This window comes from Parafrankia colletiae (assembly GCF_001854655.1).
Taxonomy (GTDB): Bacteria; Actinomycetota; Actinomycetes; order Frankiales; family Frankiaceae; genus Parafrankia; species Parafrankia colletiae.
This window is the reverse complement of record NZ_MBLM01000141.1, coordinates 1-57,671: the sequence shown is the minus strand read 5'-3', so window position 1 is coordinate 57,671 and position 57,671 is coordinate 1. Positions and strand designations below refer to the sequence as shown.

The following is a 57,671-nucleotide window of genomic DNA, read 5'->3' as shown; positions in this document are numbered from 1 at the left end:
TGGACCCGGATCTGGTGCCGGCGGCCGCTGACCGGGCGCGCCACGAGCAGCGTGTGCTGGTCGCCCTGCCACACACGGGCGATGCGGGTGATGGAGGGATAGGTCCTGACGTGCGGAAACGTCTTGGCCGCGGGAACCGTCCACAGCATGCCGCCGCCGTCGGGGGCGGAGTGGCCGGCGTCGGCGGGCAGGGCGACGATGTCGGCACGGTTGGCCGCGATGCGCACCCGGTTCTTGCGGCCCACGCTGAGCGGGAGGTCGATGGTGGCTGTCTCGGGGACTCCTCGGGTACGGGTCAGCGCAAGGTARGCCTTCTCCACGGTGCGGCGGTTGAACTGCCGGGTGAGGTCGCCGTGGAAGCGCAGCTCCCTGGCGAACAGGACGACTCCGGAGGTCACCTTGTCGATCCGGTGTGCCGGGAAGAGCTCCTCGCCGGCGGCCCGAGCCATGGTGACGAGGTCGGTGTCGTGCCGTTCGCCCATGACGGACACACCGACTGGTTTGTCCAGGGCGAGGACCGCCTCGTCCTCGAAGATCCGCCGCTCCTCGCGGACTCTTGTCCACTCCGTCACGAGACCGCCCATCCCCACCGTGTCGATGCTCACAATTCAAGTATTCGCCACGCGGCAGGCGGGGGAACGGGAACCTCCGGGAAGGAGAGGGTCTGTTCTGACCTGCGTGGGCGGCCTCGAGGTTTCCGACCTGTTTCAGGTGCTCGGCCGCGCGCGGCCCGCACCCGGCTGGATCGGCGCCGGGCCCGGCAACTGGCTGACAGTGCGCAAGCCGATGTCGGAAACCGTCGAGGATTCGTGTAATAAGCCCAGTAGCAGCTAGTTTGCCCGTAGCGGCAGAAGGGACCATCATGACTGCCGGCTCCCGCCAGCCAGACCATTCGTCACATTCCGTGACCGCGTTGCGTGTGCCCGGGCTCACCGCCTCGATGCCCGGCCAGACCCTGGCGCCGGCCCCGGGGGGCGAGGGCGGCGCGCGTGCCGCCCGGTCCGGTGGTGTGGTGGGGGTCGCGGGTGCGGTGGCGGGCGAGGCACCGAGTGCGGCGAACGGCGGCGGTGCCCCGGGCCGCGCGGGCCCCGGCGGCGCCGCCCCCACCGACGTGGTGGCCCAGCCGGAGGCCGTCGACTGGTTGAAGGCCACCGAGAACGGCAACGGGGGCCCGCCGATGGCCCGGCCCCGGGCCGCCGCCGGGGCGCTCTTCTTCGACGAGGAGGGCCGGGTGCTGCTGGTCGAACCGTCCTACAAGCCCGGCTGGGACATTCCCGGTGGCTTCATCGAACCCGGTGAGTCGCCGTACGCGGCCTGTGTCCGCGAGGTGGAGGAGGAGATCGGCATCGTCCCGCCGATCGGGCCGCTGCTGGTCGTGGACTGGGCGTCCGACGGGCGGGTCGGCGACATGCTGCTTTTCGTCTTCGACGGGGGACTGCTGCCGACGGCCTGGCGGGACCGCATCCGCCTCGACATGAACGAGATCATCAACTGTGCGTTCACGCCGTTGTCCGAGGTCGGGGAGGTGCTTCCCGTTCTGCACGCGCGCCGCGTGCGCGCGGCGGCCGGGCTGCGCGGTCAGCACCACGGCGCCGGCTATCTGGAGCACGGCTACCTGGTGCCCGCCGAATCCCCGCCGACCGCCGGGCCGGTCGGACCGCCCGCATCGGCCCGCTCCGGCGCCGCGGATTCCCGCCCGAACGGCGGCTGATCCTGCCTACAGTCTGACGACGGACCTTCCCCACACTTTTTCGGAACAGGCACGATGAGACGACCTCGCGCCGCCGCGCTCACGGCGTGCCTGCTCGCAGCCCTGCTGACGGGTGCTGCCCTGCTCGCGGCCTGCGACCCGCGCGACGACACCCGCGCCGCGGCCAGCGCGGGCGGCCTCGGCGGTAGCGGCGCTGGCGAGGATGCCGGCGTCCCGGTCACCGCGGTGCGGCTGCAGCTGCAGTGGTTCACCCAGGCGCAGTTCGCCGGCTACATCGCCGCCCGCGACAAGGGCTTCTACGCGGACGTCGGCCTGGCCGTGGAGATTCTCGAGGGCGGCACCGAGATCGTGCCGCAGGAGGTCCTCGCGCAGGGGAGGGCGGACTTCGCGATCGCCTGGGTACCCAAGGCTCTCGCCGCGCGTGAGCAGGGCGCGCGGATCACCGACGTCGGCCAGATCTTCCAGCGCTCGGGGACGTGGCAGGTGAGCTTCGCCGACGCGGGCATCCGCCAACCGGCGGACCTGCGCGGCCGGCGGGTCGGGACCTGGGGTTTCGGCAACGAGTTCGAGCTGTTCGCCGGTATGGCCGGAGCAGGGCTCGACCCGGGCGCGGACGCGACCCTCGTCCAGCAGGAGTTCGACGTCACAGCGCTGTTGTCGGGCGAGATCGACGCCGCCGCCGCGATGAGCTACAACGAGTACGCCCAGATCCTCGAGGCGGAGAACCCCCGCACCGGCAGGCTCTACACCTCCGAGGACCTCGCCGTCATCGACTGGAACGACGTCGGCACCGCCATGCTGCAGGACGCCATCTGGGCTTCCACCCCGAGGCTCGAGAGCGACCCGGCCTACCGGCGGACGACCACCCGGTTCCTGGAGGCCTCCCTGCGGGGCTGGGCGTACTGCCGGGACAACGCGCGGGAGTGTCGTGATCTGGTGGTCGCGGCCGGTTCGCAGCTCGGCGCCAGCCACCAGCTCTGGCAGATGAACGAGGTCAACAAGCTCATCTGGCCGTCCCCGCAGGGCATCGGCGTGATCGACCAGGCGTCCTGGCAGCGGACGGTCGAGATCGCCCGGGGCACCCGCAACGCCGACGGCCGGGCCGTCCTGCGCGCCGACCCGGCCGGGCCCGCCTACACCAACGAGTTCGCCCGGGAGGCGCTGGCGAACCTGCGGGCCGCGGACGTCGACGTCACCGGCGAGAGCTTCGAACCGATCGAGGTGACGCCGAGCCCCGGCGGCGCATGAGCCTCAGGTCACCAGCCGGCGGGACGCGGCCAGGCGGGTCCCCGCGCGGGTGAGCCAGTGGCCCGGCCGGGCGATGGCCGCCGCCCGGTCCCCGGCCAGGTCGACGAGCGCCAGGGCCTCGCTGACCATGGGCGGGACGGGCCCGTCGAGCTGGCCCGCGACCAGCAGGACGGGCACCCGTGCCGCCGCCGCCAGGTCGAGCACGCCGCCGACCACCTTGCCACCCGTCGACGTCCGGTCGAAGCGCCCCTCGCCCGTGATCACCAGATCGGCCTGTGCCAGCGCGGCGGGCAGGGCCGCCTGCTCGGCGATGGTGCGGGCGCCGGGTACGAGCGTCGCGTCGAGCGCGGCGGCCAGCCCGTAGGCGGTCCCGCCGGCCGCACCTGTCCCGGGCCGCGTGGCGAGCCTGCCGCCCACCGCGGCGCTGCCGGGCATGAGGTCGGCGAGGCGCGCCAGTCCGGCGTCCAGCCGGGCGATCTGCTCCGGCCCGGCTCCCTTCTGCGGGCCGAAGACGGCCGCCGCGCCGGTGGGGCCGAGCAGCGGAGAGTCAACGTCGACCAGGGCCTGGAGACCGTCCGGTGGCCCGGGGCGCAGCCCGCGCAGGTCGACGGCGGCCAGGTCGGCCAGCGGGCCGCCACCGGGGGGCAGCGGCTGGCCGTCGGCGTCCAGGAAACGCGCACCGAGGGCCCGCAGGACGCCGGTGCCGCCGTCGGTGGACGCCGAGCCGCCGAGCGCCACCAGGATCCTGCGGGCGCCCTCGTCCAGCGCCGCGCCGATCAGCTCGCCGAGGCCGGTGGTGTGCGCGCCGAGCGGGTCCGGCTCCCGCATCAGCGGCAGCCCACTGGCCTCGGCGAGCTCGACCAGGGCCGACCCGTCCGGGAGAGCCAGCCAGGCGGCGCCGGGCACGGTGCGTCCGTCCGGCCCGGTCACGTCGCGCCGCTGCCGGCGTGCGCCGGGGACGGCGGCGGCGAACACGTCGAGGGTGCCCTCCCCGCCGTCGGCGATCGGGATCGTCACCACGGTGTCGTCCGGGCGGGTCGCGGACCAGCCGTTGGCCAGGGCAGCCGCCGCGTCGGTGGCCGGGATCGATCCCTTGAACGAGTCGGGCGCGATCACGACCCGCAGTGGACGCCCGGAGGTCGTGGGCGTCGGCGGCGAGGCTGCGGGGACGGACATGGAACTCCCTTCCGTGATGGCCGGCCGGCCGGCCGACCCCGACCCCGACCTGGTACCGGTGCCTGCCGGTGCCTGCCGGTGCCGCGACGAGGGCGGGTGGCGATCTCCCTCACTGTGCCGCATCACCCGCCGACGGCGCTGGCGGGGATCCGGTGTGCGTGGTCAGATGCATACTCCAGGCGACACCCCGGTGGCGGGTGCCCGAGACCCGGTGGTTCTGGAGGCGACGTGACCGATGCCAGCACGACGGCCGCCGTTGACCACCGGCATGTGTTCCACTCGTGGTCCGCCCAGGGGAGCCATCGCCCGCTGGTGGTGGCCGGCGCCGAGGGAAGCTGGTTCTGGGACGAGCACGGCCGGCGCTACCTCGACTTCGCCTCGCAGCTGGTCTACGCCAACATCGGCCACCAGCACCCCGCGGTGGTCGAGGCGGTCGTGGCCCAGGCCCGCGATCTGGTGACGATCGCGCCCTTCCACGCGCACGCCGTGCGCTCGGAGGCGGCGCGCCTCATCGCCGACCGGGCTCCCGGTGATCTCGACCGGGTCTTCTTCACCAATGGCGGCGCGGAGGCGACCGAGAACGCGTTGCGGATGGCCCGGCTCGCCACCGGCCGACACAAGATCCTCACCGCGTACCGGTCGTATCACGGGGCCACCGCCGGCGCGATCACGCTGACCGGGGAGCCGCGGCGCTGGCCCAGCGAACCCGGAATTCCGGGCGTCGTCCGCTTCTTCGGGCCCTACCTGTACCGCTCGTCGTTCCACGCCGCGAACGCCGGTGAGGAAGGCGAGCGCGCGCTGGCGCACCTCGCCGAGGTGGTCGAGCTGGAAGGCCCGGGAACCATCGCCGCCATCATGATCGAGCCGGTCGTCGGGACGAACGGCATCCTGGTGCCTCCGGACGGATATCTCGCCGGCGTCCGCGACCTGTGTACCGCCCACGGCATCGTTTTCATCGCCGACGAGGTGATGTCCGGGTTCGGGCGCTGCGGGGAATGGTTCGCCGTCGACCGCTGGAACGTCGTCCCCGACCTGGTCTGCTTCGCCAAGGGCGTCAATTCCGGCTATGCCCCGCTCGGTGGTGTCATCCTCGCCCCGCACATCGCGGAGAGGTTCGCACGGCAGCCCTATCCGGGCGGGCTCACCTATTCAGGTCACCTGCTCGGCTGCGCGGCGGCGGTGGCGTCCATCGGCGCTTTCGAGGCGGAGGGGATCCTCGCCCGGACCCGGCGGCTGGGCGAGGAGGTCATCGGGCCGGAACTGGCCGCGCTTGCGCGGCGGCACCCGTGCGTGGGCGAGGTGCGCGGCCTCGGCGCTTTCTGGGCGCTGGAACTCGTCCGCGACCGCGGCACGCGCGAGCCGCTCGTCCCGTTCAATGCGACCGGGCCGGACGCGCGGCCGATGGCGGCCCTCACCGAGGCCTGCCGGCAACGTGGGCTCTGGCCGTTCATCCAGTCCAACCGGGTCCACATCGCGCCGCCCTGTACGACGACCGCCCAGGAGGTCAGGCTCGGTCTGGCGATCCTGGACGAGGCGCTGACCGTGGCGGACAGCCACCAGGCCGGATAGGCCACCAGGCCGGGCAGACCACCAGGCCGGGCAGACCACCAGGCCGGACAGCCCCCGGGAGGGGAACCCGCTCCCGGAAACGCGACACCCGGCTCGCGGGCCCCTGATGGGCAGGGGAGCGAGCCGGGCGGCGGGCAGCTGAACACGGGTTGAAAGGGGCTGGCCGGCCGAGGCCGGCCAGCCGGTGGATCAGTGGGTGCGCTCGGTCTCGGCCGACCCGTGTGGCTGCTGGGGGACTTCGTCGGAGAGCCCGAGGGGGAGCGCCTCCGGGTCGACCTCGGGGAGGTCGTCCGGGGACTCGACCGACAGGTGCGGAATGACCCGGTCGAGGCTGCGGGGCAGCCACCAGTTCGCCCGGCCGAAAAGGTGCATGAGTGCCGGCACCAGAACCGTGCGAATGACGAAGGCGTCGATGGCGATGGCGAGGGCGAGCCCCAGTCCGAACAGTTTGATGACCCGCTCGTCGCCGAGAATGAACGACGCGAACACCAGGGTCATGATGGCGCCGGCGGCGGAGACGACGCGACCGGTCTCCGCCTGGCCGAGCGAAACCGCGATGCGGTTGTCGCGGCGGGCGACCCATTCCTCGTGCATGCGGCTGACGAGGAAGACCTCGTAGTCCATGGAAAGGCCGAAGAGGATCGCGAACAGCATCACCGGGAGGAATGCCTCGATCGGCCCCGGGCTGATACCGAAGACGTCCGAGAGCCAGCCCCACTGGAACACCGCGACAACGGCGCCGAACGCCGCGCCGACGRCCAGCAGGTTCATCAGCGAGGCAGTGAGGGGAATCAGCAGGCTGCGGAACACGGCGACCAGCAGGATGAACGCGAGCGCGACGACGATTCCGATGAACAGCGGCAGCTTGTCGGCCAGGACCGCCGCGAAGTCCTCGAAGGTCGCTGTGCCACCGCCCACATAGACCGGCGCCGCACCGGCGGTCGCCCGCGGGATGACGTCGTCACGCAGCCTCTCGAGGAGCTCCGCGGTCTCCGGCGCCTGCGGGCTGGAGGACGGGTAGAGCGTGGCGATCGCGGCCCGGCCGTTCGGGCTCTCCCTCAGCGGGGTCACCGACGCGACGCCCTCGGTGTCCCTCGCGGCCTCGATGGTCCGCTCGAACGTCTGCAGGTCCGCCGGGGCCGAGATCTCGGTGGCGAGGACGAACGGCCCGTTGAATCCGGGCCCGAAGCCGTCGGCGAGCAGCTCGTAGCCCCGCTTGGTGCTCTTGCTGTCCGATCCGTTGCCGAGGTCGGACGATCCCAGCCGCAGGGAGAAGAAGGGGATCGCGATGACAGCGATGGCCGCGGCGGTGACCACGGCCAGGATCGCCGGGCGCCGCTCGACACCCTTGGCCCACCGCCACCAGAAGCCGGACGGCTGCTCGGGCTCGGGCCCGTTGGCATCGATCCGGCGGCGTTCACGGCGGCTGAGTACCTTGCGCCCGTAGAAGCCGAGCAGGGCTGGTAGCAGGGTCACCGAGGCCAGCATGGTCATCGCCACCGCCAGAGCGGCGGAGATCGCCACGCCGTAGAGGAAGGTGACACCGAGGGCGAAGAGGCCGAGCAGCGCGATGCAGACCGTCATCCCGGCGAAGAGCACGGCGCGGCCGGAGGTGTTGACCGCGTTGATCGCGGCGTCCTCGGGTGAGCGGCCGGCGCGCAGACCGACGCGGTGGCGGTTCACGATGAACAGGGCGTAGTCGATGCCGACACCCAGCCCGATGAGGGTCGCGAGCATCGTGCTGAACTCGGCGACCGAGGTCAGGTGGGACACCTGGACGGTGAGGCTGAGCCCGACGCCGAGCGCCACCACCGCCGTGATCAGCGGGAGCGTGACCGCGAGCAGGGACCCGAATGCCAGGAACAGGATGACGGCCGCGGCCACGATGCCGATGAGCTCGCTCGCGCCCTGCTCAGCCTGCTCGACCACGGCGGCGACCTGCCCGGTCGCCTCGACCTGCAGCGCGTCGCGATCGTAGGAACGCGCGGTGTCGACCACGTGCTCGATATCGGACCGTGCGAGCTCGTTGCCGGGCAGGTCGAGCGCGACGGTCGCGAACGCAGTGGTGCCCGCCTGGTTGATCTGGCCTTCGCCCTGCGGGCTGAACGGCCCGATGACCTCGGTGACGTGCGGCAGCTCGGCGAGCTCGTCCACCAGGTCCGTGATCTGGGCCCGGAGTGCGGCGTCGTTCAGCGTGCCGGTGCGGGCGTGGAGGACGATCGACGCGCTGTCACCGGACTGGGCGGGGAAGTCGCGCTCGAGGAGGTCGATCGCCTTCTGGGAGTCGGTGCCGGGCAGCGAGAACGTGTCCTTGTAGTCGTCGCCGGTGACCCGGCCGAGAGCTGTCAGCCCGACAAGAGCCGCTACCCACACGAACAGGACGAGCCAGCGGTGCTGGAAGCACCAGCGCGCGAGCTTTGCCATGATCTCCCCTCGGAGGTTCTGGAAGGCCGATGCGTCACTGTCCGTGACCCGGTAACGGCCCTTGCTGATCGACGGTGGTCCCGGTGGGCGCCGTGCACGTAACTCTACTTACCGATCGGTCGGTAAGTAGAGTCAGGGTAACATTCGCGCCTGACCCGTCCTCTGGGGGTGAGAACTGGTGGTCGCCGGACGCTCGCGTTCGCAGGGAGTCGACACCCGCACGCGGATCCTTGCGGCCGCCGTGGAGCTCTTCGTGGAACGAGGGTATGCGGGTACGTCGGTGCGTGACATCTCCGAACGACTCGGAGTGACGAAGGCCGCGCTCTACTACCACTTCTCGTCCAAGGAGATGATTCTCGACGCGTTGATTTCGCCCTTCGAGTCAGGGTTCGCGCAGTTGGTCGAGTTGGCTCGGTGTGACCCTCCGCCGCCGCCGCACACGATCCTCACCGCGCTGGTGAGACTGCTGGCCGAGACCGGGGTCGTGCTCTGCGCGTTCGCGAATGATCCCTCGGTGCTGCATCACCGGATCGGTAAGGACGACATCCTTTCCCAGCAGGAGGCGATCATCGGAGCGCTCGCCGGCCCACGGCCCACTCCGGCCCGGCTCCTGCGGGCCCGCTGCGCGGTGGGATGTGTGCAGAGCGGCGTCATGGGCAGTGCGATGYAACGGCTGCGCAGCCGCGGCGGCGTGGCCGGCGACGGACCCGCCCCCGGTCCCGCCGTGGCAGCCGCGGCAGCCGTGAGCGGCCCGGCGGCCACGGACAGCACGCCGAGCGCGGTGGATGGCGCCCCGGGCACATCGGCGGGCGGCGCGGTGACACCGCCGAGCGGCCCGGCGGGGTGGGCCGCGGAAAAGGGGGGTGCGCGGCCGGTCGCGGGTGCTACCACCACTGGCGTGGGGAGTCCGACAGGCGTTCGGGTCCTGACCGGATTTACTGGAGACGGCGGTGCGGATGGCCTGGCAGCCGCGGTGACCCGTGTCGGCGCGCTGTCACCGTTCGCGCCGCTGCTGCCCGAGGAACTTCAGCGTCTGATCGTGGAGGCCGCTCTTGCCGCGCTGGGACCAGAGCAGCCCACGGACCCGTCCGCGGGCCGGCGCCCGTAGCGCGCGTATCGCCCGTATCGGGCGTGACGGGCGTGACGGGCGCAGCTCGGATGATCCGTCACGGTTGCGTGCGCGGGCGGCCCATGCCCTGGTGACGGCCGGTACTGCCGTGTTCGTCGTCGCCTGTGACGGGACCGCGAGTTCTGGTGACGCGGCGGGCCCGGCAGTGGAGCCGACGATCACCGTCCGGGTCCGCGGGCTCACGGTCGAGGCCGAGGTCGCCGACAGTGACGCGGAGCGGCGCCAAGGCCTGATGTTTCRCACCCACCTGCCCCCCGGGCAGGGAATGATCTTTGATTTCGGGGGCGAGACGACATCAGGCTTTTACATGTACCGCACCGTGCTGCCCCTTTCGATCATGTTTGTCCGGGACGGTAGGGTTGTCGGCGTGCGGGAGATGACGCCGTGTCCGGGCGACGATCCGTCTGCCTGCCCCGTCTACTACCCGGACGGGGTCTACACGCACGCGGTGGAGGCTCCGGCGCACACCTTCGCCGGTGTCGTCGTCGGTGATCCGGTGGCGATGGGTTCGGACTGACGGCAGGGTGTAGCCGATGGTCGGCAGGTTCGACAGGTGTGGTGGCTCCCGCAGGCGTGAGCTACGTCTCGATGTCCGGTAGATGTCAATGCTGTGTCATTCCGCCCGGAAAATCCGGGCGGAATTCGGCACATGCTTCGGCGAGGTGAATCCGCATCTGGTCTGCCGCTGACCTGAGGAATGTGTGGTAAGGGAGCAAGGCCCGATGTCGTCCATCTGACGATGGACGACCCGGCCTCGGGACGATGAAATGGTGGAGCCGCTCGAAGCGAGCCGGCGGTGGGCGGGAGTGCACGCTGATCCCGCCACACGTGGAACGCCGATGGTGGAGGGCGACATAAACGGAAGCAGTAGGTGACGTGATACCTGTGCCGGAACGGGACCACGGGGGGGACCGTGTGACCCGAGGTGGTGGGCTGTGAACGCTCGGCCCCGCGCGGCTGCCCGCGAGGGGGGCCAGGCCGCCGTGCCCAGCGGCGCGCGACCCGCCTCGTCGAGGGGATGGCCGCCACGCACTGCCGTGGTGACCGGAGCCAGCTCCGGCATCGGACGGGAGGCGGCCCTCCTGCTCGCTGATCAGAACTGTCGTTCACTCCTGGTAGGTCGCAACGGCGCGGCGCTGGACGAGGTCGCCGCCGCGACCCAGGGGCATCGGATAGCCGTGGACCTCGCCGGTCCTGGCAGTGAGGTCACCGTGGCCTCCCGCGCCTCGGAACTTCTCGGCGACGTGGATCTGCTGATCTGCTCGGCGGGTCTGGGCGCGGCGGGGCCGTTCGACGTGATGCCTCCGTCCGCGATCCAGGATCTTGTCGCGGTCAACGTCCTGGCCCCGATGATGCTCGTCCGGGCCATGCTGCCGGCGATGCTCGACCGTGGGCAGGGCCGGATCCTGCTCGTCGGCAGCATCGCGGGTGCGCTGGGTGTGCGCGGCGAGGTCGCGTACTCGGCGTCGAAGGCGGCGATGGTCGGCTTTGCCGACGCGCTGCGGTCCGAAGTCGGGGGACGTGGCATCAGCGTCACGTTGTGTTTACCGGGAGCTGTGGACACGCCCTTCTTCCACCGGCGCGGCGCACCGTACGTGCGCCGGTGGCCGCGTCCCATCCCGGCCGGTCTGGTGGCACAGCGGATGCTCACCGCCACCGGCCGAGGGGACGCGGAGGTGTGGGTTCCCCGCTGGCTGTCCGCCGCCGCGCGCGTTCACGGCGCGGCGCCGTCGCTGTACCGCCGCCTGGCCGGTGTCTTCGGATGATGTGCGCATCCGGCGGCCCCGGCCCGGGAGGTGAGTGAGCGGACCGAACTACTCCAGTCGCCGCCGGTGACCTCACCGGCGGCGATGGCGGATCCGGGGCGTCGCCCGCGCGGTGGCGTCCCGGCCATGCCGCTGTGAGCACAGCAACACCGCAACAGCACCACCGCAAGGCCGCTGTGAACACCGCAACGCCCCGCCTCTGACCACGGCATGCGTCGCCCGGGCGGACCCACCGCCGCCCCGGGCACGCACTGTGCCTGGCCCCGACCGCCCAGACCGGGGTGACCCGGTCACGTTACCGAGACCGGGCCAGCCTGCCGGACCGACCGGCATCCGGCCTGACCGGCGGCGGCCCTGCCAGCACACCCTCCGGCCAGCGGTGGCGGCTCCGGCGATCGGGCCCGCACGATGGCCGGAGCCACCGCGGGTCGGCAGACATCGCGGTCGGCACGCACGGCGGTGGGCCGGCACGAACGACGCACACGACGCACACCGCACCGCGCACCCGGAGCGCAGACCGCCACGTAAGGAGAGGCGTATGACCGCAATCGACGCCCGAACCGGCCCACCGCGTCCGTCTGCCCCCCTCGGCGTGACCGATCTCAGCACGCCTGCCGAGCAGGTTCTGCTGGCCGCGACCGCCGAGAACTTCCCGGTCGCCTCGCGGCTGCTCCCGGCGCGGCTCCGCGAGCACCTGAACGCGATCTACGTCTTCGGGCGGCTCGTCGACGACATCGGCGACGAGGCCCCCGGTGACCGCCTCGCCCTGCTTGACGAGCTCGGCGCCGATCTCGAGCTGATCTGGTCGGGAGGCGAGCCGAAGCTGCCCGTGCACCAGACGCTGGCCCGGACCGTGCGGGCCTGTGACCTGCCCGCCGAGCCGTTCCGCCGGCTGGTGGAGGCCAACCGCCAGGACCAGGTGGTCACCCGGTACGACACCTATGACGATCTCGTCCGCTACTGCACTCTGTCGGCCGACCCGATCGGGCGCATGGTGCTCGGCGTGTTCGGGCTGGCAACGCCGGCGCGGATCGCGCTGTCCGACCGGATCTGCACCGCCCTGCAGCTGGCCGAGCACTTCCAGGACGTCGCCGAGGACCTGGCCATGGGCCGGATCTACGTGCCCCTGGAGGACATGGAGGCCWTCGGGGTGACCGAGGCCGACCTGGCCGCGCCGGTCGCCTCGCCCGCGGTCCGCCACCTGATGGCCTTCGAGGTGGCCCGGGCCCGGGCCCTGCTCGACCAGGGAGCTCCGCTGGTGGGCCTGGTGGGTGGCCGGCTGCGGCTGGCGATGGCCGGTTTCGTCGGCGGCGGGCGGGCCGCGCTGGACGCGATCCGGCGTGCCGACTACGACATGCTCGGCGGGACGCCCAAGGCTCCCAAGTCGCGGGTCGCAGCCTTCGCCGCGGTCGCGCTGGCACAGACCTGGCTGCCCGGAGCCGGCGCCGCCGCCCGGGCCGCGGGTACCGCCGCCACGAACATCGCCCCGACGGGCGCCACCACCGGCGCCGCCGCGGCGCCTGCCGGAACCGACGTCCACAGCTCGGAGGGTGCCAGATGAGCGCGGGTGTGCCGGGCAGCTCGACGGTCGCCGAGGCGTACGCCTCCTGCGAGGCTCTGACCAGGGAGGCCGCGCGGAACTTCAGCTACGGCATCCGGCTGCTGCCGGCGGAGAAACGGGGCGCGCTGTCCGCGGTCTACGCCCTTGCCCGCCGGCTCGACGACATCGGGGACGGCGATCTGCCGGACGACGAGAAGCTCGCCGGCCTGGAGCAGGTCCGCGCCGATGTCCGTGCGCTGGACCCGAACAGCTCCGACCCGGTGATGGTGGCGCTGGCGGACACCGCCCGGCGCTTCCCGATCCCGATGGAGGCGTTCATCGAGCTCGCCGACGGGTGCGAGAGCGACGTCCGGGGTGCCACCTACGAGACCTTCGAGGACCTGGTCGGCTACTGCCGGCTGGTCGCCGGCACGATCGGGCGGCTCTCGCTGGGCATCTTCGGGGTGGATGGCTCGGCCGGCGACGCCCGCTCGGCCGAGATCGCCGACGCGCTCGGTGTCGCGCTGCAGCAGACGAACATCCTGCGGGACGTCCGTGAGGACCTGCTCAACGGGCGGACGTACCTGCCGTCGACGGAGCTGGAGAAGGCCGGCGTCATCCTTTCGGTGAACGCGGCCGGGCGCCTCGGCGGCCCGGAGGAGGCGCTCGTCGACTACCTGCGTGACTGCGCTGCCCGCGCCGACGAGTGGTACACCCGCGGCCTGGCCCTGCTCGGCCTGCTGGACCGGCGCAGCGCCGCCTGCTGCGGCGCGATGGCGGGTATCTACCTGCGTCTGAACCGGCGCATCCGGCAGGACCCGACCACGGTCCTCGAGCGCCGGCTTTCGCTGCCGGGCTGGGAGAAGGCCGTCGTGGCCGCCCGCAGCCTCGCCGGCAGATCGGAGTCCAGGGCGGCATGAGCGCACGGGGGGACACACGTACTCGGGGCGGCGCGACTGCCACCGGCGGCCGGGGGAGGGTCGTCGTCATCGGCGGGGGACTCGCGGGCATCGCCGCGGCGCTCGTCGCCGCGGACGAGGGCGCCGAGCCGGTGCTGCTGGAGGCACGCCCGCGGCTCGGGGGTCAGACAACGTCGTTCCAGCGGTCGTTCCAGGGTGGCTCGCTGTGGATCGACACCGGCCAGCATGTCTTCATGCGGTGCTGCACCGCCTACCGTGGCCTTCTCGCCCGCCTCGGCGTGACGCATCTGACCGCCCTGCAGCCGAGGCTCGACGTCGAGGTCCTGATCGCGGGCTCGCTGACCCGGACCCGACTGCGCCGGACCCGGCTGCCGCTGCCTGCGCCGCTGCACCTGGCACCGGCACTGCTGGGCTACCGCGCGCTGCCGCTCGTCGACCGGCTCCGGGCAGCGCTGGCCGCGTTCCGGATCGGTCGGCTGGACCAGCGCGACCCGAACGTCGACGGTGACTCCTTCGGCGGCTGGCTCGAGCGGCACGGCCAGAGCGCCGCCGCCACCGAGGCGCTGTGGGAGCTGCTCACCATCGCCACCATCAACGCCCCGGCGTCCGAGGCCTCGCTCGGCCTGGCCGCCAAGGTGGTCCGCACCGGCCTGCTGGACGGGGCCGATGCGGGTGACCTGGGCTGGCCCGAGGCGCCGTTGCAGGAGCTCCACGGTGACGCGGCCGTGCGGGCGCTGACCGCCGCGGGTGGCACGGTCCGGACCGGCACCAAGGCCAGGGCCATCGTCCGGACGTCCACCGGCTGGGAGGTCACCCTCGACGGGGGAGAGGTCCTCACCGCCGACGGCGTCGTGCTCGCGGTGCCGCCGCCGGCCGCCGCCGGCCTGCTGCCGGAGGGCTCCGGGGTCGACCCGGCGAAACTGCGCGCGCTGGGTGTCTCACCCATCATCAACGTGCACATGATCTACGACCGGCCGGTGCTGGACGGGCCGATGCTCGCCGTGGTGGGCTCACCCGTTCAGTGGATCTTCGACCGGACGGTCTCCTCCGGGCTGGCGAAGGTGGGGCCGCCCGGAGCGCAGTACCTCGCGCTGTCGCAGTCGGCGGCCGAGGAATGGGTCGACCAGCCTGCCAACAGTCTGCGGGCGCTGTTCGTCGACGAGATGCGCCGGCTGTTCCCGGCGGCCAGGGACGCCGAGCTGCTCGAGGTGTTCGTGACCAGGGAGCGCACCGCGACCTTCCGCCAGGCGCCCGGCTCGCTCGGGTTGCGGCCGGTTCAGGCGACCGGTCTGCCCGGGTTCGCGCTGGCCGGTACCTGGACGGACACCGGGTGGCCAGCAACCATGGAAGGTGCTGTGCGTAGCGGGATTGCTGCTGCCCGTGAGACGCTCGCCACCATGGGGGTATCCGGGATCACGCTGTCAACGACTGATGGCGGTCCGCCTGGGAAGCTCGGAGAGTCGCTCGGCGGCCTGCCGATCCAGTCGGCGGCGAGCCAGCCAGCACCGAGCCAGCCATCGGCGGGCCAGCCAGCACCGGCCCAGCCACCGGCAGGCCAGCCGGCGGCGGCGCGGCCAGTGTCGGCCCAGACAGTGACCACCCAGACAGAGACGTCCAAGTCCACGGGGGGATTCCCGGTATGACCACAACGGTTCCGGAAGCGATCGAGCGCGGGCGAGACCTGACGGTGCCCGCCTTGCGCGCCACGGTGGACCGGCTCCACCCCCGGCTGCGCCACGTCGTCGCCTACCACCGCGGCTGGGTTGACGCGGCGGGTGAGCCCCTCTCCGGCAGYGGCGGCAAGCTCGTCCGGCCCGCGCTCGCCCTGCTGTCGGCGCAGGCCGCCGGCGCCCCGGCCGAGGTCGGGCTGCCCGCCGCCGTCGCCGTCGAGCTGGTGCACGACTTCTCACTGCTGCACGACGACCTGATGGACGGCGACACCGAGCGCCGCCACCGGGCGACCGCCTGGACGGTGTTCGGGGCCGACGGTGCCATCCTCGCCGGCGACGCGCTGCTCGGCCTGGCCACCCAGGTCCTGCTCGAGATCGAGGGCGAGCCGGGCCGCCGCGCCGCGGTGATCCTCGGCGCCGGGGTTCAGGACCTCGTCCGCGGCCAGGCCGAGGACCTGCTGTTCGAGAGCCGCTCGGACGTCTCGGTCGCGGAGACCCTGCACATGGAGGACGGCAAGACCGGCGCGCTGYTGGCCTGCTCCGCCTCCCTCGGCGCGGTGCTCGCCGGTGCCCCCGACGCGGTGGTGGACGGGCTCGCCGAGTACGGCTCCCGGCTCGGCACCGCCTTCCAGCTCATCGACGACCTGCTGGGCATCTGGGGCGATCCGGCGGTGACCGGAAAGCCTGTGCTCAACGACCTGCGTTCCCGCAAGAAGTCGGTGCCGGTGGTCGTGGCCCTGGAGGCCGGCGGCGCCGACGCCGATGAGCTGCGGGCCTTCCTCACCGGCGAGGGCGAGGCGTCCGAGGCCGAGCTGGCGCAGATCGCCGCGCTCATCGAGCGGGCCGGCGGGCGCGACTGGACCACGGCCGAGGCGGACCGGCAGCTCAAGGCGTGCGAGAACGCGCTGCGGTCGATCTCGATCCCGGCGTCGGCCGAGGCCGAGCTGCTGGCGATGGCGCGGTTCGTGACCGAACGAGATCGCTGAGGGGGAGCGAGGTGGCAGTACCCGCCCGCCGGCCTCCCGGCGGTCATCAGCACGACCTGAACCTGCATCTGTATGACGAGGGGAGTCGTCGATGAGCCTGACTTCGGACCAGTCCTCGGCTGCCCCGACGGCCGCGCATCCGAGCCCGCAGGTTCCGGCCCCGTCGGGGGCGGCACCGGTCGAGGGCACCACAGCGTTCGAGGCCGGCGCCGCGGTGCTGACCGGTGTACCGCAGCCACAGCCACACCCGCACGCACAGCCACACCCGCACGCACAGCCACACCCGCACGCACAGCCACACCCGCACGCACAGCCACACCCGCACGCGCACCCGGCGTCCGCCACGGCGACCGCGATCCCTGCGCCGCCCGCACCGGTGGCACAGCCGGCTGTGACCCACGCCGACCCGGTGGTCGAAACCCTGTGGCGTGGGCGTGACCACCTGCTCGCCCTGCAGGCCGAGGACGGCTGGTGGAAGGGGGAGCTGGAGACCAACGTCACGATGGACGCCGAGGATCTCATGCTCCGGCAGTTCCTCGGCATCCTCTCGCCGGAGACGGCGGCGGAGACCGGCCGGTGGATCCGCTCCCAGCAGCAGTCCGACGGCGGCTGGGCGACGTTCTACGGCGGCCCGTCCGACATCTCGACGACCATCGAGGCCTACGTCGCGCTCCGGCTCGCCGGTGACGATCCGCAGGCCCCGCACATGCGGTCCGCCGCCCAGTGGGTGCGGTCCGCGGGCGGGATCGCCGCCGCCCGGGTCTTCACCCGGATCTGGCTGGCGCTGTTCGGCGAGTGGCCCTGGGAGGACGTCCCGGTCCTGCCCGCGGAGCTGTCGTTCCTGCCGCCGTGGTTCCCGCTGAACATCTACGACTTCGCCTGCTGGGCCCGCCAGACCGTGGTGGCGCTGACGATCGTCGGCTCGCTGCGGCCGGTCCGCTCGTTCGGCTTCACCCTGGACGAGCTGCGGGTTCCCGCGCCGAAGCCGCAGAAGTCCCCGCTGCGCAGCTGGGCCGGTGCGTTCGAGCGGCTCGACACGGTGCTGCACCGCTACGAGAAGCGCCCGTTCCAGCCGCTGCGCCGGCTCGCGCTGCGCCGCGCAGCCGAGTGGGTGATCGCCCGGCAGGAGGCGGACGGCTGCTGGGGCGGCATCCAGCCGCCGATGGTCTACTCGATCATGGCTCTGCACCTCATGGGCTACCCGCTCAACCATCCGGTGATCTCGCAGGCGTTCCGCGCCCTCGACCGGTTCACGATCCGGGAGCAGACACCGGACGGGATGGTGCGCCGGATCGAGGCCTGCCAGTCGCCGGTGTGGGACACCGCGCTCGCGGTCGTCGCGCTGTCGGACGCGGGCCTGGGCGGCGATCACCCGGCGATGGTCCGGGCCGGCCAGTGGCTCGCCGACGAGGAGGTGCGGGTCGCCGGTGACTGGGCGGTGCGTCGCCCCACCCTGGCGCCGGGCGGCTGGGCGTTCGAGTTTGACAACGACTTCTACCCGGACGTCGACGACACCGCCGAGGTGGTCATCGCCATCCACCGCCTGCTCGGGGACGGGCACGGCCCGGTGGACCACTCCGACGGCTCCGGCCCCGGCTCGGCGGTGGCAGCGGCGGCGGCAGCCGTGTCGTCGGCCGCCGGCGCGGGCACGATCGCCGCGGCGGACCCGGGGCTCGCGCGCCAGCTGCGCGCCGCCGCCGAGCGGGGCGTCGACTGGTCGGTCGGCATGCGCTCGTCCAGTGGTGCGTGGGGCGCCTTCGACGCCGACAACGTCCGCACCCTGGTGACGAAGATTCCGTTCTGCGATTTCGGTGAGGTCGTCGACCCGCCGTCGGCGGACGTCACCGCACACATGGTCGAGATGCTCGCGCTGCTCGGCCGGTCGGATCACCCGATCACCCAGCGGGCGGTCCGGTGGCTGCTGGACAACCAGGAGGCTGGCGGTTCGTGGTTCGGCCGCTGGGGTGTCAACCACGTGTACGGGACGGGCGCGGTGGTGCCCGCCCTGATCTCCGCGGGGGTCAGCGCCCGGCATCCGGCGATCCTCTCCGCGATGCACTGGCTGGTCGAGCACCAGACGGCGGACGGCGGCTGGGGCGAGGACCTGCGCTCCTACCGCGACGACGCCTGGATCGGCCGCGGTGAGCCGACCGCCTCGCAGACGGCCTGGGCGCTGCTGGCGCTGCTGGCCGCCGAACCGGAGCGGGGGAGCATCGAGTGGGAGTCGATCGAACGCGGCGTGCGGTGGCTGTGTGACACGCAGCGGCCGGACGGCACCTGGGACGAGCCCCAGTTCACCGGAACCGGCTTCCCCTGGGACTTCTCCATCAACTACCACCTGTACCGGCTGGTCTTCCCGGTGACGGCCCTCGGTCGGTATGCGAGCCTCACCGGCAGGTCGGTCCGATGAGCATCCCGGCAGCAGACAACGGAGGAGCCACCGAGCACGGTGGCCCGCCCTCCTCGGTACCGCGTGACGGTGCGACGGCCACCGGTCCGGCGGCGGGTACAGCCGCCGTCGGCACGGGCCCGCGCGCCTCGATCCCCGAGCAGGCCGGCGCAGTCCCGCCGGCCGGTGGGCCGTCGCGCGCCGGCACCGCCTCGCCGTTGGCGCTGGCCCGCTGGGCCGGCGGTGYCACCCGACCGGGTGCGGTCACGGTCCAGGCGGCGGACGCCGGCGCCCTGCCGGCCGCGATGACCGGTCTGGCCGGTCTGACCGGCACCAGGGGCTCGTCGGTCCAGCCGGCGCCTCGCACCCCGCGGCTCGTGGTCGCGGCGGCGCTGCGTCTCGAGGCCTTCGCGATCGGCCGCGCGGACCTGCCGCCCGGCACCGTGTTCGTGCGCACCGGGATGGGCCCCGACCGGGCCCACCGGGCGAACCGGGCGGTGCGGGAGGCGCGGCCGGACGCGCTGGCGATCGTCGGCCTCGCGGGCGGGCTGTCGCCCGAGACCCGACCCGGCGACATCGTCGTCGCCAGTGAGCTGCGGCTGGCCGACGGCACGGTGGTCACCACCTGCCCGACCGCCCCGTTGCTCGCCGGTGAGCTGCGGCGGGCCGGCCTGCGGGTGCACGTCGGCCCGATGGTCTCGGTCGCCAAGGTCGCGGTCGGCGCCGCCCGGGCCGAACTGGCCGCCACCGGCGCCATCGCGGTGGACATGGAGTCCGCCGCACTCGCGCCCGGGGCGGGCAACCGGCCACTGGCCGCCGTCCGGGTCATCGTGGACACCTCCGAGGAGCCGCTCGGGCGGCTGGATCTGCTGCGGCGCGGCGTCACCAGCCTGCGCACGATCAGCACGCTCGGTCCGGCTCTCCGTACCTGGGTGGAGACGGTGAGCAATCGCCGGCTGCTGCTCGCCGAGCCCCGCGCGTTCTGCGCCGGGGTCGAGCGGGCCATCGAGGTGGTGGAGCGCGCGCTGGAGATCCACGGCGCGCCGGTCTACGTGCGCAAGCAGATCGTGCACAACACCCACGTCGTCGCCGATCTGGCGAGCCGCGGCGCGGTCTTCGTCGAGGAACTGGACGAGGTCCCGCCCGGTGCGACCGTGGTCTTCTCCGCGCACGGCGTGGCCCCCTCGGTCTGGGACCAGGCCGGCGGCCGCGGGCTGGACGTCATCGACGCGACCTGCCCGCTGGTGGAGAAGGTGCACGCGGAGGCCCGGCGCTTCACCGCGCGGGGTGACACGGTGCTGCTCATCGGCCACTCCGGCCACGAGGAGGTCGAGGGCACCCTCGGCGAGGCCCCCGGCCAGATCCAGCTGGTCGAGTCGCCCGAGGCGGTCAAGGACCTCGCGGTCAGCGACCCCGACCGGATCACCTACCTCATGCAGACGACGCTGGCCGTGGACGAGGCGGAAGAGGTGGTGGACGCGCTGCGCGACCGCTTCCCGGCCGTCGTCGGCCCGGGCTCGGCCGACATCTGCTACGCCACCTCCAACCGGCAGAACGCGGTGCGCCGGGTCGCGGCCGAGGCTGATCTCGTCCTCGTCGTCGGCTCGGAGAACAGCTCGAACTCGCGCCGGCTGGTGGAGGTCAGCGAACGCGAGGGGGCCGCGGCCTACCTCGTGGAGAGCGTCAGCGACGTCCAGCTCGAGTGGCTCCGGGACGCGCGGACGATCGGTATCTCCGCGGGCGCGTCGGCCCCGCCCCTGCTCGTCGAGGAACTCACCGCGGCGCTGTCGGGGCTCGGCTCGGCGTCGGTGGCGGTCCGTTCGGTGGGGACGGAGTCCATCTCCTTCCACCTGCCGAAGGAAGTCCGCCGGCCGTTGTCAGAACGGAAGTGAGGCGGCGCGCGGGCGTTCTCGTCCCGCGCGTCCCCTGCACCTGCCACCTGTGGCACCGGTGAGTCGCGCCGTCGGCGGCCCGGGCTCGAAGCAGAGCCCGGGCCGCCGACGTGTTCCCCGCCCGTTCGTGGAAAAGGCGCCGGACCGGGCCACTGTCGCGAATATGTCAGCCGCCCGGTTGGCCGTTCAGCACCCGCCCGGCCCTGAATCGCGCAGGGTGACGAACGTGATTCAGAACGACCGATCATGGCTACCGGCGGTAACGTGCTCGCCGTCCCGGGTTCTCCGGAGACAGGCCCGTCGGGCCTCCACAGCATTGACACAGTGGTCCCGCCTGGCTGCGGCAGCTTTTGACCGCGATGTGTGCCAGGACTCATTCTCTGATCGACATGCAGCCTGTACGTACAGGCTGTATGGTCATCCCATAGACCTGGTCGCCCCGTGAAGCGGCCGATGAAAGGGGGGCGTGAGCCGTGGCTGTCGCCTGGCGGTACTCACTCCGCGTTGGAACGTATCTGGCGAAGCAGAAGCTGCTCCGCCGGAAGCACTTCCCACTCGTTCTGGAACTCGAACCGCTGTTCGCCTGCAACCTGTCCTGCACGGGCTGCGRCAAGATCCAGCACCCGGCCTCCGTCCTGAAGCAGCRCATGAGCGTCGAAGACGCACTTGCCGCTGTCGAGGAGTGYGGTGCCCCGGTGGTCGCCATCGCTGGTGGCGAACCGCTGATGCACCCGCAGATCCACGAGATCGTCAACGCACTCGTGAAGCGCAAGAAGTTCGTCATCCTCTGCACCAACGGGCTCCTGCTCCGTAAGAAGCTGAAGAACTTCACTCCTTCGCCCTACTTCACCTTCGTGCTGCACATCGACGGCCTGAAGGAGCGCCACGACGCCATCGTCGAGAAGCCCGGCACCTTCGACGAGTGCATCGAGGCCTTCCGGGCCGCGAAGGCGGCCGGCTTCCAGGTCGGCAGCAACTCGACCTTCTTCAACAACGACAGTCCGCAGGACGTCATCGACATCATCAACTTCCTGAACGACGACCTCAAGGTCGACCAGATCCAGCTCTCGCCGGGCTACGCCTACGAGAAGGCTCCGGACCAGGAGCACTTCCTGGCGGTCGAGGAGACCCGGCAGATGTTCGCCAAGGTCTTCGGCGACGGCCGGCGCAAGCGGTGGCGCCTGAACCACTCGCCGATCTTCCTGGACTTCCTCGAGGGCAAGAAGGAACTGTCCTGCACGGCGTGGGGCATCCCCAGCTACTCGCTGTTCGGCTGGCAGAAGCCCTGCTACCTGATGTCGGACGGCTATGTGACGTCCTACAAGGAGCTCGTCGAGACGACGGACTGGGACGCCTACGGCCGGGGCAAGGACCCGCGTTGCGCCAACTGCATGGCGCACTGCGGTTACGAGACCTCCGCCGTACTGGCCACCATGGGCTCGCTGAAGGAGTCGATCCGGGCCGGCCGGATGGGCGCCTGAGCTCCCTGAGCCAGCACCAGCACCAGAACTAACACCGACGCCGCCTTCGACCCCCTGGGGGGTCGAAGGCGGCGTTTGGTGTTGGGCGGGAAGACGTCCGGGGGCTCTGCCCGCCGCCGTTCAGGCGTCGCCGGAGCGTTCGCCTGACGGAGCGGACAGAGCCCGGCCTGTCATGCCATGCGTCGTGCGTCGTCGGTCGGTCAGCCGATCGGTCGGTCGGTCGGTGAAGGTGGTGGACGGGGTGGTTGGTGGGTGTGCTGACCGGCCTGGCGGGCCGGTCAGATGTCGGCGGAGGGGTGGGGTGCGCCGGCGCTGACCGCCGGCTGGTCGGCCAGGTCGCCGCCACGGCGGCCGAGGCCTCGCAGCAGACGGTCCAGCACGATGCCGACCTCGGTGCGGGCCCGGTCGGGATCCGCCGCGCGTGCGGTGTAGAGGCTGGCCTGGGACAGCAGCGCGGCGACGAGCCGGGTCAGCGGAGTGACCGGCAGCGGGTCGATGCGTCCTTCGGCGACGGCCCGCTCCAGCCATTCCGAGAGAAGCCGGTAGCCGTGCTGCTCGACCAGCTGCTCCCAGGCGTCGTTGCCGAGCACCGCCGGGCCGTCGATGAGCACGATGCGCTGGAAGTCGCTGTCGGTGGTGGAGATGTCGAGCAGCGACTGGAAGCCGGTGCGCAGCTGCGTCCAGGCGTCGCTCGGCAGCTCGGCACCGCGGGCCAGCTCACCCGCGACGAGCTTCTCGGCAACCTCCATCGCGACCTGTTCCATCACCGTCCGGAACAGGTCCGCCTTGTCCCGGAAGTGGTGGTACAGCGCTCCTCGGGTGACCCGCGCGTCCGCGACGATCTCTTCGGTGCCGGTGGCGGCATAGCCCTGTTCGGCGAACCTGCGCCGTGCCGCGGCCAGCAGTACCTGACGGGTATCGGCCGTCTGTTCGGGCCGACGGCTGCGTGTCACCCCTTGATTATGGTGCAGGTTCGGCTGACGCACCGGCGGTCGTCCGCCAGSCGGTCAGTTCCACGTTCTCGTCGAGATCGTCCCTGGTCCGGGCGGGGGCCGGCTGCTTCGTCATTACACGTTCGGAGGTCGTGACCCCCGCCGCCGTCTTCAGCGGGATCTCCGGAACGAACAGGATCGCGAGGAGCGCGAACAGGGCGAGCGGCACACTGGTGAGGAAGACATCGGCCACCCCCATCCCGTAGGCGTGGTGCACGACCTCGGCCACCGGGCCGGGCAGCGTTGACGGATCGGGTACGGAGCGTCCGTCCCCGAGAGTGTCGGCCGGCAGCCCACCGGCGCTCAGCCCGGAGACTGTCGCCCCGCTCACGCGGTGGGCGAGCAGCGCACCGAGGGCGGCGACACCGGCCGAGCCGCCGAGGCTGCGGAAGAACGCGACGGTGGAGCTGGCCGCACCCAGATCATCGGCGGAGGCCGAGTTCTGGGCGGCGAGGACCAGGTTCTGCTGGGTGGTCCCCAGCCCGGCGCCCAGCACGCAGGCGAACAGCGACACGGCGACCAGGCTGGTGCGGTCGGTGACCGTGCTGAGCAGACCCAGCCCGGTGCCGATCAGAATCGTGCCCAGAATCAGGATGTGCTTCCACCGGCCGGTCCGGGAGATGATCCGCCCCGAGGTCATCGAGGCGATCGCCAGACCGGTCACCATCGGGATCGTGAGCACTCCGGACAGTGTCGGGCTCTCGCCCCGTCCCAGCTGGTAGTACTGGCTGAACAGCAGGTTCGTGCTGAACATGACGGTGCCGACGCAGGCGCTGGCGATGATCGTCAGAACAATGGTGCGGTTGCGGAACAGTCGGAGCGGCACGATCGGCTCACGGGCCCGCGCCTCGACGGCGACCGCGATGCCGAGCACGGCCAGCCCGCTCCCGAGCAGGATCGCGGACTCCGCCGACATCCAGCCGAAGCTGTCGCCTGCCAGGGACGTCCAGATGAGCACGCAGCTCACACCGGCGGCGATCAGGGTCGCGCCGAGGTAGTCGATGGAGACCTCACGGCGCACGACCGGCAGCCGCAGGGTGCGCTGGAGCACCACGAAGGCGACCAGGGCGATCGGCAGGCCGAGGTAGAAGCAGGCACGCCAGCCCAGCCCGGGGATGTCGACGATCACGCCGCCGATCAGTGGGCCGCTGACCGTGGCGACGGCGAACGTCGCGCCGAGGTAGCCGTTGTAGCGTCCGCGCTCGCGGGGCGCGATCATCGCGGCCATCGCGATCTGGACCAGCGCGGACAGTCCGCCGACGCCGATGCCCTGCACCACGCGGAAGGCGATGAGCATGCCCGTGGACGTCGCGAGGCCGGCGAGTGCGGAGCCGACGACATAGATCCCGAGGGCGGTCTGGACCAGCACCTTGCGGTTGAACAGGTCCGCGAGCTTGCCCCAGATCGGGGTGGTCGCGGTCATCGCGAGCAGCGTCGCGGTGACCATCCAGGTGTAGCTGGTGGAGCTGCCGTGCAGATCAGAAATGATCCTCGGTAGTGCGTTCGTGACCACCGTGGAGGAGATCATCGAGACGAACAGGGCGAGCAGCAGGCCGGTGAGCGCCAGTCCGGTCTCCCGCCGGGTCAGGCCGGCGGGGCTGGCGAGGCGCTGACGCTGCTCCTCGGACGTCGGCGTGCGTGACGTCGGGGCGCGTGACGCCGACGGGGTCTGCGACGAGGACGGGGTGCGGGCGGTGCTGCCGGATGCGTGGCCGCCGGTCGGATCGGACGGCGTCGTCGGGGTCGACGTGGGAAGCCTCCCTCGGTCGAAGGCCTTTGGTTGGTTGTTACAACTAAATTTTAGTCATAGAGGGCCCTGCTTGGCGAGATTGCTGAGCGAAAATCACCGCCGAACGGGTGTGACGTTGGGCTCCCGCAGCCCGCCTCGGGCGGGGACGAGGCCTGCCGGGCGCCGGGAGGGCCGGGGGAGTGGCAGGGCGGCGAACAGGCGTCCAGGGGCTGGTCGGGGCAGGTGGGTACCAGCCTGGACGGGCAGGTCACGATCGTCTTTCGCGGCCCGCGGGGGGTGGGCCTGTGGCATCCTCCCTGGCGTGCTCCCACTGCTGGTGATCGGGCTGATCTCGCTCGCGTCGTGGATCTTTCTGGCGCTGTTCCGAGGTTTCTTCTGGCGGACGGACCAGCGGCTGCCCCGCGTCGACGGGTCGCGGCCGCCGGCACAGTGGCCTTCCGTCGTCGCGGTGGTCCCCGCGCGGGACGAGGCCGAGGTGCTGCCGGTGACGCTGCCCTCGCTGCTCACCCAGGACTACCCCGGCGCACTGAGCGTCGTCCTGGTGGACGACTCCAGTGCCGACGGGACAGGCGACCTGGCCCGGAAGCTGGCCGCCCAGGCCGCGACGGCCCGGCCGGGGCAGGCCGTGCCGTTGACGGTCATCGGCTCCAGCGCGCCGCCCGCCGGCTGGACCGGCAAGCTCTGGGCGCTGCGCCACGGCATCGCCGCGGCGGGTCCGGTGGACTTCCTGCTGCTGACCGATGCCGACATCGCGCACGAGCCGGGCTCGGTGCGCGCGCTGGTCTCCTCCGCCACCGAGCACCGGCTGGATCTGGTCTCCCAGATGGCCCGGCTGCGGGTCAGCACCAGCTGGGAGCGTCTCATCGTGCCGGCCTTCGTCTACTTCTTCGCGATGCTCTATCCGTTCCGGTGGTCGAACAATCCGCGGTCCCGGGTGGCGGCTGCTGCCGGTGGGTGCTCGCTCGTGCGCCGGCAGGTGCTGGCCTCGGCCGGGGGGATCGACGCGATCCGCGCCGCGGTGATCGACGACGTGGCGCTGGCCCGGATCGTCAAGAAGTCCGGCGGCCGGACCTGGCTTGGTCTCGCCGATCACGTCGCCAGCTGCCGGCCGTACCCACGCCTGGCGGACCTGTGGGACATGGTCGCGCGGACCGCCTACGCGCAGTTGTTCTGGTCGCCGCTGCTCCTGGCCGGCACCGTGCTCGGCCTCGGTGTGGTCTTTGTGGCGCCCGTGGTGGTGACCGTCGCCGGTGTCGGCACCGGCAACGTCGCGGTGGCCGCCGCGGGTCTTCTCGCCTGGTCAATCATGATCAGTACCTTCATACCGATGCTGCGGTACTACGGCCAGCCGGTCGGGGTCGCGCTGACGCTGCCGTTCACCGCCGCGCTCTACCTGGCCATGACGATGGACTCCGCCCGCCGGCACCGGGCCGGCCGCGGCGCGGCCTGGAAGGGCCGGACCTACGCGGCTCCCGAGGGCCGGCGTTCAGTGGTCGAAGGACAACGCTCCGGCCAGGGCGTCGAGCCGTCGGCGCAGGGTGAGGCCATCGTCCGCCAGCGCGGACACGAGGACGCCCGGCCCGCGCAGCGGCATGAGGGCGACACCGTCCCCTACCGGGCTGGCGAGCGCATCGAGGCCGGTCAGCGGACCGGCGAGGAGGACTGACCCGACCGCGCGGGCACCGGCGAGCACCGCTGGGCCGTGCACGCCGGGGACTTCCGGGCCCAGCCGGAGTTCCTGGCGCAGCAACGCCCGCCGCCGCCCCGAGCCGGCACCGGTGTTCCCGCTGCCGGCTCCGGTCGCGTCGGCCGAGGCGTCCACGCCGGCCGAGGCCTCCACGTCGACGTGGAGGGAGGTCGTCAGGCTGCCGCCCGGCTCGCCGAAGCGGCCCAGCAGGATCTCCTCGCGGTAACGCAGCCGTGCACCCGCCGCGAGCGTGATCCGTGAGATCAGGCGGTGCCGGGCACCGCGGGCGACGATCGTGGGCTCCGGCAGGAAGGCCAGCTCGCCGCCCGCTCCGACCTCGGCCCGCACGGTGAAGGTGGACGGCCCGGTGCCCCGCCCGGGCAGCGCCACGGTCGCCGCGACCGAGCCGACCACGAGGACGGCGCCCGCGCCCACAGCGATGTCGAGGCCCAGGTCATCCCCGGCGAGCGGGCCGCCCGCGCCGCCGACGAGGTGGACCTCCACGACGTTCCCGGACCCGCCGGTGCGCCTGATCAGGACCGGGGTGGCCGAGCGGAGCTCGGTGACCCGCGCGGTGCCGCCACCGTCCAGCCCGACCCGCAGCCCCGCCCGTGCCCGCACCGAGGCACGCGCCGACGCCGGTCCCGCGGATGGCGCTGTGGGTGGCGCCGTGTCTGTCGGTCGTGCGGAGCTGCCGGATGGCCGGGCGCTGACGTCATGGGCGTGCGGGGGAGAGCCCGGAACCATCGCGGAGCGGCTGCCGGTCAGACCGGACTGACCGGTGCGGGCAGCTGGGCGAGGACCCAGTTGGCCACCGCGGCCGCGCCGCCCTCGGAGCGCAGGTCGGTGAACAGCACCGGCCGCCCCGCCTGGCCGCCCCGCATGGCGGCGGCGTCCCGCGCCATCACACCCAGGTCGGCGCCGACCATCGGCGCGAGGTCGGTCTTGTTGACGACCAGCAGATCGCTGCTGGCGACGCCGGGCCCGCCCTTGCGGGGGACCTTGTCACCGCCCGCCACGTCGATGACGAAGATCTGCCGGTCGATCAGGCCGTAGCTGAAGGTCGCCGTGAGGTTGTCGCCGCCGCTCTCGACCAGGATGAGGTCGAGCCGCCCCAGCTCGGCCTCAAGGTCCTCGACGGCGTCGAGGTTGGCGGTGATGTCGTCCCGGATCGCGGTGTGCGGGCAGCATCCCGTCTCGACGGCACGGATCCGGGCCGGGTCGAGGACCCCGGCGGCGCGCAGGAAGTCGRCATCCTCGGTCGTGTAGATGTCGTTCGTCACGACGGCGAGCCGGATCCGCCCGGCCAGGGCGCGGCACAGCGCGGCGACCAGGGCGGTCTTGCCGCTGCCGACCGGACCGCCGACGCCGACGCGCAGCGCGCGGCCGGTCGGAGCCTCCGCGGCCGGCCGGCCCGGAGGGCTCTGCCAGCGGGGAGCCCCCGCCGGGCCGCCTCCGCCCGATGCCATCGCACCGCCACCGCCACCGCCACCGCCGGCCAGGGCGCCGTTGCGCGCAGGGCCACCGCCCAGGTGGACCCGATCGTGATCAATGTGCACTGATCGCTCCCATCTCCGCCCGCCGCGGTGAGCGTAACTCCGAGCACCGACATGTCCGCCTCCTGCCGGCCTGCCGGGTGGGTCGACGGCCGCACCGTGATCCCGTCACCACGGTCCCGGAGGATGCCCAGGCCGTCAGGCCGCCAGCAGGCGGGGGAGGTGACCCCGCCCGTCAGGAGGTGAACATGCGGACCTGGGCCGTGCGGTGCCGTTCGGAGAGCAGGTCCAGGTGCGGCGCGCTGCCGGCGGGAAGGTCGGCGGCGGGACCGAGCGCCGCCGCGTCCGCCATGGCGGCGGTGCGGTCCACCGCGGCCGCGATCTCGGCCAGCACACCGGTGACCGCGAGCGGGTCGAGACCGAGCAGCCGGACGGCGGCGGCCGCGGGACCGTTGACCGAGGCGTGCGCGGCCGCGAGAGCTCCGTCGCGCGGCTCGAGCCCGGCGGCGGCGGCCACCAGGCCGAGTGCCACGCAGTGGTGCGGCGCGGCCGGCGCCGAGGGCGGCACCGGCCAGGCCACCCGTGCCACCCGCATCAGCGCCCGGCCCTGCGCCCGGCTCGCGTCCCGCTGGGCCGGGGACGGCGTGCGGGCGTCGACCTCCTCGTCGAACATCGCGAGGACATCCGGCAGGCCGGTCGCCGGGTCGGCGTCCGCGGCGGTCGAGCGCACCGCCCGGCAGACGGCGGACGCGAAGGCCGCGGCGAGCAGCCCCGCGGTCGCCAGCCGGCCGCGCAGGAACTCGGCCAGACTGTCCAGCCCGGTGATGGCACCACTGACCACCGCCGCCTCCACCCCACCGGAGTGCGCGTGCCCGCCGGCGGGCAGTCGGCCGTCGGCCAGGAGCAACAACGCGGCTCGAGCCTCCACGTGACCTGGCTTCTGTACCGCGTCCATCAATGACCTCCGGAGGGGACTGTCGTCTTCAGTCGACAGGGGAATCCGGTACGGACCGCGACCGGTGGGCCGGTTGTGTGTGGGGAGCCCGGCGCCTGTTCGCACATTTGTTCGGATAGCATGGTTGTTGTGTCCAGAGGAGCGCCCGGTGAGTCGCTGAACCTGCGGGTCTCTGCGGGGTTGAAGCGGCAGATCGAGGAGCACACAGCCGAGACCGGCGTCTCGATCAGCGCTGCCACGCCCGCGCTCCTCGCCGCCGGGCTGCGTGCCGAACGGCGGCGCCGGTGAGGCGGACGTTCAGGTTCCAGCTTCGCCCGACCGCCAGGCAGGCCGCCGCGTTGACGGCGATGGTCGGCGATCACCGGGCGTTGTACAACGCGGCCCTGCAGGAACGCCGCGGTGCCTACCGTCACCCGAGCCGGACGACGGTCCGTTACGGTGACCAGTCCGCCCAGCTCACCGAGATCCGTGCGGCCGACCCGGAGCAGGGCCGCTGGTCGTTCTCGTCCCAGCAGGCGACGCTGCGCCGTCTTGACAAGGCGTTCGCCGGGTTCTTCCGCAGGGTCAAAGCCGGCCAGAAGCCGGGTTATCCCCGGTTCAGGGGCGCGGGCTGGTTCCACACGGTGACCTGGCCGAAGGACGGCGACGGCTGCCGCTGGAACTCCCAGCCCGACCACCCGACCCAGACCCGGGTCCGGTTCCAGGGCGTCGGCCACGTCAAGGTCAACCAGCACCGGCCCGTGGCCGGCACGGTCAAGACGATCTCCGTCACACGTGAGGGTCGCCGCTGGTACGTGCTGCTGTCCTGCGACGACGTACCCGCCGCGCCGCTGCCGGCCACCGGGGCGGTGGTGGGGGTGGATCTGGGGGTGGCGTCGCTGGCGCCCCTCTCCGACGGCCGGCACATCGGCAACCCCCGCTACCTCGCGACGGCGGCCCGCCGGCTCACCCGCGCCCAGCAGGAACTGCCCCGGAAGAAACGCGGGTCGGGGCGGCGGCGGAAGGTGGTGGCGAAGGTCGCCGCGCTGCACCGCACGGTGCGCCGGCGGCGACTCGACCTGGCCCACAAGACCGCCCTGCGGCTGGTCCGTGAGCACGACCTGATCGCGGTGGAGGCCCTGCGGGTGGGGAACATGACCCGCCGGGCCGCCCCGAGACCCGACCCGTCCGCGTCGGGGGTGTTCCTGCCCAACGGGCAGGGGGCCAAGTCCGGGCTGAACAGGAGCGTTCTCGATGCGGGATGGGGGGTGTTCCTCGCCGTGTTGCACGCCAAGGCTGAAAGCGCCGGACGGGTCGTCGTCGAGGTGAACCCCGCCCACACCTCCCGCACCTGCGCTGTCTGCGGGCACTGCCACGCCGGCAACCGCAGAACCCAGGCCGTGTTCGCCTGCACGGCGTGCGGGCATACCGCGCACGCGGACGTGAACGCGGCCGTCAACATCCTCCGGGCCGGGCTGGCCCGTCAGGCCGGGCATGCGGCCTGAGAAGCCGGCGGCTTCAGCCGTCGGAGTAGTCACCCCCCCATCCTTTCCCATCGCCCGCACCCCCCGGGGGACGGGCCCCGCCCCCGGGGGCACTGAGCAGCCGTGACCGGTGGCCTCGTTGCTCTGGGCACCGCCGCGGACAGCGGACGGGGAGCGCTGCGTCATGTGGCCCGGTGTAACACTGCTTTTCTAGGCTGTGCGGGGCGCCATGAGACCGGGCGCCGAGGTGCTGCTGGAGGCAGAGATGGCATTGTCCGTCGTCACACCGTTCGCCGAACCGGGGGTGTTCCGGCCCGGCCCCGGCCCCGGCCCCGGCCCCGACGCCGACGTGGCCCTGGACCTCGACGAGATCGAGGCCTTCTACCGGCGGTACGGCTTCGTGGTCCTCCGCGACCTGCTCGGGGAGGACCTGGTCAGCCGGCTGGAGCGGGAGTGCGCGGCCGCCCAGGCAGGGGTCCTCGGAGGCGAACTTCCGGCCCGCTACGGCTCGACCCAGTACCTCGACGCCCAGTACCTCGACGACCCCGCGAAGGCCGGCGGTTTCGTCAACTACGTCGAGCACATCGAGGAGCTCGCGCCCGCCGTGCCGGAGACGACCGGCCACCCGGCAGTGATCGCGGTGGTGCGCCGCCTCATCGGCGACCGGGCCTGGCTCAGCGGCGAGGACAAGACCGGCGTCGTCTACCAGGACGCCCGGCCAGGCCGCGAATCGGGCTACACCCGCATCGGCTGGCACACCGACTGGCAGGGGATGCCCAGCCTGGATGTCTGGCCCGGGCTGGCGTTCACCGTCCACATCGACCCCACCAGCCCGGCGAACGGTTTCCTGCGCCTCGTCCCCGGTAGCCACCTGTGGGCTACACCGGCGCCGTACCGCAACGTCAACGGGGTGCGGGTCCCGGACGACGCCCGTCCCGCCGGCGGGTACACCGACACGGCGCCGCCGTTCGAGATGCCCCTGGGGTTCGAGCGCGTGCCCGGTGAGATCGTCCTCTACGCCGAGCGTGGGGACCTCCTGCTGCACGACGGTTACCTGTGGCACTCGGCCGCGCGGGCGACCGATGACACCGCGGTGCGCCGGCACGTGCGCGGGTCGTTCTTCGGCGGGGACGAGTCGTCCTACCGCAGGCAGTTCATCAAGAACGCCGCACGCTGATGCCGGGGGCGGGCAGCTGGCGGCGGGCCAGGTAGCGCTCGCGCAGGTGGTGGATGTCCTCCGCGGGCAGCTCCACCCCGGCAGGCACCAGCAGATAGGCGTGCGGGGCGATCCGTTCGACGTGCCCGGAGAGGGCGTAGACAGCGCCGGCCGCGAAGTCCAGGAACCGGCGCTCCAACGTCTCGCCGCCGTGGTCGAGGTCGACCAGCATGGGAATCCCGTCGCAGAGCCGGTCGACCGGCTGGCGGAACTCGTCGTAGGTCGTCGGAGCGACGGCCGGGACGGTGGCCCGGGCCCGGGCTTTTCGGGGCATGGTCGGGTCCATCGGAGCGCCTCTCGTGAGCCGGGCCATGACGAATGCCCATGATTTCTGACAGAAGGGGCGTCCGGACAGCGACACGCCGGAGCGGGACCACTACCGGCAGCGTCTGGTCCCACCCGGCGCGCCAGCGGTGGGACGAGCCATCCGGCCGCGAGGAGCTCAGAACAGGAAGTACCGCTGCGCCATCGGGAGCTCGGTGGCCGGCTCCGGCTCGATCACCTCGCCGTCGACGCGGACGGTGAAGGTGTCCGGCTCGACCTGGATGTCCGGTGTCGCGGTGTTCTCCGGCAGGTCGGCCTTGCCGCGCCGCCGCACGTCGGCGGTGGCGACCATCGGCGTCGCCAGGCCGAGCCGGGCGTCGAGGCCGTCCTCCAGCGCCGCCGGGGCGACGAACATCAGCGAACCCGCCGCCGCCGGCCCGGGCGCCGCGCCGAACATGGGCCGGGGCAGCACCGGCTGCGGGGTCGGGATCGACGCGTTCGCGTCGCCCATCGCCGCCCAGGTGATGAACCCGCCCTTGATGACCAGCGACGGCCGCACCCCGAAGAACGCCGGGTCGTAGAGCACCAGGTCGGCGAGCTTGCCCGCCTGGACCGAGCCGATCTCGGCATCCAGGCCGTGCGCGACCGCCGGGCAGATCGTGTACTTCGCGACGTAGCGCCGGGCCCGGTGGTTGTCGGCGGCGCCGTCACCGGGCAGCGACCCGCGGCGGCGCTTCATCACGTGGGCCGTCTGCCAGGTGCGGGTGACGACCTCACCGATCCGCCCCATCGCCTGCGAGTCCGATCCGATCATCGAGATCGCCCCCAGGTCGTGCAGGACGTCCTCGGCGGCGATCGTGGACGGCCGGATCCGGCTCTCGGCGAACGCGAGGTCCTCGGGCACCGCCGGGTTCAGATGGTGGCAGACCATCAGCATGTCGAGGTGCTCGTCGAGGGTGTTGACCGTGTGCGGGCGGGTCGGGTTCGTCGACGAGGGCAGGATGTTGGGGTGCGAGGCGACGGTGATGATGTCCGGCGCGTGCCCGCCGCCGGCCCCCTCGGTGTGGTAGGCGTGGATGGCCCGGCCGGCGATGGCGGCGAGCGTGTCCTCGACGAACCCGGCCTCGTTGAGGGTGTCCGAGTGCAGCGCCACCTGGACGCCGGCCGCGTCCGCGACGCGCAGGCAGGCGTCGATGGCCGCCGGGGTGGTGCCCCAGTCCTCGTGCAGCTTGAAGCCGGCGGCGCCAGCCCGCAGCTGCTCCCACATCGCCTCGTCGCTGACCGTGTTGCCCTTGCCGAGCAGGACGACGTTGACCGGCCAGCCGTCCATCGACGACATCATCCGCGCCAGGTTCCACGGTGACGCGGTCACCGTGGTCGCCTTCGTGCCCTCCGCCGGCCCGGTACCGCCGCCGATGAGGGTGGTGATGCCCACGCCGAGCGCCTCGGGGACCTGCTGCGGGCAGATGAAGTGCACGTGGGTGTCGATCGCGCCGGCAGTGAGGATCTTCCCGTTCCCGGCGATGATCTCGGTACTCGGCCCGATCACCAGATCCGGGTGGACGCCGTCCATGATGTCGGGGTTGCCGGCCTTGCCGAGGGCGGCGATGCGGCCGTCGCGGATGCCGACATCCGCCTTCACCACACCCCAGTGGTCCAGGACGATCACACCGGTGATCACCACGTCGGGTGCGCCCTGGGCCCGGGTGGCGCGGGCCTGGCCCATCGACTCGCGGATGACCTTGCCGCCGCCGAACACCGCCTCGTCACCGGTCGCCGCGTGGCCAGGGCCGCGGCTGAGATCCTCGGTCACCTCGATGAACAGGTCGGTGTCGGCCAGGCGCACCCGGTCGCCGACGGTCGGGCCGTACAACGTGGCGTAACGGGAGCGGGTCAGCTCGCTCACGGGCGCTCCGTCCTCGTGTCACCGCTGTCTGCGCCCGGCCGGTCGAGCGGGCCCGCCCACTCCGGGCGCAGGCCGGGCACCACCCGGGCCCCGGCCAGCGCCACCAGCTCGACCTCGCGCTCGGCACCCGGCTCGAATCGCACCGCGGTACCCGCGGGGACAGCCAGCCGGTGCCCCCAGGCGGCCTCCCGGTCGAAGTCGAGAGCCGGGTTCGCCGCCGCGAAGTGGTAGTGCGACCCGACCTGGACGGGCCGGTCACCGGTGTTGCGCACCACCAGGGTGCGGACCGGCCGCCCCGGGTTCAGCGGGACCGCCCCGGCGGCGGTGACCACCTCGCCGGGAATCACGGAATCGGCTCGTGGACGGTGACCAGCTTCGTGCCGTCCGGGAAGGTCGCCTCGACCTGCACCTCGGCCAGCATCTCCGGGACGCCGTCCATCACGTCCTCGCGGCTCAGAACCGTGCGACCGGCGGCCATGAGATCAGCGACGGTTCGGCCGTCTCGCGCGCCTTCCAGCAGGTAGGAGGTGATCAGAGCCGTGGCTTCGGGATAGTTGAGGCGCAGGCCCCGTGCTCGGCGCTCCCGGGCCAGACCGGCGGCCACGTGGATGAGCAGGCGTTCCTGTTCATGCGGGCTGAGCAGCACGAGCGCGGAGCCTACACCCACCCTCCGTCAGGCCCACCGTCAGCCACGTGACGCACCGGCGGCCGCCCGGTCGCGCGCTGCCGGCGGTGGCCCGTTGGTGGGTGGCCCGTCGGTGCCTTTCTCGTCCGGAATCCTGCCGCCGGCGACTCCCCTTTTCCCACGCCGAGACCCTCCGTGCCGGTGCGTTCCGCTTCTGGTGCCCCGGCAGATCTGCACGACGAAGCTGATCCATGCACCCCATGGGTCATGGATTCTTTCGTCGCGGTGTCCCGGCGTTGCTGCCGGATGACGTCGCCGATCTTGCCCGGGAGTCTTCCCGGTGGCTTCAGGGTGCGGCGGAACAAAAAATCGGGCGCGGCCCGCCGGTGGACCTGGTTACTGGTAATTCACCTGACGGCGACGGGTGCGATACCACTGCTTTCTAACGTCCGTGGAGCTGTTCGGGCAGACCGGGCGGGAACGGCGACGCGGGGTACCGCGGGCGCGTTTGATGGGGGTTCGGTGGCGACAGGCAGGGAAGCCGGGTTCTCCAGGGTCAACCTGATCGTGGGCGGCCCGTCCGCCACGCCGCAGGACACCGACGTGGCCACCGTTCGACCCGCTCCGACTCACCACCGGACCGTCGACAGCTGGTTCTCCTTCATCACGGACGAGCCGAACCTGCTGCGCGTCAGGGGTTGCGAGGTGGCCACGTTCCTGCTCGCCGACCACAACTTTCCACTGGTCTCCGAGACGTACATGGTCCGTACTGAGTCGATCGAGGCGGAGTGCGACCGGATCAGGGCTGTCCTCACCGCGGACATCCGCGACCAGAAGGATTCTCCGGCCGATCCGGCACGCGGCGCGCGGCTGGCCGCCACCGTCCACGGCAGGGATCTCGGTCTGGATGAGGCGGAGCAGGTCCTGGAAAGCAAGGACCAGAACGAGCTGGGCCTGACCGCCGACACCCGGGCGAACGGCCTGTTCACGATCACCGGCGAGCTGATAGAGGAGAACATCAGGACGCTCGGGATCGCCGGCGTCGACATCACGGCCGAGGAGCTGTTCGACCTGTCCCTCATCAACGAGGTCCACGAGGCGAAGCCGGATCTCCTATGACGACATCGGCCACGCCTGTAGCGGGCCGCGATCTCGGCGCCGCCCCTGGTTCTGGTCCTGCCCCCGCCTCCGCGCAGGCGCCCGACGGGTCGGGAGTGAGTGTGGCCGGGCTCCGCAAGGAGTTCCGCCTGGGCCGCGGCCGGGTCGTCGCCCTCGACGACGTCACCCTGTCGACACCCGAGGGCTCGTTCCTGACCCTGATCGGGCCGTCGGGCTGCGGCAAGTCCACCGTGCTGCGCATCCTGGCGGACCTGGAGGCACCGACGTCCGGCCGCGTGCTCGTGCACGGCGAAGCGCCCTCGGTCGCCCGGCGCGCGCATCACCTGGGCCTCGCGTTCCAGGACGCGGCCCTGCTGCCGTGGCGGTCGGTCGAGGCGAACATCCGGCTGCCGCTGGAGGTCAGCGGCATGAAGGTCGAGCGCAGAGTGATCAGTGATCTGATCGCGCTCGTCGGGCTGACCGGGTTCGAGCGCGCCCGGCCCGCGCAGCTCTCCGGCGGGATGCGGCAGCGGGTGGCGATCGCCCGCGCCCTCGTCGTCGAACCGAAGATGCTGCTGCTGGACGAGCCGTTCGGCGCGCTGGACGACATGACCCGCCAGCGGCTGAACTTCGAGCTGCTGCGGATCTGGCGCGAGCGGGCGACCACCACCGTCCTGGTGACCCACTCGATCCCCGAGGCGGTGATCTTCTCCGACACGGTGGCGGTGATGAGCGCCCGGCCGGGACGGATCGCCGCCCGCGTCCCCATCGACCTGCCCCGGCCGCGCACGCCGGAGATGCTGCGCACCGCGCGGTTCCACGAGCTGCACGACCTGCTCTCCACCGTGCTGTTCGCGGGCGCGGCGCCCGTCGAACCGGCTCCCGTCGGGCGGAGGGCGCCGGGATGACCGACCCGAGTGCCACACCCACCTCACCCGCCTCCTGGGTGTCGGTGTCGGTACCGGGCGCGGCCACCGAGCCGCTGCCCACCGTCACCGTCACCGCCGCTGCCTCCACCGCCACCGCCGCTGCGTCCGGTTCCGCCCGGTCGGGCTCCGCTGCTGCGACGGCCACAGTCACGGCCGCCGCGCCCGCCTCGCCCGGCGCGTCCACGGCCGTCCGCCGGCCCGTCCGGGTGAGACGGGCGCGGCCGGCCTGGACCGGTGGGGTGGCCGGGGTCGTCGGGCTGGTCGCCGTCTGGTGGCTGCTCGCGGTCACCCTGCTCGACCGCGGCGGTGTCGTTCCCACCCCCTGGGAGGTGGCCCGGGCGCTGTGGGACGACCACGAGCTGCTGTGGCACTCGGCGCGGGCGACGGTGTTGACCGCCACACAGGGCTGGCTCATCGGTAACGGCCTGGCGATCGGCCTCGCGATCGTGTTCTTCGGCGTCCCCGTCATCGAGCGGGCGCTCCTGCGGATCGGGGTCGCCTCGTACTGTCTGCCGATCATCGCGATCGGCCCGATCCTGACCACCGTCTTCGACGGCAGCACCCCGCAGAAGGCCCTGGCCGGGATCTCGGTGTTCTTCACCACCCTCGTCGGGACCCTGCTCGGCCTGCGAGCACCTGACCAGGCGACGCTGGACGTCGTCCGGGCCAGCGGCGGCGGCGTCCTCGCCCAGATGCGGTTCGTCCGGCTGCGTGCCGCGTTGCCGAGCACGTTCGCCGCGCTGCAGATCGCCGCCCCGGCCGCCATCCTCAGCGCGATCATCGGGGAGTTCCTCGGCGCCGACCGAGGGCTCGGCGCCGCCATGGTGCAGGCCGAGCAGGCCCTGGAGGTTCCCCGCACCTGGACGCTCGCTCTCGTCGCGTCAGCCGCCGCAGGCCTCGGCTACGCCGTGATCGGGCTCGCCCGGCTGCTCGTGCCCTCGGCACCCCAACGGCAACCTGGACGGCGTCCGATGAGCCACGCCGGCACCCGCGTCGGCCGCGGCCGTCCGCTGGCCCGGGCGGTCGCCACCCGGATCGGGCGGACGCTGCTGTCGGTGGTCGCCTCCACCGCGGTGATCGTCGGCCTCTGGTACGCCCTCATCGAGGCCTTCGAGCTGAACAGGCTGGTCGCGAAGGATCCGCAGGCGGTCTGGCAGTACCTGTTCTCCGAGCCGGACGCCGCCGAGAACCGGGACCTGATCCTCGACGGCCTGTGGCACACCCTCAGTGACGCGGCCCTCGGCTACACCGCCGGAACGGCCGCCGCGCTCGGTGTCGCCATCGCCTTCGTGCTGAGCCGCCCGGTGGAACAGGCCCTGATGCCGGTGGCGATGATGCTGCGGTCGGTACCACTGGTCGCGATGACCCCGCTGCTCATCCTCGTCTTCGGGCGCGGCCCGCTGGCCGTCTCCGTGGTCACGGGCATCGTCGTGTTCTTCCCGTCCCTGGTGAACCTGGTCGTCGGGCTGCGGTCGGCACCGGCCGCGGCCGCCGATCTGGTGATCGCCCACGGCGGGGGGCCGTTCACGGTGCTGCGCAGGGTCGCGTTGCCCAGCGCGCTGCCCGCGCTGTTCGTCTCGGCCCGGACCTCGGTGCCGGGCGCGGTGGTCGGGGCGCTGCTCGCGGAGTGGCTGGCAACCAGTGCGGGCCTCGGTCACCTCATGCAACGTGCGCAGCAGACCTTCGACTACGGCGGGGTGTGGGCCTCGGTGGTCGTGATCATCGCGGCGAGCGTGGTGATCTACGCGGTGGTCGGGTTGCTGGAGGCGATCGTCCTTGTCCGCTATGGCCCGGCGCCGTCCCGGCGCGGCTGAACCGAACCGCGGAGGAGGACGGTGTACCCGCGGGCTGCTTTCTGGCGGCAGTCACCTGAAGCGACCGGGCGTCGGCCTTTTCGGTCACCTGCTGTGATGTGGCGGACGTGGCACTGCTTGCTTTTGGACACCTGCCTACGCGAAGTCCGGTTCTCGTACGAGAATGCGGAAATACAGCAGTGCGTCAGAACGTGCCTGGGCGGTGGCGTCACGGCGTGGTCAGGGTCGACCCGTCACAACGAAGGCTCAGCGCGTGAATGTGTGACCGGGTGGCCGGCGGGGTCGACACCGGTGAGTTCCGGAGGACGTCATGACCGCTGAGCGGGACGTCGACCCCACGGTCGACGCCTTCTACTCCAGCGCGGCGCCCGTCGGCGCGGCACCCGCGAGCGTTGTCTCCGGTGGCCTGGCGCCCGGGTCTCCCGCACCGCTGACCGCCTCCACGTCGGTCACTGCCCCCACGTCGGTCACTGCCCCCACGTCGGTCACCGCCCCCACGTCGGTGGCCGTGCCCGCACCCGCCACGGTGCCGGTGACGGCCCCCACGGTGGGGCGTGGGCGGTCGCCGTCCGGGCCGCTGCGCGGGCTGCCACCGCTTGCGGCCCCCGCGGCGCCACGGGGGCCTGCCCGCCGCCGTGCGGTGCCCAGGGACGGGCGTCCCGGAAGCACCGGCGCGGGCCGCCCACACCGCGCGGGTCCGGTGGCGGCGCCGGGCGCCGACGCGCTCGCTCCCACCCCGGCGGAGATCGACCGCCTGCGGAGCATCGCGATGGGGCAGGCGGACGCCGACTTCGCCATCCGTGGCGGCGTYGTGCTCGTCGTCCAGACCGGTGAGCTGCTGCGGCGCGACGTGCTCATCGCCGGCCGGTACATCGCCGCGGTGACCCGGCCGGGGCTGGTCGGCGCCCGTCGGAGCCTCGACGCGGCCGGTCGGTTCGTCCTGCCGGCCTATGTGGACGCCCGCACCTCGGTGGAGCGGACCCTCCTCACACCGGGCGAGCTGGCCCGTCTGGTCGTCCCCCGCGGGACGGTGACGGTGCTGACCGACCCGGCCCAGATCGAGCAGATCTACGGCCCGCAGGGCCGGACGCTGGTCCTGCGCACCGAGACTCCCGTCCGGGTGCTGCCCCGCGAGCCCGGCGCGCCCTTCGACCTCCCCCCGGGCCTCCCGCTCGACGTTCCGCTGGCCGGGGCGGCTGCGGAGATCGGCGTCGAGGGGCTGACGGTGTCGCAGGCCGTGCCACGGCAGTCCGGCCCGTCCGGCCCGCTGCCGGAAGTACCCGGCCTACCGGTTCTGCCCGCAGCGCCGGTGCCACCGGCCCTGTCGGCGGCGTCGGGTGCGTCCGCCGCGCTGCTTCCGGGGCAGCACCTCCCCGGTGCCCACCCGGATGCCGGGGCGTCCCCGCAGGACGGCGGGATCGTCTTCACCCACCTCGACGACCAGGTCCGGGAGGCGATCCGGGCCGGTGGCAACGTGGCGGACGCCGTCCGGGCCGCCACCCTGGCCCCGGCGCGGGCCTTCGGGCTGGACCAGGTGCTCGGCCTGGTCGCTCCCGCCCGCCTCGCCGACCTGCAGATCGTGCGGGACCTCACCGCGAGTGTCCCGCCGGACGTGGTCATCGCCGGCGGCCGGATCGCCGCCGAGCGCGGCCGGGCACTGTTCGACAACCTCGACGAGACACCGCGGTGGTCGCAGTCGTCCGTGCGGCTGCCGGCGGGGCTCTACACCGGGTCCTTCACGTCACCGTGTATGCACTGGGGCGGCCGGCGGGACACCCAGCTCGGCATCGTCGACATCACCGCCGTGGGGGCCGCCGCCGAACGGCCGCAAACCACCCGCACCCGGGTCGAACCGACCCTGCGCGACGGCGTCGTGGTCACGGATCCGTCCCGTGACCTGCTCAAGACCGCGGTGCTCGACCGCAGCGGGCGCGCCGACCGGGTGCGGGTCGGCATGGTCCGCGGGATCGGGCTTGTCCGGGGCGCGATCGGGGCGACCGCCGTGTCCGCCGCCGGCGACATGGTGATCGTCGGCGCCGTCGACGCGGACATGCTCACCGCCGCCCGCGCGCTGGAGGGCATGGGCGGCGGCTTCGTGGTCGTCGAACGCGGCTGGGTGCTGGCGGCCTGCCCGCTGCCCGTGGCCGGCCTGATGAGTGACGCCCCCTGGGAGGCGGTGCTCGGCCAGCTGGCCGCGGTCGAGAACGCGGCACGCGAGCTCGGCTGCCACCTCGCCGCCCCGATGCGCACGATCTCCCAGCTCGGCCGGGAGCTGTACGTCCGCCCCTGAGGGCTGCGCCCGGGGCCAGGTTGGTCGGGCCGCGGCCAGGCCTGGCGGCCAGCTCTGGCGGGGTCAGCCTGGTGAGGCGCGGGGCTCCGGATCGGGTGCCTGCGGCTCCCGATCCGCCGGGCCCGGGCCGGGGCGTGGGGCCGGCTGCGCGGGTCTGGCCCGCAGCTGGGCGGTCGCCTCGCGCAGCGCGCGCCGCACCTGGGCCGAGGGGAGCCAGACCCGGGTGCCGCGGTCGCCGCCGATCTCCATCAGGCCGCGGGCGAGCATGCCGGACAGGTGCTGACGGGCCCGGTCCTTGTCACAGCCGAACAGGGTGGCGACCTCCGCGGTCCGCAGCGCGCGGTCGCGCAGCGCGGTGCTCAGCACGATCAGGTCGGGCAGCTCCAGCGGGTTCCCCGCGGCCGCCCGGCCGAGGGCGAACAGCGCGAAGGTGAGATCTGCGGGCTGGGTGGGCAACACGGCGACCACACCGTCCGCCGTCGAACGGCGCAGGTCCGGCGCTGCCAGCCCGGAGCGGAGCTGGGCGGCATACGCCCGGCGGATTCCCCGCCCGGACCGGTCGGTGATCCCGGCGCGGCGGAACGCGTCCGCCAGCAGCGGGCTGCGCGGCACGGGTGGCGGCGAGAGCAGCCCCGGCGCGGCCGTGCGGCTCGCCAGCGGATCGCCGGGGGAGCCCGAGCCCGCGAAGCCGCCCGGGCTGGAGATCTCGATGCCCTCGCTGGTCCACTGCACGTGGACGGCCCCGGCGACCTCGTAGTCGCGGTGGACGAGGGCGTTCGCGAGCAGCTCGCGGAAGGCCTGCTCGGAGTAGGCGGGCACGCCCGTGCGGACCAGCTCGTAGCGGATCTCCCGCTCCGGGTTGCGCGCACGGAACCGGGCCAGCAGCTCCTCGGCGAGCCGGAGCAGCGGCCAGTGGAAGAAGTCGTTCATCTCCGTGCCGGGGTCGCCCGTCTCCGGACCGATGACCTGGATCGCGGCCTCGTGGTTCGGGACATGCCGGCGCAGGGCGTCCGGACGCCCGAACAGGAGCACCGCACCCGCGAGGAGGCGCGTGCGCCCGCCCTCGGTCACGGCCACGCCCAGCGAGCGGGCGATCTCCTCGTCCGACATGGCCGCGATCGTGCTGTCGCCGCGGCCGCCGGTGGCCCCGACGAGCCGGCGGAGCCGGTCGAACTCGCGCGGGTCGAGATCCTGGAGGTCGGCGGACGTCCGGCGCGCCATCAGGTCGGCGCTGTGCGGCGGCTCCGCTGTCGGGCCTCCTGACCCCGCCGCTGCCGGTGAACCGGCGAACGTGCAGGCGTGAAGCGGAACGGGTGCCCCGAGGGGGAGATCCCTCCGCGGAAGCGTGTTGTCGGCCTCTGCCGCCAGCTCGGCGCTGTCGCGCACCAGGCACCACCTTCCGGACCGCCCGCCCCTTGGTCGGGTCACCCGGTTGTATGGCCAGACCACCCGGATCACATGGTAGATCCCGGGTCCGCGCGGACGGGACGGCTTCGGTGTCGGATATCCGCTGCGGGCCTGAGACGGGCCGCGGCGGAGCGCACGACCAGGGCAGCGAGCACCCGCCGCAGCGCCACGCCCGCGGCGTCCGCGCGGATGCTCACCTCCTCGGGCGCCGCCCCGCCGCCGGGAGAGAGGCCGCCGCCGAGCCCGCCGTCGAGCCCCGGAGCGAGCCCGCCGTCAAGCCCGCCGGCGGTGTGCAGTGGCAGGCCGTCGAGGGTGAACTGTTCCTGCAGCGCGAGGTCCTCGTCGAGCACCGCCTGCTCGAAGCGCGCGGCCTCGGCCAGCCGGACGGGATCACCGCCGAGGTCGTCCCGCATGATCCGGGTGTACACGGCCGTCGCGTCGACGTCCTCCGGCTGCAGGCAGAAGAGGATCGTGTTGGTCATGCCGGCGGCGGGGTAGTCGAGCCGCAGCCGCAGCATGAACGGCGGCCGGTAGACGTACGTCGAGACCCGGCGCTGGACGAGCGGGCGCAGCCCCGCCGCCACACCGGGGTCCTCCGGGTTCGCCACCTCCTGCTCCAGGCGGACGACGAACCCGGCGCCGTCCGCCTGCACGCGGTACGGCCCGACGACGGCCCCCTCCCCGGCGCCGATGGTGGCGGCGTGGACGAACGGCAGGTGCGCGGCGTCGAGGAAGTTGTCGGCGAGCAGTCCGGCGCAGGCCCTCGTGCGCGTGGTGGGGAGCCAGGCGCTGTCGAAGCCGGGCTCGTCCGCCTCGGGCAGCTCGACGATGTCGGAGCACGGCTCCTCCGGCGCCAGCCACACCAGGCCGTGGCGCTCGGCGACCCCCCAGGGTGCGACGGCCCGGGCCCGCCGCGGAGCAGGCACTCCGGGCCCGAGYGCGGGCACCGCGGTGCACTCCCCGGAGGCCGCGAACCGCCAGCCGTGGTAGCCGCAGACGAGCTCGCCGCCGTCCACCCGGCCCGCCGACAGCGGGGCGAGGCGGTGCGGGCAGCGGTCCGCGAACGCGGTGAGGCGCCCTTCGAGACGGGCCAGCACCCAGTGCTCGCCGAGCAGGCGGACACCCACCGGCGCGTCGGTGATCCCGGACGAACGCGCCACCGGGTGCCAGCCGTGCCGCAGCGCCGGATCGACGTTCGTCAGGCGACCGGTCAACACGCTCCCCTTCCTGGTATTTCACCACCGAAACGATTCTGTGTTTCCGAAAGGCATCCATCATGTAACGGCGCGCCATTGTCGGTGGTGATGCGGGCCGTCCGCCCGGCGTGGCTCAGCTCGCTTTCTTCCGGCCGCGGCCGCGCGGTTCTCGGCCGGCTGCGGGTTGAACACCGCCGTAACGTCGCGCCACTATCGTCGGCTCCATGACGACGCCCGGTGGTCCGTCGACCGTTCTGCACCGGCCCGGGACGGTCGGCGAGGCTGTCGCCTCCCTCACCGCCGAGGTGGAAGCCGGCCGGGACGTGCGGCTGCTGGCCGGCGGCACGGACCTCGTCCCCGCGCTGCGCGCCGGGGGCCGCGGGCCGGCGGCGATCGTCGCGCTGCGCCGGGTGCTCGAGCTGCGGGTGCGCGGCGCCAGCGCGGACGCCCTCACCGTCGGCGCCGGTGTCACCTACGCCGACCTGGCGGGCTGGTCGCTCGCGCCGGGCCTGGCGGCCGCGTCCCGGGTCGTCGGTTCGGTGCAGATCCGCAACTGCGGAACCGTTGGTGGCGCGCTCGGCTCCGCCAACCCGCGCGGTGATCTGCTGACGTTCCTCGCGGCCGCCGAGGCGGAGATCCTGCTCGCCTCGGCACGCGGCGCCCGCACGACGGACGTCGACGGCTTCCTGCGGGACGGGCCGGAGCCCGGGGAGCTGGTCACCGCGGTGCGGGTGGCCCGCCCGAGCGGTCCGCAGACCTATCTGAAGATCGGCGGCCGGCAGGCGGCGTTCCCCGCGCTGGTGTCCTGCGCGCTCCTGGTCGACCGGGTGCGCGAGCGGGTCTGCTGCGCCGTCAGTGGGGTGGCCACCGGCCCGTGGCGGGTCGCGGCGGCTGAGCGGCTGGCCGGCGACGAGGTGGACTGGTCGACCGGGACGGCGCCGCTCGCGCTCGCCCGGCGGTTCGGCGAGCTGGCCGCAGGCGGCCTGCGCGCCGCGCCGCCGCTGCCGGAGGACCCGCGGCATCCGGCGGACTACCGCGTCCACGCCGCCGGCGTGCTCGCGGCGCGTGCCTTCGCCCGCTGCCTGGCGGGCGTCCGCCGCGGGGACCCGGCGTGAGCGCTGGCCCCGCCGGTCCGGTGGACGGCGCCGAGGGAGACGACACCGAGGGCGACGATGGCTGGGAACCTCTCCAGTACCACCTGAACGTCGACGGAACCCGGCGTGTCGTCTCCGGCGCCCGGCTGGAGGAGTCGCTGCTGACGGTGCTGCGGGAAAGGCTCGGCGTCACCTCGGTGAAGGACGCCTGCGAGCAGGGCCGGTGCGGTGCCTGCTCCGTCCTGCTCGACGACCGGCTGGTGACGGCCTGCACGGTCCTCGCCGCCGACGCCGTGGACGCCCGCGTGCTGACGGTCGCCGGGCTCGGTGCGAGCGGCCCGGCGGCCCGGATCCAGGCCGCGTTCCTCGCGCATGGCGCGGTCCAGTGCGGGTTCTGCACACCGGGCCTGGTCGTGGCCGTCACCGACCTGCTCGGACGCCGCCCGGCCGCCGGAGAGCAGGAGATCCGGGAGGCGCTGGCGGGGAACATCTGCCGGTGTACCGGCTACGGCCGGATCCTCGCGGCGGTGCGGGACGTCCAGGCCGGCCGGGCCCCGGGCGGCAGCGGGGCTCCCGGCGGCAGCGGGGCGAACAGGACGAACGGGGTGGGTGGGGCATGACGGGGCGTGCGGGAGTGGTCGGCGGGAACCGCGGAGTCGGGTCCTCGGAGCTCCGCCCGGACGGGGCGGCCAAGGTCGGCGGGGCCTTCGCCTACGCCGGCGATCTACGTGTTCCAGGCATGCTGCACGCCCGGACGCTGCGCTCGCCGCACCCGCGGGCGCGGATCGGGCGGGTCGACACCGCCGCGGCCCGCCGGCTCGCAGGTGTCCTCGCCGTCGTCACCGCGGCTGACGTCCCCGGGGTCGCCACCTACGGGCTGATCAGCGCGGACCAGCCGGTGTTCGCCGCCACCGAGGCGCGCTACGCCGGCGAGCCCGTCGCCGCGGTGGCCGCGGTCGACGCGGCGACCGCGCGGCGCGCCCTGGCGGCCATCAGGGTCGCGTACGAGCCGCTCCCGCCGCTCGTCGATCCCGGCCTGGCCGCCGAGCCGGGCGCCGAGCTGGTCCATCCGGACGGCAACATCTACCGGGAGATCACGCTGACCCACGGGAACCCGTCAGCCGAGGGGCCGGTCGCCGTCGAGGACAGCTATTTCGTCGGCATGCAGGACCAGGCCTTCCTGGCGCCGGAGGCGGCGCTCGTCGTCCCGGCCGCCGACGGCGGGCTCGACCTGCGGCTGGCCACCCAGTGGCTGCACTCCGACCGCGAGCAGATCGCCGCCTGTCTGGGGCTGCCCGAGTCGCTGGTCAGGCTCGAGCTCGCCGGTGTGGGCGGCGCGTTCGGCGGGCGCGAGGACGTCACGCTGCAGATCCACGGCGCGCTGCTCGCTCTCGCCACCGGCCGGCCGGTACGGATCGCCTACGACCGGGTCGAGTCGTTCCTGGGGCACCCGCACCGTCACCCGGCGCGGATGTGGTTCCGGCACACCGCCACCGCGGCGGGCGACCTGGTCAGCGTGCACGCACGGATCCTCATGGACGGCGGGGCGTACACGTCGTCGTCGCCCGCGGTGCTGGCGAACGCCGTCACCCACGCGGCCGGGCCGTACCGGGTGCCGAACGCACAGCTCGACGGCACCGTCGTCCGGACGAACAACCCGCCGTGCGGCGCGATGCGGGGATTCGGCGTGCCGCAGGTCGCGTTCGGCCACGAGGCGCAGATGGACCGGCTGGCCGACCTGCTGGGCCTGCACCCGGTCGCGCTGCGCACCCGCAACGCCCTGCGGCCGGGGGATGTGCTGCCGACCGGCCAGATCCTCGGCGCGCCGCTGCCCGCCCGGGAGGCGATCGAGGCGGTGGCGGCGCGTCCGCTGCCCCCGCCGCTCACCGCCGCCGCCCCGGAGACCGCCCTGCCCGGCGGCCGGGCGACCGCTGCGACCCACAGCCGCGTCCGCCGCGGCATCGGCTTCGCGCTCGGCTACAAGAACCTGCTCTTCTCCGAAGGCTTCGACGACGCGTCCACGGCGCGGGCCCGGCTCGCTCTCGACAGCGACGGCGTCCCGTTCGGGACCGTTCACAGCGCGTGCTCGGAGGTGGGGCAGGGGTTCGTCACCGTCGCCGGGCAGATCGCGCGCACCGAGCTCGGCGTGGAGCGGATCGAGCTGTTGCCGGCGGACACCGGCATCGGCAGCGCCGGCTCGACCAGCGCCTCCCGACAGACGTGGATGAGCGGCGGCGCGGTGCACGGCGCCTGCGTGGCCGTGGTCGACCGGCTGCTCGCCCGGGTGGCCCGCTCACTGGGCCTGCCGCCGGAGGTGGTGGAATCGCCCCGGCGGTCGCTGGTGATCGACGGCGGCGAGATCATCGGCACCGAGACGGGTACCCGGCTCCCGCTGGCAGAGGCTCTCGCCGACGGCGGGCCGGTGGAAGCCGAGTACACCTTTCACCACCGGCGCACGACCGCACTGGACGCCCGCGGCCAGGGTGATCCGCATGTGGCCTTCGCGGCCGCGGCGCACCGGGCGGTGGTCGACGTCGACCTCGATCTCGGCCTGGTCCGGGTCGTCGCGATGGCGCTGGCGCAGGACTGCGGCACGGTGATCAATCCGCTGTCCCTGCGCGGCCAGGTGGAGGGCGGCACCGCCCAGGGCCTGGGCCTGGCGGTGATGGAGGAACTGGTCACCGTGGGGGGTGTGGTGACCAACCCGACCCTGCACGACTACCTGCTTCCGACCGCCGCCGACGTGCCCGCCCTCGACTTCGTCGCGCTGACCTACCCGCAGCCGGGCGCCCCCTACGGCGTGAAGGGCGTCGGGGAGGCCCCGACCTGTACGGCGACCGCCGCGGTCGTCGCCGCGATCCGCGACGCCGTCGGCCGCGACCTGCGCCGCGTGCCGGTCCGCCCGGTGGACCTGGTCGACCTGTCCGCCCTGGCGGACCCCGCCGGGCGCTGAGGCGCGGTATGCCGATGAGCGGAATGCCGATAAGCGGAATGCCGATGAGCGGGATGTCTCCGGAGCTGCCCGAGTCGCTTCAGGTGATCCGTTCGAGCCGGGWCGTGCTGCCGGACGGAGAGCGTGCGGCCGCGGTCCACGTCGCGGACGGGCGGGTCACCGCCGTCACCGGGCCTGCCGACATCCCGCCGGACCGCCTGGTCACCGATCTCGGCAGCCTGGTGCTGATGCCCGGCGTCGTGGACACGCATGTCCACGTCAACGAGCCGGGGCGCACCGACTGGGAGGGCTTCGCCACCGCGACCCGGGCGGCGGCCGCCGGCGGTGTCACCACGATCGTCGACATGCCGCTGAACGCCATCCCGCCGACCACCTCGGTGCAGGCACTGACCGCCAAGCGGGCGGCGGCGGCCGGCCAGGTGGCGGTCGACGTCGGCTTCTGGGGCGGCATCATCGGCGCCGACGCCCGTCGCCTCGACGACCTGGCCGCCCTGCACGACAACGGGGTGTTCGGCTTCAAGGCCTTCCTCGCCCCGTCCGGTGTGGAGGAGTTCCCCCACGTCAGCCTGGACGTCCTGGCCGCCGCGTCCCGGCACACCGCCCGGATGGGCGCCCTCACGGTGGTCCACGCGGAGTCGCCGTCCGTCCTCGCCGGCGCACCCCCCGCCGCGGGCCGTGCGTTCGCCAGCTGGCTGCGGTCCCGGCCACCGGCGGCGGAGCGGGCCGCGGTTGTCTCGCTGGCCGCGCTCGCCGCCTCGACCGGGGCCCGGCTGCATGTGCTGCACCTGGCAGCCGCCGAGGCGCTCGGGGACATCCTGTCGGCCCGCGAGGCGGGGCTGCCGCTGACGGCGGAGACCTGCCCGCACTACCTGACCTTCGTCGCCGAGGAGGTGCCCGACGGCGCGACCGCCTTCAAGTGCGCGCCGCCGATCCGCGAGCGTCCGAACCTGGACCGGCTCTGGGACGGCCTGACCGAGGGCCTGCTCGCCGGCGTCGTCACCGACCACTCGCCCTCCACGCCCGCGCTGAAGTCGCTGGACACGGGTGACTTCGGGACGGCCTGGGGCGGCATCGCGTCCGTCCAGCTCGGGCTGTCGGCGGTGTGGACCCAGGCGCGGCGGCGCGGCCACGGCGTCGCGGACGTCGTGCGGTGGATGTGCGCGGGCCCGGCGGACCTCGCCGGCCTGGGCGCGCCCGGCCTCGGCACGGAGGGCGCGGCGCCGGCGCCCCGCGGTTCCAAGGGACGGATCGCCGTCGGCGCGGACGCGGACCTGGTCGTCTTCGACCCGGACGGAAGCTTCCTCGTCGAACCGTCCCTGTTGCGCCACCGCCACCCGTTGACCCCATACGCTGGGCGAACGCTGGATGGCCTGGTGCTCGCGACCTACCTGCGGGGGCACCGGGCGGACGGCGACCGGCCGGTCCGCGGCCGGCTGCTGGAACGACCGTAGGGCCCGCACGCCGCCACAGCCGAAGGAGCCCCACAGTGACCGACGCGCCCGATCTGACGAATCTCGTCGACCTCGCCGCCGCCCGGTTCGGCGGGTCCGTCGTGGCAGTGAACGACGAGTTCTTCGCTCTTGCCGAACGGATGCTGCTTCCCGAGGCGCCGGTGACCCGCCCCGGCGTGTTCACCGAACGGGGCCAGTGGACCGATGGCTGGGAGACCCGGCGCCGCCGGGACGTCCCCCCCGGATCGGACTGGGCGATCATCCGTCTCGGGTCGCCCGGCATCGTGCACGCGGTCACCGTCGACACCACCCATTTCACCGGCAACGCGCCGGAGGCGGTCGAGCTGCACGGCGCCACGCTGGCCGGCTACCCGTCCGCGGAGGAGGTCGCCGAGGACTCGGTCACCTGGGTGCCGCTGGTAGGCCGCACGCCCGTCGCCGCTGACGCGGCCAACGTGCTGGTCGTTCCGGAGGAGGCCAGGTTCCGCATCAGCCACCTGCGGCTGACGATCCATCCCGACGGCGGGGTGGCCCGGCTGCGGGTGCACGGGGTGGTCGTCCCGGACCCGCGTCTCCTCGACCGGGTGACCTCGGATCTCGCCGCCGCCTATCTGGGCGGTGTGGTGGTCGCGGCCAGCGACATGCACTACGGCGACCGGCACAACCTGAACGCCTCCGGCGACGCCCGCGTCATGGGCGAGGGGTGGGAGACCCGGCGCCGGCGCGGGGAGGGGCACGACTGGGCCGTGATCCGCCTGGCGACGGAGGGCACGGTCGTGCGGGCGGAGGTCGACACCCGGCACTTCCGTGGCAACGCCCCGCGCGCGGTCGCCCTGTGGGCCGCCAACGCCCCCGAGACCGGCGACGACACGCTGGCCGCGGACGGGTTCGCGGCGATCACGGGCTGGCGCCCCCTGCTGCCCCGCACCAGAGTGCAGCCGAACACGCGGCACCTTTTCGACCTGGAGGTCCCGGTCGAGGCCACCCACGTCCGCGTCGACGCCGTCCCGGACGGCGGCCTGGCCCGGCTGCGGCTGCTCGGTGGCCCGACCGCGGCGGGCCGGGAGGCGCTGGCCATGCGCTGGTTCGACTCGCTGGCCCCTGCCGCGGCCCGCGAGGAGCTGCTGGCCTGCTGCGGCTCCGAGGACTGGGCCGACGCCGTCGCCGCCCGCCGGCCCTTCGGTCGGCTCGCCGCGCTGCTGCCCGCCGCCGAGCAGGAGTGGTGGAACCTGCCGGAGTCGGCCTGGCTCGAGGCGTTCACCGCCCACCCCCGGATCGGGGAGCGGCCAGGACCCGCGCCGACTCCGCCCACCTCCTCGCGGGCCACCGTGGTCACGATCGACGCCCCGCGGCGGGAGCAGGCCGCGCTCGAGCAGGCGAGCGAGGAGGTGCGTGCCGCGTTCACCGAGGGGAACACCGCCTACGAAGATCGTTTTGGTTTCATCTTCCTGGTCCGTGCCGCCGGGCGTGGCGCGGAGGAGATGTTGGCCCTGTTGCAGGAGAGGATGGCCAACGACCCGGCCGCGGAGCTTCGCGTGGCCGCCGGTCAGCAGGCCGAGATCACGGCGCTGCGGCTCAGTCACCTGATCACCGGCGGCTGACGGCCCGGCGCCCTGCTCCCGGCTCGGGAACGAGGGCGCCGCGGGCGGGCGTGCCGGGCGGCGGCCGGAGATGGTGGTGCGCGTGAGCCTGTCAACCCATGTCCTGGACACTGGTTCGGGCCGGCCGGCGGTTGACGTCCCGGTCCGGCTCGAACGGGCCGTGCTGACCCTTGACGGCGCGGTGAAGGGCTGGCGCCCGGTCGCCGAGACGGTCACCGACCAGGACGGCCGGGCAACGGACCTGCCCGCCGACAGCGCCGGCACCTGGCGGCTGATCTTCGACACCGCGCAGCACTCGGCGTTCCATCCCGAGGTCGCGATCGTCTTCGTCATCAGGGACGCGGCCGAGCACCACCACGTTCCGCTGCTGCTGGCGCCCTATGGCTACACCACCTACCGCGGCAGCTGAAACCGAGGCCGGCCGTGCCGTCCGGTCAGGGTTCCGGCTGGGCGGCGGTTCCGGCGGTTCCGGCGGTGCTGGTCGTGCCGGTGCGGCCGCCCAGCCCGGCCACGGTCGCCAGGTCCAACCCAGCGGCGCGCAGGCCGGCCTCGTCGAGCAGCCGGGCGTCCAGGGCCCGCAGGACATGCCCCGCCAGCGCCCGCGCTGTCGCGGGCTCGTCCGCCACCGACCCGCGGGACCGGGCCGTCGCGTAGTCCGCGAGCCGGCGCAGGGCGTCCGGCAGGCCCGTGAGCAGGCAGCCCGCGACAGCGGCGTGCCGGCTGACCAGCTGTGCCGGATGCAGGTCCCAGCCCTGGTAGAGCCCTCGCGACCAGGCCCGGCGGATCAGCCCGGCATGCCGGCGCCAGCCGGCGTGGACGTCCGCGGCCGACCCGACGGGCAGCAGGTTGCACGAGCCGTCGGCCACCCGCAGGCCGGTTCCCGCCGCGGTGAGCTGCATCAGCGCGGTGGCCAGCTCGACCGCCGGATGGTCGCTGGCCTGGTCCGCCGCACTGACGCCGAGCGCGGCCGAGTAGTCGTAGGTGCCGACGTGCAGCGCGGCCAGCCGCCTGGGCACTGCGGTGACCAGCGCCGGCAGGGCCAGGACCGCGGCCGGGGTCTCGATCTGCACCTCCAGCGGAATCGGCGCGATCCCGAGCCGCTGCTCGAGCGCCGCCAGGACGTCGCCGAACACCGCGACCTGCTCCGGCGCGCTCACCTTGGGCAGGGTCACCACCAGACCCGGGGGCGGGCCGTCGGTGCCGGCGAGAGCGGTGAGGAACAGGTCGAGGGTGCGCAGACCGCGCCGGCGCACGGCCGCGTCGAGCGATTTCGGGCGCAGGCCGTAGGAGACCGGCAGCGTTCCCGCCGACGCCGCGTCACGCAGTGCCCGGGCGGCCGCGACGGCGTGCGCGTCCTCGACGGCGTCCGGCCGGATGCCGTAACCGTCCTCGAAGTCGACCCGCAGATCCTGGACCGGCTCGATCGCCAGGGTGCGCACGACGTGCGTGTGGATGTCCTCGGCCATCGACGCCGCTGCGCCGCCGAGCGTGACCTCCGCGAGCAGGCCCGGGTCGGGCGCGTGCCGCTCCAGCGTCTCCCGGGCGGCCCGGCCCCACGCGGGAACGACGTCCGGCGTGAGCTGGTCGGCGGGCAGGTAACAGGTGTGGACGGGCTGGCGGGTCCCCGGATCGCCCGGGAAGCGCGCGACCAGGACGGCATCGACGTGGGCGAGGCTCCCGGTGAGTGCGGCAAGCACCTCGTCGGGCAGAGTCGCGTCCGTCCCGTCGTCGCCGCCGGGGCTCACAGCGGCTGGCATCGGACGAAGAACGGGCATCTGACGTAGGAGAGGAGTACGCCGCCGCCGGCGCTTTCTGCGCCGATCGGGGGATTCGGCGGGCGGCGCCGACGGCGGCTGCCTGGGGCGCGATCCGTGCGCGGCCCGACGCAGGTCGGCTGCTGAGCTGCACGTTTCCGTCTGCAGGATACTGCGTCGGAGCCCTCCTGCCCAACCGGGGCCAATGCGGTCGAGCCACTCGAGCCACTCGAGTGGCGCGAGCCGGTCGAGTCACCTCGGCAGTCCGGACAGCCCGGCCCGGACGGCGACCGCGGCGGCGCATGCCGTGCCGGCGTCCGGCGCACGGAGGTCACGGGGTGGCGCCGGCCTTCTCGAACGCGCCCTGGATCCCGCGGGAGATCTCCCGATGGCGGCGGAGCATCTCCGCCAGATCGGGGTGCACCGGCGTTCCGTTCTCCACCACGAGGCGCCCGGCCACGACCGTGTGCCTGGCCGCTGTGGGCCCGCACCGCAGCCAGGCGTCGACCGGGTCGGACAGCGCCCCGGCGAACGCGACCCCGTCCATCGGCCAGACCACGAGGTCGCCGGCGGAGCCGACGGAGAGCTCGCCGATCTCCCCCGTCCGGCCGAGGCAGGCGGCCCCGCCGCGGGTGGCCATCTCCAGCGCGTCGCGGGCGGACATCGCGGCGGCTCCGTGCCGGAGCCGGCCGAGCAGCATCGCGGTACGTGCCTCCAGCCAGAGCGAGGCCGCATCGGCCGAGGCGGAGCCGTCGCAGCCCAGGCCGACCGGCACCCCGGCCGCGCGGAACTCGGCGACCGGCGCGAGGCCGCCGCCGAGGATCATGTTGCTGCTCGGGCAGTGGGCCACCCCGGTTCCCCAGGTGCCGAGGCGCACGATCTCGTCGGCGTCGGGGCAGATGCAGTGCGCGACCCAGGCCCGGTCGCTGCCCCAGCCGACCTCGGCGAACTGGTCGATCGGCCGCCGCCCGAACACCGCCAGGCAGTAGTCGTCCTCCTCGGGATCCTCGGCCAGATGGGTGTGCAGGCGGACGTCGAGTGTCTCCGCCAGCTCCGCGGTGGCCTTCATCAGCTCGGGRCTCACCGAGAACGGGGAGCACGGCGCGAGTGCCACCCGGATCATCGCCCCGTGGGAGGGGTCGTGATGCCTGGCCACGAGCCGGGCGGAGTCGGCCAGAATCTCGTCCGGGTCCTGCACGACGGAGTCCGGGGGAAGACCTCCGTCCTTCGCCGAAAGCGACATCGAACCGCGGGTCGGGTGGAACCGCATCCCGAGCAGGCGCGCCGCCGCGATCTCGGCCGAAACGAGATCGCCGCCGCCGCGCGGGTGGACGTAGAGATGGTCTGTGGACGTCGTACAACCACCCAGCGCCAGCTCCGTCAGACCCACGTAGGCAGAGGTGTGCACCGCCTCCTCGTCCAGCCGGGACCAGAGCGGGTAGAGCGTTTTCAACCAGGTGAAAAGCGTCCCGCCCAGTGCCGGCGCGAAGGAACGGGTGAGGTTCTGGTAGATGTGGTGATGCGTGTTCACCAGCCCCGGTGTCACCAGGGCGCCGTCGGCTCGCAGCGTGCGGGTCGCGGCGGGCGGCGGCTCGGCGGGGCCGCCGATCGCGCTGACGAGACCGTCGGTGATCGCCACCCAGCCACCGGGAATCTCGCGGCGGGCGGCGTCGACGGTCGCGACCAGTTCCGCGCCCGTCACCAGGAGATCGGCGACGGGGCTGTCAACGGGGGAGCCCACAGCCGGGCCGGGTGCGGTCATGGGCCCGATTCTGCTGGTACGGAGTTTCGTGGGGGTGACACCGGTACCGGGGTGAGAGCAGGAGCGGGAGCAACGGTGGCAGTGGAGCAGGGCAGCAGGTTCATCGTCATCGACGATCCGGCGGACCCGCGGGTCGCGGACTATGTCGCGCTGACCGACGTGGCGCTGCGTCGGCGCCGGGAGCCGGCCGAGGGCCTGTTCATCGCCGAGGGCGAGCGGGTGATCGAGCGCGCGCTGCGTGCCGGCTACCGGCCGCGGTCGGTGCTGGTGTCTCCGGCGCGACTCGCCGCTGTCCCGGAGCGGATCTGGGCGGAGCCGGCCGCCGGCCACCCGCCGCCCGTGTTCGTGGCCGGGCCGCCCGTGCTCGAGGCGATCACCGGTTTCGAGGTCCATCGCGGGGCGCTGGCGTCGATGTGCCGGCGCCCCGCGCTCGACCCCGCCCAGGTTCTCGCCGCCGCCCGTCGGGTGCTCGTCTGCGAGGACCTGGTCAGCCACACCAACCTCGGCGCGATCTTCAGATCGGCCGCGGGCCTGGGCATGGACGCCGTCCTGCTGAGCCCACGGTGCGCCGACCCGCTGTACCGCCGGTCGGTGCGGGTCTCCATGGGGGAGGTCTTCGCCGTGCCCTACGCCCGGCTCGACCCGTGGCCCGGCGCACTGGCTCTGGTGCGCGCCGCGGGCTTCGAGGTGGTGGCGCTGACCCCCGCCCCCGACGCCGAGGAACTGGCACCGGCCTGGGGAGCGGCGGCGGACCGGGTGGCGCTGCTGCTGGGGACGGAAGGCGCCGGGCTCAGCGAGGCGGCGCAGGCGGCGGCGACGAGGAGGGCACGGATCCCGATGGCCCACGGCGTGGACTCCCTCAACGTCGCCGCCACGGCTGCGATCGCCTGCTACCTGCTGGGCATCCGGTCCCGCTGACTGCCGGGCACCCGTTGCCGCTGGCCGTCCGTTCGGCTCGCGCTGGCAGTCCCGTTCGGCGCGCCGGCGCCCCGCGCAGCATGCTGGCAGCATGACCTCCGACGGTGACCCGGTCGCGGACGAGGATCCCGGGCCGGACGCGCCGGGCTATGCCGGGCTGGCGACGTTCGCCGGCCTGCCCTGGATGCCCGGCCTCGGTGAGCTGCGCGAGCGCCGGCCCGACATGGCCGTCGTCGGCGCGCCGTTCGACATCGCGACCACCCACCGGCCGGGTGCCCGGTTCGGCCCGCGGGCGCTGCGCGCCCAGGCATACAACCCCGGCACCTACCATCTCGACCTCGGAGTCGAGATCTTCGACTGGCTGGACGTCGTCGACGCCGGCGACGCGCACTGCCCGCACGGCCTCACGGAGGCCTCCCACCGCAACATCCGGACGAAGGTCCGGCAGATCGCGGAGCTCGGCATCAGGCCGCTGATCATCGGAGGTGACCACTCGATCACCTGGCCGGCGGCGAGCGGGGTCGCCGAGGTGGTCGGGTGGGGCGAGGTCGGGCTGCTCCATTTCGACGCGCACGCCGACACCGCGGACATCATCGACGGGAATCTGGCATCGCACGGGACGCCGATGCGCCGGCTGATCGAGTCCGGCGCGGTGCGGGGGCGCAACTTCGTCCAGGTGGGGCTGCGCGGCTACTGGCCGCCACCGGACGTCTTCGCCTGGATGCGGGACCAGGGGATGCGCTGGCACCTGATGCAGGAGATCTGGGAGCGAGGCAGCCGCGAGGTCATCACCGAGGCGATCGCGCAGGCGGTGGATGGCTGCCGCGCGCTCTACCTGTCGGTGGACATCGACGTGCTCGACCCGGGCTTCGCCCCCGGCACCGGCACGCCTGAGCCCGGCGGTATGACGCCGGTGGACCTGCTGCGAGCCGTCCGGCAGATAGCGCTGGACACGCCGATCGTGGCGGCGGACATCGTCGAGGTGTCGCCGCCGTACGACCACGCGGACACGACGGTGAACAGCGCGCACCGGGTGGCCCTGGAAATCTTCGCCGCGCTCGCGCACCGCCGCCGAACCGAGGCCGGCGAGACGCCGGACCTGCCCGGGAAGGCCCCCGGCAGCTGATCCTTGCCCCCACACCTGACCCCGTCCGCGGCCGGGACGGATCCCCTCAGGCCGCGGTCGGCTCCTTCAGCGCGAGTATCTCGCGGGCCGTTCCGACCTGCAGGATCCGTCCGTCGTTCAGCACGGCGACCCGGTCGGCGAGTGCCAGGGCCTCGTCCCGGTCGGCGGTGGAATGCACGACGGTGATACCAACCTGTCGCTGCACGGTCCGTAGATCCTCCCGAAGCGCGGAACGCAGCCGTCCGTCTACGGATCGAAGAGGGTCGTCGAGTACCAGGATCCGCGGGCGGACCACGAGCGCACGGGCCAGAGCGACCCGCTGCTGTTGTTCACCAGAAAGCTGAGGGGGACGCCGCCGCGCGTATTCCGACATTTGGACGGCGGCGAGTGCGGAGCGCACCCGGATCGACGTCTCCGCGCGACCACGTGCTGCCCGGGCGCCGGCATGCCGCAGTCCGAACGCCACATTTGCGGCGACATCCAGGAAGGGAAACAAGGTATAGCCACCGAATATCGCGCTGACCGTGTGACGGTACGTGGACGAGCCGCTCGGATCCTTGCCGTCGACGAGAACCTGGCCGGATGACGGCTGGTCGGCTCCCGTGAGCAGCCGGAGCACGGCCGTCTTGCCGCTTCCCGACGGACCATGGAGACAGAAGTACTCACCGGCGTTGATCGTCAGACTGACCTCGTCGAGTGCGGTGACGTCGCCGAACCGCCGGCGCACTCCAACAAGATCGATCCGGCCGGTGCGACGGCCGCTTTCCGCCATACTCACCCCCAGCTGCCCCGGCCTGCCCTGATGCGGACGGGGCGGGAACGACAGTCTCATCTCGGCCCGGGCTGGTATCGCCCGCCCCGCCGCCCGCGCGGGCCCGATCGCCCGCGGATGGAGTCTGTTGGGCATGCGGTTATCTGGCGCCCCCGCCCGGACCTGCGGGGCCTGCCCCGCGTGCGCGGTGCCCCGGGTGGGAGGACGTCACTGCTGATCGGGAACGTGATCAGGAACGCGGATCGAGGTGGAGCGCATCCTCTTCCGCGGTGCGCCGCCACGCCTGTTCGTCAGCGGATCGCCGCCGTTGGTGGGCTCCGTCGGGGCCTTCCACGACCTGGTCCGGACCGGAGTCGTCGAACATCGAATCGCCGGACGACCTACCGGTGAGAAAATCAACATCCTCGTCTCGCCCCGGACCGGCACCATCCGTCTCCGCGTACGGATCCGGATCCGGGACCTCCGCGGCGAGCTGGCGATCAAAGGACGACGAGCGCTCCTCCCGCGGCGTGAGTGGATTGCGGATCAGGCCACTCGGCCGGTCCGGCGGATCCCAGCTGTCGTCGAGGGGATCGAGACCGGCGTCGGTCGTCCCCAGATCGTCGCTGTCGGTGATCTCGGCACGTTCCAGCGGGGAGCTGCCGTAGAGGTCACGGACGTCGACGTCGGGCTGGCTGTCCGAGGCGGGCCATGTCATCGCTGCCTCCTGTTCCGGGTACAACGGCCGAGCTGTTGCGGGATGAACGTGGACGGGGCGATCGGATCACGCGATGCTCCGACCGCTCCCGACCATGGCCCTTCCCGAGCACGACCGGGCTAACCGGGCCATCTGTCCAGTACTCGGCGGCGTTGCGCACCCCCGATGCGGGAAGGGGAGGGGATAACGTATAGCGTCCCCAAATGTGGCTACTGTTGCTGAGCGGATTCTCGGGCAGCTCGCGCTGATTCCCGAGGGACAGGATGACGGCTCGCTGGCAGCGGCGATCAACGCGAATCGCGCAACGGTCAACCAGGTCTGCCGCCGCCTCGCGGCGCAGGGCAGCCTGGAGCGGGGCCCGGGCCCCGGCGGCCTGATCGTCAACAGGCTGCCCGCGAGGGCTGGTTCCGTGGCGGCCTCCGTGCTGGCGGCGGAACCAGCCTCGGAGGCGCTTCCCGCAGCCTCGGAGGTGCTGCCCGCACCCACTGTCCTGCCCGCACCAGCCGCGGGCCCGCCAGAGCCGGAGCCTGTGGTCGTCGAGCCGGAGCCTGTGG

The 57,671-nt window shown here is 73.2% G+C and carries 46 protein-coding genes and 2 pseudogenes (1 of these 48 running past the window's edge); 30 read left to right on the top strand and 18 right to left on the bottom strand.

Features of this window, described 5'->3' with window-relative positions; all coding sequences use genetic code 11:
* Window positions 1–572 carry the 5' portion of an RluA family pseudouridine synthase gene (locus tag CC117_RS24525; RefSeq protein ID WP_071088148.1) on the bottom strand. The gene continues 232 nt to the left of window position 1, outside the view, so only the first 572 of its 804 coding nucleotides appear in the window; it begins with the start codon at window positions 570–572; its stop codon lies beyond the left edge, outside the window.
* Between the two features lie 332 nt (window positions 573–904).
* On the opposite strand from CC117_RS24525, the gene CC117_RS24520 reads away from it, so the two are divergent.
* Complete coding sequence (locus tag CC117_RS24520; RefSeq protein ID WP_265338905.1) at window positions 905–1,711, top strand: NUDIX domain-containing protein; 807 nt, start codon at window positions 905–907, stop codon at window positions 1,709–1,711.
* A gap of 54 nt (window positions 1,712–1,765) precedes the next feature.
* The gene (locus CC117_RS24515) at window positions 1,766–2,959 is read left to right on the top strand and encodes an ABC transporter substrate-binding protein (RefSeq protein ID WP_071088089.1); all 1,194 of its coding nucleotides are present in this window, start codon (window positions 1,766–1,768) and stop codon (window positions 2,957–2,959) included.
* 3 nt (window positions 2,960–2,962) lie between these two features.
* On the opposite strand, the gene CC117_RS24510 is transcribed toward CC117_RS24515, so the two are convergent.
* Window positions 2,963–4,135: a glycerate kinase gene (locus CC117_RS24510; RefSeq protein ID WP_071088087.1), complete on the bottom strand. Its 1,173-nt coding sequence runs from the start codon at window positions 4,133–4,135 to the stop codon at window positions 2,963–2,965.
* 228 nt (window positions 4,136–4,363) lie between these two features.
* Here CC117_RS24510 and CC117_RS24505 point away from each other — a divergent pair, with 228 nt between their 5' ends.
* Complete coding sequence (locus CC117_RS24505; protein ID WP_071088085.1) at window positions 4,364–5,704, top strand: aspartate aminotransferase family protein; 1,341 nt, start codon at window positions 4,364–4,366, stop codon at window positions 5,702–5,704.
* 189 nt (window positions 5,705–5,893) lie between these two features.
* Here the strand turns inward: CC117_RS24505 and CC117_RS24500 are convergent, their stop codons facing one another.
* A complete protein-coding gene (locus CC117_RS24500) occupies window positions 5,894–8,128 on the bottom strand; it encodes an MMPL family transporter (protein WP_071088083.1) in 2,235 nt (744 codons plus the stop codon).
* A gap of 178 nt (window positions 8,129–8,306) precedes the next feature.
* Here CC117_RS24500 and CC117_RS24495 point away from each other — a divergent pair, with 178 nt between their 5' ends.
* The 10 genes from CC117_RS24495 to hpnH all read left to right on the top strand — a co-directional run bounded on the left by CC117_RS24495 (window position 8,307) and on the right by hpnH (window position 21,901).
* Window positions 8,307–9,236: a TetR/AcrR family transcriptional regulator gene (locus CC117_RS24495; RefSeq protein ID WP_071088081.1), complete on the top strand. Its 930-nt coding sequence runs from the start codon at window positions 8,307–8,309 to the stop codon at window positions 9,234–9,236.
* A 64-nt stretch (window positions 9,237–9,300) separates the two neighbouring features.
* Complete coding sequence (locus CC117_RS24490) at window positions 9,301–9,774, top strand: DUF192 domain-containing protein (RefSeq protein ID WP_241830380.1); 474 nt, start codon at window positions 9,301–9,303, stop codon at window positions 9,772–9,774.
* Window positions 9,775–10,294: 520 nt separating this feature from the next.
* Window positions 10,295–11,023: an SDR family NAD(P)-dependent oxidoreductase gene (locus CC117_RS24485; RefSeq protein WP_084132711.1), complete on the top strand. Its 729-nt coding sequence runs from the start codon at window positions 10,295–10,297 to the stop codon at window positions 11,021–11,023.
* A gap of 538 nt (window positions 11,024–11,561) precedes the next feature.
* Window positions 11,562–12,584: a squalene synthase HpnC gene (gene hpnC / locus CC117_RS24480; protein ID WP_071088077.1), complete on the top strand. Its 1,023-nt coding sequence runs from the start codon at window positions 11,562–11,564 to the stop codon at window positions 12,582–12,584.
* The gene (gene hpnD, locus CC117_RS24475; protein ID WP_071088075.1) at window positions 12,581–13,483 is read left to right on the top strand and encodes a presqualene diphosphate synthase HpnD; all 903 of its coding nucleotides are present in this window, start codon (window positions 12,581–12,583) and stop codon (window positions 13,481–13,483) included. The genes hpnC and hpnD overlap by 4 nt, the downstream gene beginning before the upstream one ends.
* A complete protein-coding gene (hpnE, locus tag CC117_RS24470; protein WP_071088073.1) occupies window positions 13,480–15,126 on the top strand; it encodes a hydroxysqualene dehydroxylase HpnE in 1,647 nt (548 codons plus the stop codon). The genes hpnD and hpnE overlap by 4 nt, the downstream gene beginning before the upstream one ends.
* Window positions 15,123–16,139 carry a polyprenyl synthetase family protein gene (locus CC117_RS24465; protein ID WP_071088071.1) on the top strand — a complete coding sequence of 339 codons (1,017 nt, stop codon included), beginning with the start codon at window positions 15,123–15,125 and terminating at the stop codon, window positions 16,137–16,139. Before hpnE ends, CC117_RS24465 begins: the two co-directional genes overlap by 4 nt.
* Window positions 16,140–16,230: 91 nt before the next feature.
* Entirely contained in the window at window positions 16,231–18,549 is a 2,319-nt protein-coding gene (locus CC117_RS24460; RefSeq protein WP_071088069.1) for a terpene cyclase/mutase family protein, read from the top strand.
* Window positions 18,546–20,420, top strand: coding sequence for a 4-hydroxy-3-methylbut-2-enyl diphosphate reductase (gene ispH / locus CC117_RS24455; protein WP_071088067.1), 1,875 nt, complete (start codon window positions 18,546–18,548; stop codon window positions 20,418–20,420). The genes CC117_RS24460 and ispH overlap by 4 nt, the downstream gene beginning before the upstream one ends.
* 473 nt (window positions 20,421–20,893) lie before the next feature.
* Window positions 20,894–21,901 carry an adenosyl-hopene transferase HpnH gene (gene hpnH / locus CC117_RS24450; protein ID WP_071088065.1) on the top strand — a complete coding sequence of 336 codons (1,008 nt, stop codon included), beginning with the start codon at window positions 20,894–20,896 and terminating at the stop codon, window positions 21,899–21,901.
* 278 nt (window positions 21,902–22,179) lie between these two features.
* Here hpnH and CC117_RS24445 read toward each other — a convergent pair whose 3' ends face one another.
* Window positions 22,180–22,854: a TetR/AcrR family transcriptional regulator gene (locus CC117_RS24445; protein ID WP_071088063.1), complete on the bottom strand. Its 675-nt coding sequence runs from the start codon at window positions 22,852–22,854 to the stop codon at window positions 22,180–22,182.
* A gap of 7 nt (window positions 22,855–22,861) precedes the next feature.
* On the bottom strand, window positions 22,862–24,460 hold the full coding sequence (locus tag CC117_RS24440; RefSeq protein WP_256385407.1) for an MDR family MFS transporter: 1,599 nt from the start codon (window positions 24,458–24,460) through the stop codon (window positions 22,862–22,864).
* Window positions 24,461–24,944: 484 nt separating this feature from the next.
* On the opposite strand from CC117_RS24440, the gene CC117_RS24435 reads away from it, so the two are divergent.
* Window positions 24,945–26,309, top strand: a complete 1,365-nt coding sequence (locus tag CC117_RS24435; RefSeq protein ID WP_071088059.1) for a glycosyltransferase — start codon at window positions 24,945–24,947, stop codon at window positions 26,307–26,309.
* On the opposite strand, the pseudogene CC117_RS39295 reads toward CC117_RS24435, so the two are convergent.
* The 3 genes and pseudogenes from CC117_RS39295 to CC117_RS24425 all read right to left on the bottom strand — a co-directional run.
* Window positions 26,304–27,077, bottom strand: a pseudogene (locus CC117_RS39295) (urease accessory protein UreD); the annotation flags it as partial. The gene CC117_RS24435 and the pseudogene CC117_RS39295 overlap by 6 nt on opposite strands.
* Before the next feature lie 17 nt (window positions 27,078–27,094).
* Entirely contained in the window at window positions 27,095–27,889 is a 795-nt protein-coding gene (gene ureG / locus CC117_RS24430; protein ID WP_071088057.1) for an urease accessory protein UreG, read from the bottom strand.
* Window positions 27,890–28,061: 172 nt separating this feature from the next.
* Window positions 28,062–28,781 (bottom strand): urease accessory protein UreF, encoded by a 720-nt coding sequence (locus tag CC117_RS24425; protein ID WP_071088055.1) that lies wholly within the window; start codon window positions 28,779–28,781, stop codon window positions 28,062–28,064.
* Between the two features lie 120 nt (window positions 28,782–28,901).
* On the opposite strand from CC117_RS24425, the gene CC117_RS37555 reads away from it, so the two are divergent.
* From CC117_RS37555 to CC117_RS24415, 3 genes are all read left to right on the top strand, one after another.
* Complete coding sequence (locus CC117_RS37555; protein WP_198541968.1) at window positions 28,902–29,069, top strand: hypothetical protein; 168 nt, start codon at window positions 28,902–28,904, stop codon at window positions 29,067–29,069.
* On the top strand, window positions 29,066–30,265 hold the full coding sequence (locus tag CC117_RS24420; RefSeq protein ID WP_071088053.1) for an RNA-guided endonuclease InsQ/TnpB family protein: 1,200 nt from the start codon (window positions 29,066–29,068) through the stop codon (window positions 30,263–30,265). Before CC117_RS37555 ends, CC117_RS24420 begins: the two co-directional genes overlap by 4 nt.
* A 244-nt stretch (window positions 30,266–30,509) precedes the next feature.
* Window positions 30,510–31,421 (top strand): phytanoyl-CoA dioxygenase family protein, encoded by a 912-nt coding sequence (locus CC117_RS24415; RefSeq protein ID WP_198541967.1) that lies wholly within the window; start codon window positions 30,510–30,512, stop codon window positions 31,419–31,421.
* Here CC117_RS24415 and CC117_RS24410 read toward each other — a convergent pair.
* From CC117_RS24410 to CC117_RS24395, 4 genes are all read right to left on the bottom strand, one after another.
* Window positions 31,402–31,734, bottom strand: a complete 333-nt coding sequence (locus tag CC117_RS24410; protein WP_241830379.1) for a cell division protein SepF — start codon at window positions 31,732–31,734, stop codon at window positions 31,402–31,404. The two genes, CC117_RS24415 and CC117_RS24410, sit on opposite strands and share 20 nt — an antisense overlap.
* A 168-nt stretch (window positions 31,735–31,902) precedes the next feature.
* Window positions 31,903–33,630: an urease subunit alpha gene (locus CC117_RS24405; protein ID WP_071088049.1), complete on the bottom strand. Its 1,728-nt coding sequence runs from the start codon at window positions 33,628–33,630 to the stop codon at window positions 31,903–31,905.
* Window positions 33,627–33,977 carry an urease subunit beta gene (locus tag CC117_RS24400; RefSeq protein ID WP_071088047.1) on the bottom strand — a complete coding sequence of 117 codons (351 nt, stop codon included), beginning with the start codon at window positions 33,975–33,977 and terminating at the stop codon, window positions 33,627–33,629. The genes CC117_RS24405 and CC117_RS24400 overlap by 4 nt, the downstream gene beginning before the upstream one ends.
* Window positions 33,974–34,276, bottom strand: a complete 303-nt coding sequence (locus CC117_RS24395) for an urease subunit gamma (protein ID WP_026311474.1) — start codon at window positions 34,274–34,276, stop codon at window positions 33,974–33,976. Before CC117_RS24395 ends, CC117_RS24400 begins: the two co-directional genes overlap by 4 nt.
* A 501-nt stretch (window positions 34,277–34,777) precedes the next feature.
* Between CC117_RS24395 and CC117_RS24390 the strand changes: the two genes are divergently transcribed.
* The 4 genes from CC117_RS24390 to CC117_RS24370 all read left to right on the top strand — a co-directional run bounded on the left by CC117_RS24390 (window position 34,778) and on the right by CC117_RS24370 (window position 40,386).
* The gene (locus CC117_RS24390; RefSeq protein WP_071088045.1) at window positions 34,778–35,374 is read left to right on the top strand and encodes a hypothetical protein; all 597 of its coding nucleotides are present in this window, start codon (window positions 34,778–34,780) and stop codon (window positions 35,372–35,374) included.
* Window positions 35,371–36,261 carry an ABC transporter ATP-binding protein gene (locus CC117_RS24385; protein ID WP_071088044.1) on the top strand — a complete coding sequence of 297 codons (891 nt, stop codon included), beginning with the start codon at window positions 35,371–35,373 and terminating at the stop codon, window positions 36,259–36,261. The genes CC117_RS24390 and CC117_RS24385 overlap by 4 nt, the downstream gene beginning before the upstream one ends.
* Window positions 36,258–38,096, top strand: a complete 1,839-nt coding sequence (locus CC117_RS40165; protein WP_321572639.1) for an ABC transporter permease — start codon at window positions 36,258–36,260, stop codon at window positions 38,094–38,096. Before CC117_RS24385 ends, CC117_RS40165 begins: the two co-directional genes overlap by 4 nt.
* Window positions 38,097–38,406: 310 nt before the next feature.
* Window positions 38,407–40,386 carry an adenine deaminase C-terminal domain-containing protein gene (locus tag CC117_RS24370; RefSeq protein ID WP_071088042.1) on the top strand — a complete coding sequence of 660 codons (1,980 nt, stop codon included), beginning with the start codon at window positions 38,407–38,409 and terminating at the stop codon, window positions 40,384–40,386.
* Window positions 40,387–40,449: 63 nt separating this feature from the next.
* Here CC117_RS24370 and CC117_RS24365 read toward each other — a convergent pair whose 3' ends face one another.
* The gene (locus CC117_RS24365; RefSeq protein ID WP_071088039.1) at window positions 40,450–41,772 is read right to left on the bottom strand and encodes an ATP-binding protein; all 1,323 of its coding nucleotides are present in this window, start codon (window positions 41,770–41,772) and stop codon (window positions 40,450–40,452) included.
* Between the two features lie 68 nt (window positions 41,773–41,840).
* Window positions 41,841–43,007, bottom strand: a complete 1,167-nt coding sequence (locus CC117_RS24360; protein ID WP_071088143.1) for an aromatic ring-hydroxylating oxygenase subunit alpha — start codon at window positions 43,005–43,007, stop codon at window positions 41,841–41,843.
* Window positions 43,008–43,213: 206 nt separating this feature from the next.
* On the opposite strand from CC117_RS24360, the gene CC117_RS24355 reads away from it, so the two are divergent.
* The 6 genes from CC117_RS24355 to uraH all read left to right on the top strand — a co-directional run bounded on the left by CC117_RS24355 (window position 43,214) and on the right by uraH (window position 50,497).
* A complete protein-coding gene (locus tag CC117_RS24355) occupies window positions 43,214–44,104 on the top strand; it encodes an FAD binding domain-containing protein (RefSeq protein WP_071088037.1) in 891 nt (296 codons plus the stop codon).
* Window positions 44,101–44,703, top strand: a complete 603-nt coding sequence (locus CC117_RS24350) for a (2Fe-2S)-binding protein (protein WP_071088035.1) — start codon at window positions 44,101–44,103, stop codon at window positions 44,701–44,703. The genes CC117_RS24355 and CC117_RS24350 overlap by 4 nt, the downstream gene beginning before the upstream one ends.
* Window positions 44,700–47,036 (top strand): xanthine dehydrogenase subunit D, encoded by a 2,337-nt coding sequence (pucD, locus tag CC117_RS24345; protein ID WP_071088033.1) that lies wholly within the window; start codon window positions 44,700–44,702, stop codon window positions 47,034–47,036. The genes CC117_RS24350 and pucD overlap by 4 nt, the downstream gene beginning before the upstream one ends.
* 44 nt (window positions 47,037–47,080) lie before the next feature.
* Window positions 47,081–48,487 carry an allantoinase AllB gene (gene allB, locus CC117_RS24340; RefSeq protein ID WP_241830378.1) on the top strand — a complete coding sequence of 469 codons (1,407 nt, stop codon included), beginning with the start codon at window positions 47,081–47,083 and terminating at the stop codon, window positions 48,485–48,487.
* Between the two features lie 35 nt (window positions 48,488–48,522).
* Window positions 48,523–50,088, top strand: a complete 1,566-nt coding sequence (locus CC117_RS24335) for an allantoicase (RefSeq protein WP_071088031.1) — start codon at window positions 48,523–48,525, stop codon at window positions 50,086–50,088.
* An 82-nt stretch (window positions 50,089–50,170) separates the two neighbouring features.
* Entirely contained in the window at window positions 50,171–50,497 is a 327-nt protein-coding gene (gene uraH, locus CC117_RS24330) for a hydroxyisourate hydrolase (RefSeq protein WP_071088140.1), read from the top strand.
* 25 nt (window positions 50,498–50,522) lie between these two features.
* Here the strand turns inward: uraH and CC117_RS24325 are convergent, their stop codons facing one another.
* Together CC117_RS24325 and CC117_RS24320 are read right to left on the bottom strand one after the other, a co-directional pair.
* On the bottom strand, window positions 50,523–51,845 hold the full coding sequence (locus tag CC117_RS24325) for a DUF6986 family protein (RefSeq protein ID WP_071088029.1): 1,323 nt from the start codon (window positions 51,843–51,845) through the stop codon (window positions 50,523–50,525).
* Window positions 51,846–52,173: 328 nt separating this feature from the next.
* Window positions 52,174–53,604, bottom strand: coding sequence for an 8-oxoguanine deaminase (locus tag CC117_RS24320; protein WP_071088027.1), 1,431 nt, complete (start codon window positions 53,602–53,604; stop codon window positions 52,174–52,176).
* An 81-nt stretch (window positions 53,605–53,685) separates the two neighbouring features.
* Here CC117_RS24320 and CC117_RS24315 point away from each other — a divergent pair, with 81 nt between their 5' ends.
* Window positions 53,686–54,522, top strand: coding sequence for a TrmH family RNA methyltransferase (locus CC117_RS24315; protein ID WP_084132704.1), 837 nt, complete (start codon window positions 53,686–53,688; stop codon window positions 54,520–54,522).
* 91 nt (window positions 54,523–54,613) lie between these two features.
* Window positions 54,614–55,648, top strand: coding sequence for an agmatinase (gene speB, locus CC117_RS24310; RefSeq protein WP_071088023.1), 1,035 nt, complete (start codon window positions 54,614–54,616; stop codon window positions 55,646–55,648).
* Between the two features lie 46 nt (window positions 55,649–55,694).
* Here speB and CC117_RS24305 read toward each other — a convergent pair whose 3' ends face one another.
* Window positions 55,695–56,555: an ABC transporter ATP-binding protein gene (locus CC117_RS24305; RefSeq protein WP_241830377.1), complete on the bottom strand. Its 861-nt coding sequence runs from the start codon at window positions 56,553–56,555 to the stop codon at window positions 55,695–55,697.
* 94 nt (window positions 56,556–56,649) lie between these two features.
* On the bottom strand, window positions 56,650–57,117 hold the full coding sequence (locus CC117_RS24300; RefSeq protein ID WP_071088018.1) for a hypothetical protein: 468 nt from the start codon (window positions 57,115–57,117) through the stop codon (window positions 56,650–56,652).
* A gap of 205 nt (window positions 57,118–57,322) precedes the next feature.
* Here CC117_RS24300 and CC117_RS24295 point away from each other — a divergent pair.
* Window positions 57,323–57,671, top strand: a pseudogene (locus CC117_RS24295) (MarR family transcriptional regulator); the annotation flags it as partial.

Coding starts and splice junctions, on each gene's coding strand:
- CC117_RS24510 (WP_071088087.1), bottom strand. CDS start 4,135: ATGTCCGTCCCCGCAGCCTCGCCGCCGACGCCCACGACCTCCGGGCGT.
- pucD (WP_071088033.1), top strand. CDS start 44,700: ATGACGGGGCGTGCGGGAGTGGTCGGCGGGAACCGCGGAGTCGGGTCC.
- hpnD (WP_071088075.1), top strand. CDS start 12,581: ATGAGCGCGGGTGTGCCGGGCAGCTCGACGGTCGCCGAGGCGTACGCC.
- CC117_RS24325 (WP_071088029.1), bottom strand. CDS start 51,845: ATGCCAGCCGCTGTGAGCCCCGGCGGCGACGACGGGACGGACGCGACT.
- CC117_RS24355 (WP_071088037.1), top strand. CDS start 43,214: ATGACGACGCCCGGTGGTCCGTCGACCGTTCTGCACCGGCCCGGGACG.
- CC117_RS24305 (WP_241830377.1), bottom strand. CDS start 56,555: ATGCCCAACAGACTCCATCCGCGGGCGATCGGGCCCGCGCGGGCGGCG.
- CC117_RS37555 (WP_198541968.1), top strand. CDS start 28,902: ATGGTTGTTGTGTCCAGAGGAGCGCCCGGTGAGTCGCTGAACCTGCGG.
- CC117_RS24460 (WP_071088069.1), top strand. CDS start 16,231: ATGAGCCTGACTTCGGACCAGTCCTCGGCTGCCCCGACGGCCGCGCAT.
- CC117_RS24300 (WP_071088018.1), bottom strand. CDS start 57,117: ATGACATGGCCCGCCTCGGACAGCCAGCCCGACGTCGACGTCCGTGAC.
- CC117_RS24415 (WP_198541967.1), top strand. CDS start 30,510: ATGGCATTGTCCGTCGTCACACCGTTCGCCGAACCGGGGGTGTTCCGG.
- CC117_RS24410 (WP_241830379.1), bottom strand. CDS start 31,734: ATGCCCCGAAAAGCCCGGGCCCGGGCCACCGTCCCGGCCGTCGCTCCG.
- CC117_RS24425 (WP_071088055.1), bottom strand. CDS start 28,781: ATGGACGCGGTACAGAAGCCAGGTCACGTGGAGGCTCGAGCCGCGTTG.
- CC117_RS24515 (WP_071088089.1), top strand. CDS start 1,766: ATGAGACGACCTCGCGCCGCCGCGCTCACGGCGTGCCTGCTCGCAGCC.
- CC117_RS40165 (WP_321572639.1), top strand. CDS start 36,258: ATGACCGACCCGAGTGCCACACCCACCTCACCCGCCTCCTGGGTGTCG.
- hpnE (WP_071088073.1), top strand. CDS start 13,480: ATGAGCGCACGGGGGGACACACGTACTCGGGGCGGCGCGACTGCCACC.
- speB (WP_071088023.1), top strand. CDS start 54,614: ATGACCTCCGACGGTGACCCGGTCGCGGACGAGGATCCCGGGCCGGAC.
- CC117_RS24385 (WP_071088044.1), top strand. CDS start 35,371: ATGACGACATCGGCCACGCCTGTAGCGGGCCGCGATCTCGGCGCCGCC.